The sequence below is a fragment of the Streptacidiphilus rugosus AM-16 genome (genome assembly GCF_000744655.1).
Lineage (GTDB): Bacteria > Actinomycetota > Actinomycetes > Streptomycetales > Streptomycetaceae > Streptacidiphilus > Streptacidiphilus rugosus.
In genome coordinates, this window is sequence record NZ_JQMJ01000004.1 from 5,096,889 (window position 1) to 5,153,460 (window position 56,572).

Annotated in this window: 52 protein-coding genes (1 of these 52 running past the window's edge); 23 read left to right on the forward strand and 29 right to left on the reverse strand. The window is 72.8% G+C overall.

Annotated elements, in window-relative coordinates; all coding sequences use genetic code 11:
* On the reverse strand, positions 1–606 hold the 5' portion of the coding sequence (locus BS83_RS32425; protein ID WP_037607017.1) for a hypothetical protein. The gene continues 474 nt to the left of window position 1, outside the view; 606 of the gene's 1,080 nt are visible here — the first part of the coding sequence; its start codon is at positions 604–606; its stop codon lies off the left edge, out of view.
* Positions 607–952: 346 nt separating this feature from the next.
* Between BS83_RS32425 and BS83_RS32430 the strand changes: the two genes are divergently transcribed.
* A complete protein-coding gene (locus BS83_RS32430; RefSeq protein WP_037607018.1) occupies positions 953–1,786 on the forward strand; it encodes a GNAT family N-acetyltransferase in 834 nt (277 codons plus the stop codon).
* A gap of 1 nt (position 1,787) precedes the next feature.
* Here BS83_RS32430 and BS83_RS32435 read toward each other — a convergent pair whose 3' ends face one another.
* On the reverse strand, positions 1,788–2,546 hold the full coding sequence (locus tag BS83_RS32435; protein ID WP_037607019.1) for a class I SAM-dependent methyltransferase: 759 nt from the start codon (positions 2,544–2,546) through the stop codon (positions 1,788–1,790).
* Positions 2,547–2,845: 299 nt separating this feature from the next.
* On the opposite strand from BS83_RS32435, the gene BS83_RS32440 reads away from it, so the two are divergent.
* Positions 2,846–3,331, forward strand: coding sequence for a DUF1877 family protein (locus BS83_RS32440; RefSeq protein WP_037607020.1), 486 nt, complete (start codon positions 2,846–2,848; stop codon positions 3,329–3,331).
* 172 nt (positions 3,332–3,503) lie between these two features.
* Here the strand turns inward: BS83_RS32440 and BS83_RS32445 are convergent, their stop codons facing one another.
* Entirely contained in the window at positions 3,504–5,486 is a 1,983-nt protein-coding gene (locus tag BS83_RS32445) for a hypothetical protein (protein WP_037607021.1), read from the reverse strand.
* 339 nt (positions 5,487–5,825) lie between these two features.
* Here BS83_RS32445 and BS83_RS32450 point away from each other — a divergent pair, with 339 nt between their 5' ends.
* The 4 genes from BS83_RS32450 to BS83_RS32460 all read left to right on the forward strand — a co-directional run bounded on the left by BS83_RS32450 (position 5,826) and on the right by BS83_RS32460 (position 7,815).
* A complete protein-coding gene (locus BS83_RS32450; protein WP_037607022.1) occupies positions 5,826–6,644 on the forward strand; it encodes an SH3-like domain-containing protein in 819 nt (272 codons plus the stop codon).
* Positions 6,645–6,710: 66 nt separating this feature from the next.
* Positions 6,711–6,953, forward strand: a complete 243-nt coding sequence (locus BS83_RS46775; RefSeq protein ID WP_198035350.1) for a hypothetical protein — start codon at positions 6,711–6,713, stop codon at positions 6,951–6,953.
* Positions 6,908–7,435: a thiocyanate hydrolase subunit gamma gene (gene scnC / locus BS83_RS32455; RefSeq protein WP_198035351.1), complete on the forward strand. Its 528-nt coding sequence runs from the start codon at positions 6,908–6,910 to the stop codon at positions 7,433–7,435. Before BS83_RS46775 ends, scnC begins: the two co-directional genes overlap by 46 nt.
* Positions 7,436–7,452: 17 nt before the next feature.
* Positions 7,453–7,815: a hypothetical protein gene (locus BS83_RS32460; protein WP_037607023.1), complete on the forward strand. Its 363-nt coding sequence runs from the start codon at positions 7,453–7,455 to the stop codon at positions 7,813–7,815.
* A 30-nt stretch (positions 7,816–7,845) separates the two neighbouring features.
* Here BS83_RS32460 and BS83_RS32465 read toward each other — a convergent pair whose 3' ends face one another.
* Entirely contained in the window at positions 7,846–9,072 is a 1,227-nt protein-coding gene (locus tag BS83_RS32465; RefSeq protein ID WP_037607024.1) for an MFS transporter, read from the reverse strand.
* Between the two features lie 176 nt (positions 9,073–9,248).
* On the opposite strand from BS83_RS32465, the gene BS83_RS32470 reads away from it, so the two are divergent.
* Entirely contained in the window at positions 9,249–10,088 is an 840-nt protein-coding gene (locus BS83_RS32470) for a class I SAM-dependent methyltransferase (RefSeq protein ID WP_037607025.1), read from the forward strand.
* A 198-nt stretch (positions 10,089–10,286) separates the two neighbouring features.
* Positions 10,287–12,245 carry a S53 family peptidase gene (locus tag BS83_RS32475; protein WP_037607026.1) on the forward strand — a complete coding sequence of 653 codons (1,959 nt, stop codon included), beginning with the start codon at positions 10,287–10,289 and terminating at the stop codon, positions 12,243–12,245.
* Here BS83_RS32475 and BS83_RS47985 read toward each other — a convergent pair.
* Genes BS83_RS47985 through BS83_RS32495 form a run of 4 tightly spaced genes read right to left on the reverse strand, consistent with a single transcriptional unit; the run spans position 12,233 to position 18,071 of the window.
* Positions 12,233–14,311, reverse strand: a complete 2,079-nt coding sequence (locus BS83_RS47985; RefSeq protein WP_037607027.1) for an ABC transporter ATP-binding protein — start codon at positions 14,309–14,311, stop codon at positions 12,233–12,235. The two genes, BS83_RS32475 and BS83_RS47985, sit on opposite strands and share 13 nt — an antisense overlap.
* Positions 14,312–14,355: 44 nt before the next feature.
* Entirely contained in the window at positions 14,356–15,291 is a 936-nt protein-coding gene (locus BS83_RS32485; RefSeq protein WP_037607028.1) for an ABC transporter permease, read from the reverse strand.
* Entirely contained in the window at positions 15,278–16,231 is a 954-nt protein-coding gene (locus BS83_RS32490) for an ABC transporter permease (protein WP_037607029.1), read from the reverse strand. Before BS83_RS32490 ends, BS83_RS32485 begins: the two co-directional genes overlap by 14 nt.
* A 10-nt stretch (positions 16,232–16,241) precedes the next feature.
* Complete coding sequence (locus tag BS83_RS32495; RefSeq protein WP_198035353.1) at positions 16,242–18,071, reverse strand: ABC transporter substrate-binding protein; 1,830 nt, start codon at positions 18,069–18,071, stop codon at positions 16,242–16,244.
* Between the two features lie 424 nt (positions 18,072–18,495).
* Between BS83_RS32495 and BS83_RS32500 the strand changes: the two genes are divergently transcribed.
* Entirely contained in the window at positions 18,496–19,380 is an 885-nt protein-coding gene (locus BS83_RS32500) for a hypothetical protein (protein WP_037607032.1), read from the forward strand.
* A 69-nt stretch (positions 19,381–19,449) separates the two neighbouring features.
* Here the strand turns inward: BS83_RS32500 and BS83_RS32505 are convergent, their stop codons facing one another.
* Positions 19,450–20,367, reverse strand: a complete 918-nt coding sequence (locus tag BS83_RS32505; protein WP_198035354.1) for a polysaccharide lyase — start codon at positions 20,365–20,367, stop codon at positions 19,450–19,452.
* 79 nt (positions 20,368–20,446) lie between these two features.
* Positions 20,447–21,298: an NAD-dependent epimerase/dehydratase family protein gene (locus BS83_RS32510; protein ID WP_051944441.1), complete on the reverse strand. Its 852-nt coding sequence runs from the start codon at positions 21,296–21,298 to the stop codon at positions 20,447–20,449.
* A gap of 129 nt (positions 21,299–21,427) precedes the next feature.
* On the opposite strand from BS83_RS32510, the gene BS83_RS32515 reads away from it, so the two are divergent.
* Positions 21,428–22,384 carry a 5-dehydro-4-deoxyglucarate dehydratase gene (locus BS83_RS32515; protein ID WP_051944442.1) on the forward strand — a complete coding sequence of 319 codons (957 nt, stop codon included), beginning with the start codon at positions 21,428–21,430 and terminating at the stop codon, positions 22,382–22,384.
* A complete protein-coding gene (locus BS83_RS32520; RefSeq protein WP_051944443.1) occupies positions 22,381–23,550 on the forward strand; it encodes a hypothetical protein in 1,170 nt (389 codons plus the stop codon). Before BS83_RS32515 ends, BS83_RS32520 begins: the two co-directional genes overlap by 4 nt.
* Positions 23,551–23,734: 184 nt before the next feature.
* On the opposite strand, the gene BS83_RS32525 is transcribed toward BS83_RS32520, so the two are convergent.
* Genes BS83_RS32525 through BS83_RS32535 form a run of 3 tightly spaced genes read right to left on the reverse strand, consistent with a single transcriptional unit; the run spans position 23,735 to position 26,549 of the window.
* Positions 23,735–24,337, reverse strand: a complete 603-nt coding sequence (locus BS83_RS32525; RefSeq protein WP_037607035.1) for a 3'-5' exonuclease — start codon at positions 24,335–24,337, stop codon at positions 23,735–23,737.
* Positions 24,338–24,380: 43 nt separating this feature from the next.
* Positions 24,381–25,712 carry a glucarate dehydratase family protein gene (locus BS83_RS32530; protein ID WP_051944444.1) on the reverse strand — a complete coding sequence of 444 codons (1,332 nt, stop codon included), beginning with the start codon at positions 25,710–25,712 and terminating at the stop codon, positions 24,381–24,383.
* Between the two features lie 57 nt (positions 25,713–25,769).
* Positions 25,770–26,549 carry an IclR family transcriptional regulator gene (locus tag BS83_RS32535; protein WP_037607037.1) on the reverse strand — a complete coding sequence of 260 codons (780 nt, stop codon included), beginning with the start codon at positions 26,547–26,549 and terminating at the stop codon, positions 25,770–25,772.
* A gap of 154 nt (positions 26,550–26,703) precedes the next feature.
* Here BS83_RS32535 and BS83_RS32540 point away from each other — a divergent pair, with 154 nt between their 5' ends.
* The 4 genes from BS83_RS32540 to BS83_RS32555 all read left to right on the forward strand — a co-directional run bounded on the left by BS83_RS32540 (position 26,704) and on the right by BS83_RS32555 (position 32,467).
* Positions 26,704–27,951 carry a serine/threonine-protein kinase gene (locus BS83_RS32540; protein ID WP_051944445.1) on the forward strand — a complete coding sequence of 416 codons (1,248 nt, stop codon included), beginning with the start codon at positions 26,704–26,706 and terminating at the stop codon, positions 27,949–27,951.
* Positions 27,930–29,321 (forward strand): MFS transporter, encoded by a 1,392-nt coding sequence (locus tag BS83_RS32545; protein WP_198035355.1) that lies wholly within the window; start codon positions 27,930–27,932, stop codon positions 29,319–29,321. The genes BS83_RS32540 and BS83_RS32545 overlap by 22 nt, the downstream gene beginning before the upstream one ends.
* A 151-nt stretch (positions 29,322–29,472) precedes the next feature.
* The gene (locus BS83_RS32550) at positions 29,473–30,660 is read left to right on the forward strand and encodes a 4-hydroxybenzoate 3-monooxygenase (RefSeq protein WP_037607038.1); all 1,188 of its coding nucleotides are present in this window, start codon (positions 29,473–29,475) and stop codon (positions 30,658–30,660) included.
* Positions 30,661–30,721: 61 nt separating this feature from the next.
* Positions 30,722–32,467, forward strand: a complete 1,746-nt coding sequence (locus tag BS83_RS32555; RefSeq protein WP_051944446.1) for a methyltransferase — start codon at positions 30,722–30,724, stop codon at positions 32,465–32,467.
* On the opposite strand, the gene BS83_RS32560 is transcribed toward BS83_RS32555, so the two are convergent.
* Entirely contained in the window at positions 32,400–34,220 is a 1,821-nt protein-coding gene (locus tag BS83_RS32560; RefSeq protein WP_051944447.1) for a hypothetical protein, read from the reverse strand. The genes BS83_RS32555 and BS83_RS32560 overlap by 68 nt on opposite strands.
* A 327-nt stretch (positions 34,221–34,547) precedes the next feature.
* Between BS83_RS32560 and BS83_RS32565 the strand changes: the two genes are divergently transcribed.
* Complete coding sequence (locus tag BS83_RS32565) at positions 34,548–34,901, forward strand: hypothetical protein (protein ID WP_037607039.1); 354 nt, start codon at positions 34,548–34,550, stop codon at positions 34,899–34,901.
* A gap of 217 nt (positions 34,902–35,118) precedes the next feature.
* Positions 35,119–36,828 carry a discoidin domain-containing protein gene (locus tag BS83_RS42440; protein WP_051944448.1) on the forward strand — a complete coding sequence of 570 codons (1,710 nt, stop codon included), beginning with the start codon at positions 35,119–35,121 and terminating at the stop codon, positions 36,826–36,828.
* Positions 36,829–36,874: 46 nt separating this feature from the next.
* On the opposite strand, the gene BS83_RS42445 is transcribed toward BS83_RS42440, so the two are convergent.
* The 4 genes from BS83_RS42445 to BS83_RS32590 all read right to left on the reverse strand — a co-directional run bounded on the left by BS83_RS42445 (position 36,875) and on the right by BS83_RS32590 (position 39,015).
* The gene (locus tag BS83_RS42445) at positions 36,875–37,342 is read right to left on the reverse strand and encodes an SsgA family sporulation/cell division regulator (RefSeq protein WP_084714498.1); all 468 of its coding nucleotides are present in this window, start codon (positions 37,340–37,342) and stop codon (positions 36,875–36,877) included.
* 10 nt (positions 37,343–37,352) lie between these two features.
* Positions 37,353–37,583, reverse strand: a complete 231-nt coding sequence (locus BS83_RS32580; protein WP_037607040.1) for a DUF6458 family protein — start codon at positions 37,581–37,583, stop codon at positions 37,353–37,355.
* Positions 37,584–37,587: 4 nt separating this feature from the next.
* Positions 37,588–37,866 carry a hypothetical protein gene (locus BS83_RS32585; RefSeq protein ID WP_037607041.1) on the reverse strand — a complete coding sequence of 93 codons (279 nt, stop codon included), beginning with the start codon at positions 37,864–37,866 and terminating at the stop codon, positions 37,588–37,590.
* 216 nt (positions 37,867–38,082) lie between these two features.
* Complete coding sequence (locus BS83_RS32590) at positions 38,083–39,015, reverse strand: SigB/SigF/SigG family RNA polymerase sigma factor (RefSeq protein WP_037607042.1); 933 nt, start codon at positions 39,013–39,015, stop codon at positions 38,083–38,085.
* Between the two features lie 266 nt (positions 39,016–39,281).
* Between BS83_RS32590 and BS83_RS32595 the strand changes: the two genes are divergently transcribed.
* Positions 39,282–39,662: an STAS domain-containing protein gene (locus tag BS83_RS32595; RefSeq protein ID WP_037610325.1), complete on the forward strand. Its 381-nt coding sequence runs from the start codon at positions 39,282–39,284 to the stop codon at positions 39,660–39,662.
* Entirely contained in the window at positions 39,659–40,108 is a 450-nt protein-coding gene (locus tag BS83_RS32600; protein WP_037607043.1) for an ATP-binding protein, read from the forward strand. Before BS83_RS32595 ends, BS83_RS32600 begins: the two co-directional genes overlap by 4 nt.
* Before the next feature lie 22 nt (positions 40,109–40,130).
* Here the strand turns inward: BS83_RS32600 and BS83_RS32605 are convergent, their stop codons facing one another.
* The 6 genes from BS83_RS32605 to BS83_RS32630 all read right to left on the reverse strand — a co-directional run bounded on the left by BS83_RS32605 (position 40,131) and on the right by BS83_RS32630 (position 44,757).
* Complete coding sequence (locus BS83_RS32605) at positions 40,131–40,544, reverse strand: DUF6334 family protein (RefSeq protein WP_037607044.1); 414 nt, start codon at positions 40,542–40,544, stop codon at positions 40,131–40,133.
* A 68-nt stretch (positions 40,545–40,612) separates the two neighbouring features.
* The gene (locus BS83_RS32610; RefSeq protein WP_037607045.1) at positions 40,613–42,301 is read right to left on the reverse strand and encodes a discoidin domain-containing protein; all 1,689 of its coding nucleotides are present in this window, start codon (positions 42,299–42,301) and stop codon (positions 40,613–40,615) included.
* A 170-nt stretch (positions 42,302–42,471) separates the two neighbouring features.
* Positions 42,472–43,008: an NUDIX hydrolase family protein gene (locus BS83_RS32615; RefSeq protein ID WP_157597415.1), complete on the reverse strand. Its 537-nt coding sequence runs from the start codon at positions 43,006–43,008 to the stop codon at positions 42,472–42,474.
* A gap of 156 nt (positions 43,009–43,164) precedes the next feature.
* On the reverse strand, positions 43,165–43,935 hold the full coding sequence (locus BS83_RS32620) for a VOC family protein (protein ID WP_037607046.1): 771 nt from the start codon (positions 43,933–43,935) through the stop codon (positions 43,165–43,167).
* Between the two features lie 141 nt (positions 43,936–44,076).
* Entirely contained in the window at positions 44,077–44,304 is a 228-nt protein-coding gene (locus tag BS83_RS32625; protein WP_157597416.1) for a hypothetical protein, read from the reverse strand.
* Between the two features lie 45 nt (positions 44,305–44,349).
* Positions 44,350–44,757, reverse strand: a complete 408-nt coding sequence (locus BS83_RS32630; protein ID WP_037607048.1) for a hypothetical protein — start codon at positions 44,755–44,757, stop codon at positions 44,350–44,352.
* A 175-nt stretch (positions 44,758–44,932) separates the two neighbouring features.
* Between BS83_RS32630 and BS83_RS32635 the strand changes: the two genes are divergently transcribed.
* Both BS83_RS32635 and BS83_RS32640 read left to right on the forward strand, forming a co-directional pair.
* Complete coding sequence (locus tag BS83_RS32635) at positions 44,933–45,532, forward strand: TIGR03086 family metal-binding protein (RefSeq protein ID WP_037607049.1); 600 nt, start codon at positions 44,933–44,935, stop codon at positions 45,530–45,532.
* A 125-nt stretch (positions 45,533–45,657) separates the two neighbouring features.
* Positions 45,658–45,846 (forward strand): hypothetical protein, encoded by a 189-nt coding sequence (locus BS83_RS32640; protein ID WP_037607051.1) that lies wholly within the window; start codon positions 45,658–45,660, stop codon positions 45,844–45,846.
* Positions 45,847–46,139: 293 nt separating this feature from the next.
* On the opposite strand, the gene BS83_RS32645 is transcribed toward BS83_RS32640, so the two are convergent.
* Both BS83_RS32645 and BS83_RS47990 read right to left on the reverse strand, forming a co-directional pair.
* On the reverse strand, positions 46,140–46,586 hold the full coding sequence (locus tag BS83_RS32645) for an ATP-binding protein (RefSeq protein WP_332262361.1): 447 nt from the start codon (positions 46,584–46,586) through the stop codon (positions 46,140–46,142).
* Between the two features lie 41 nt (positions 46,587–46,627).
* Positions 46,628–47,311, reverse strand: a complete 684-nt coding sequence (locus BS83_RS47990) for an STAS domain-containing protein (RefSeq protein ID WP_232248569.1) — start codon at positions 47,309–47,311, stop codon at positions 46,628–46,630.
* 193 nt (positions 47,312–47,504) lie between these two features.
* Here BS83_RS47990 and BS83_RS32655 point away from each other — a divergent pair, with 193 nt between their 5' ends.
* Positions 47,505–50,969: a HAMP domain-containing protein gene (locus BS83_RS32655; protein ID WP_084714499.1), complete on the forward strand. Its 3,465-nt coding sequence runs from the start codon at positions 47,505–47,507 to the stop codon at positions 50,967–50,969.
* A gap of 38 nt (positions 50,970–51,007) precedes the next feature.
* Here BS83_RS32655 and BS83_RS32660 read toward each other — a convergent pair whose 3' ends face one another.
* The 3 genes from BS83_RS32660 to BS83_RS32670 form a co-directional block, all read right to left on the reverse strand.
* Entirely contained in the window at positions 51,008–53,323 is a 2,316-nt protein-coding gene (locus BS83_RS32660; protein WP_051944450.1) for a SpoIIE family protein phosphatase, read from the reverse strand.
* 188 nt (positions 53,324–53,511) lie between these two features.
* The gene (locus BS83_RS32665; protein WP_037607052.1) at positions 53,512–54,849 is read right to left on the reverse strand and encodes a lipase family protein; all 1,338 of its coding nucleotides are present in this window, start codon (positions 54,847–54,849) and stop codon (positions 53,512–53,514) included.
* 122 nt (positions 54,850–54,971) lie between these two features.
* Positions 54,972–55,640 (reverse strand): alpha/beta fold hydrolase, encoded by a 669-nt coding sequence (locus BS83_RS32670; protein ID WP_037607053.1) that lies wholly within the window; start codon positions 55,638–55,640, stop codon positions 54,972–54,974.
* 87 nt (positions 55,641–55,727) lie between these two features.
* Between BS83_RS32670 and BS83_RS32675 the strand changes: the two genes are divergently transcribed.
* Positions 55,728–56,516 (forward strand): helix-turn-helix transcriptional regulator, encoded by a 789-nt coding sequence (locus tag BS83_RS32675; RefSeq protein ID WP_084714501.1) that lies wholly within the window; start codon positions 55,728–55,730, stop codon positions 56,514–56,516.
* Positions 56,517–56,572: the final 56 nt, after the last annotated feature.

A 56,572-nucleotide genomic window follows, 5' to 3' on the forward strand; every position in this document is an offset into this window, starting at 1 on the left:
GTCGTGGCCGGCGTCGTCGAAGGTCGGGTAGCTGGCGATCGGCTTGATGCTGCCCACGGAGGCGGGGGTGGTCCGCGCGCCGCCGCCCAGCAGTCGGGTGCCGGACGGGCAGGTCGCTATGACCAGGCCCACGGTGGCGGCCGAGCTCGGACCGGAGATCTTGTTCATCACCACCTGGGTGTGGTTGATCAGGCTGCTGCCGAAGCACACCGCGTACGGCGTGCTGGAGAAGGAGGCGTTCACCGCGCCACCGCTGCCACCGATGCCCAGCCAGTGGGTGACGTCGGTGCCGACGACGCCGGTGGAGCCGGTGTACTCGGTGGAGCCGTCGGGGCTGGGCTCGGTGCCGTTGACGTGGTTCCCGTTGGAGGACGTCCCGGTGCCGATGGCCTGGTCGATGCCACCGCCGGAGATCAGCCCGCTGGCGCAGTCGGCATGGGTGGAGATCTCCGAGAAGGTGGAGGCGGGTCCGGCCGTTGCGCCCGGGGTCTTCACGGTCACGCTGACGCTGTTCGCATAGGCGGTGCCCGAGGCGGCCATCACCATGACGGCGCCGATCGCCAGCACCTTCGCCGCGATCACGCGGCGCGACAAGCCCTTGGACATCGTGCGGTCCTTTCTCGAGGAGGCGGAGCGCTGAAATCCTGTTGTGCGACGTGCGGGTAGACCATTGGTGATCCGTACGGCTCGCCTGCCGCTCCCCTGGGCGGTCCTCCAGGCGACGCCACCCCGTCGGCGCCTCTCCCCTTTCCTCTCCGGGGTTCCACCTGATCCGTCCTACCCGAGCCGGACCGCAGATACCCGCCGAATCGGCTGTACTGGCTTGTAACTGCCAGCCAACTTCCCACTCCCCCTTGGTGAATGCGGCCACACGGCGAACCGGACCCGCGGACCGGAACCGCAGACCGGTACGCTCGCCGCTGACGAGTCCCCCGAACCGCAAGGACAGCCCTTGACCACCGTCACCCGTCTCGACGACCTCCTCGACGGCCATCCGCTGGGCCCGAGAATCCCCTTCGTCGCCGTGGACGGCGACGTGGAGGTGGCGACCGGCGACCTGATGGCGAAGTCGTGGATGGGCGACGAGACCGGCCGGCTGGTCAACGTCCGCTGGCAGCCGGGCCGCGTCGACGCCGCCGCCATGATCGTGGAGGCGGCGACGGCGTCGGCGCGGCCCGGCACCGTGCTCAACGCCGCGACCAACGCGGAAGTCCATCCGGACCCGGCCGAACGCATCGCCCTCTTCGAGTCCTGCGGCTTCGAACCGTGGCAGGAGAAGGAGGGCTTCTGGTGGCGCGACGAAGGCCGGGAACTGCCCGAGCCCGACCGGATCACCGCCCGCACCCTTGCGCAGGTCGGCAGCGAGAGATTCGCCCGGCTGATCGAGACCTGCTCGGCCGACACCCTGGACCGGATCGACGCCGACGCGATGGCCTCCATGGGCCCGTCCGCCTGGTCGGCCGCGTTCCTGGCGGCCTGCGACGACTCCACGTGGCTGCTCGCCGAGGACACCGAGGGGCAGGCCGTGGGCCTGGTCTCCGTCGGTGAGTTCGACGAAGGCGTCGGCACGATCACCTACATCGCCGTCGCCCCGGACCATCGCGGCCGGGGCTACGTCGACCAACTGCTGCGACTGGCCAACCGCACGGCGCGCGAACGGGGCTTCACCGGGATGCTCTCGGACACCGACGTCCTCAACGTCCCGATGATGGAGGCCTTCCGGCGCAACGGCCACAGCCCGGAAGCCCGCGCCTGGCACAAGTGGATGCACCGCAGGAAGGTGTAGCTCAACGCCGGGTTGTCCCGCTCCGACGGAACAACGCGGCCCACAGGAACGTCACACCGAACAGTGCCGACTCGGGGGGTTCCTCCCGCATGCGGCGCAATTCCACCTCCACCAGGTCGGAGAAGATCCAGCGCAGCGCTTCGGGGGTGTAGGCGAGGCCGCCCTGGAGCTCGCGTTCACGGTAGAGGTCCGCGTCCGTGAGCTCCGACCCCGTTCCCCCCTCGCCGGCGGCGAAGCTGGTGAGCGCGAGACAGCCGCCAGGGGCGAGGACTCGGTCGAGGAGGGCCAGGTAGCTGACGCGGCGGTGCGGCGGCAGGTGATGGAAGCACCCCGAGTCGACGACCAGGTCGTACGGACCACTCAACTCGGCGGCGGAAAAGGCGAAAGCGTCACCGCACAGGTACCGGACGTCGACTCCCGCCTCGTGCGCCCGGTCCTCACCCCAGGCGACGGCCACCGGAGAGAGGTCGACGGCGTCCACCTCGAAACCGTGCGCTGCGAGGTACACGGCATTGCGGCCCGGCCCACATCCCAGGTCCAGGGCCCGGCCGGGCGTGATCAGCCCCTGCTCGAGGTAGCTGGCCAGGTTCTCGTCCGGCTTCGCCACGAAGAACGGGACCGGCCGTGACCGGTCGGCATAGAACCGGTCCCAGAAGCCCCTGCCGTCGCCGGTCGCCAAGCGACCGGCCTCGGATTCAGATGCGAAGAGCCCGTCCAAGAGCGCGAGAACGTCCTCGACGGTGCGTACGGTCCGGTCCATCCGACCCCCCTTTCGACCTGTCGATCATAGGAGCGCGGATGACAAAAGACCAGGTCACACGGCATATGGCGACAGCTGGAACGGGCTGTCGTGGACCCGGGAGAACATCGGCAGGCCCCCGCCCCGGTACCCGCCTCCGCGTCCGCCCAACCACCCGTCAAAGGCCGGGAAGGGGCCAACCTCACCTGCGGCCGGGAGACCAATTCGACGAGTTTTCCGAGCGGATGGGCCCGGGTGTCAGGGCTCTTCGATACCTTTCCGGGCGTCGGATCAGATCATGACTCTCGAAGGCGGACCCAGTGAGCTTCCACCTGCACGTTCGGGCCGCCCCAGCGGCGGAAATCCGCCGCGACCCTGCGTGGATCGAGGCCTTCATGCTGGCGGCCTGGGACCGCCGTCGGGAGGAGTGCGCGGCGGGGATCGCGAACGCGATCGAGAAGGACTTCGCGGAGGTGAACCGGCTCTACACCGGCGCCCCGGACTGCCCCGCAGGCCCCGGGAGCCCGAGCGGACTGCCGGTCTTCGGCGGCGAACCGGTCTTGCGTGACGACGGTCCCCCGTTCCTGATCATGCCGACCGAGCAGGTCGGGGCAGCGGCCGCGTTCTTGAACGAGGCCTCCTTCGACGCGCTCTGGCTTGCGTCCGGCGCGGCGATCTCTGCGAACCAGGGAGGAGACCCAGCGTTCGTTCGAGAGATTTTCCTGAGCCACCACGGAGGTCTCGTCGCCTTCTACGGAGCGGCTGCTGACGCAGATCAGGCCGTCCTCAAGGCGTTCTGGTACTGAGACCCACCGGACGCGGCCCAGGGCGCGTCCCGCCTCGCGTGAACGGGCGGCCGACCACGCCTGACGCCCTTCGGCAGCAATGGCTCCAGCGGCGCTCACTGGCCGTCCGTCAGATCTTCCCGCGCGACAAGAAGTGATCACCACGCATCTTGATCCGCTCCTGGAACAGACCCTAGTTCCGCGACAGCGCCCGGCTGGCCCCGGCGGCGATGGCGATGCCGAGGGCCCAGCCGGCGACGGTGAGGCCGGAGGCGACGGCGAGGGAGAGGCCGGTGCTCTGCCATTCGTCGGAGGGGCCGAAGTGGACCACGGGGATGAGGCGGTCCGCCGTGTAGAGGAAGGGGTTGAAGACCAGGTGCTCCTCGGGGTGGACGGCGCGGGGGCGGTGGGAGGCGAAGTAGACGCTCCCGGCGGCGAGCAGGCCCGCCGCCCAGGCGGCGGCGCGGCTGGGGCGGTAGCCGTGGCCGGTGAGGAGGTCGGCCAGCAGGCCGGGGGCGCGACGCCACCACGGGCGGGCGGCGCGGCGGGCGCGCTGGCGGGCGAGCAGCACCGCGCGGGCCTCGTCGTCGTGGCCGAGTCGACGGTAGTGGGCCGCCAGCTGCTCGAAGGGTCGCGGCTGGTAGCCGCCGACCTGACGCCGCAGCAGCCGCAGGCGCTCGGCCGCGGGCCGGTAGGGGGCGAGGTTGTCGTAGACCAGGCCGTCCAGTTGCAGCCGGTGCGGCCAGGGGTCCGTGCCCTCGTCGTAGATCTCGGTGATGGAGCAGCCGTACAGCGTCAGCAGGGCGTCGGGGCTGGTCATCCCCGACAGGTTGAGGTGTCCCTGGATCCGCGCCCCGACCAGGCGCACCTCGCCGCTGGTGGTGAAACCGTCCTTGAGCCGGAGGCCCTGCGTGATCACCGCCCCGGAGAGGTTGAGCGCCACGTCCCCCTCCGGCACCACCAGCTCCGCGCCGTGCATCCTGAGGTTCGAGCCCAGGCTCGCGCCGTCGAGGTGCACGGTGCCCTCGGAGCGGAAGGGCCGCAGCGTGCCCCGGGAGTCGGTGTGGCGTTCGAAGCGCGCCTCGCGGGCGACCCTGACGCCCTGTCCGGCCAGGGTGTAGCCCTCCGCGCTCCGCAGCCGTGATCCGCTGAGTTCGAGCTGCTCGCCTATCACCGCTCCGGCGATCAGCACGGTGCCGTCGACGTCCGCGTCGGTGAGGCGGAACGAGCGCCCCACCGTGATCCCCCTGGCGTGCAGTGCGCCGTCGCTGCCGTGCAGGACGGACTCCTGCAGTCCCAGCGTGCCCTCGATCCTGGCGCCGGCCATGGCGATCCGGCCGCGGCTGGTGAAGGGAACGGTGCCGCGTCGCATGGACACCTCTCCCGCGACCGACATCTGACGGCACGACAGCGTGTCGCCGCCGGGGTTCTCCAGCGTCGCGCCGTCCAGCACCAGGCGTCCGCCGAGCCTCGCGTCGCTCAGGTCGACCGTTCCCACGCTGTGCAGGCGCTCGGCCAGCAGCTGGTTCCCCGTCTCCAGCAGCCGTGCGTCCAGCGTCGGGCCGCCGGGGTTGCGGATGGTGGTGCCGTTGAGCCGCAGCGTCCCCCTGACCACGGCGGTCGTGCAGCGCACCGAGCCGTGGACGACGGCCCGGCCGAGCAGCACGCTGCCGAGGACCTCGGCACCGCCGAGGAAGACCCGGTGGCCGGCCGCGGTGGGATCGGTGAAGACGCAGTCGCGGAGGTCGAGGACCCCGTCGACCCGCCCGTCGGCCAGCGAGAGCGACGCGATCCGCGAGCCGCGCAGCACGATGGACCGGCAGGAGGCGTTGTCGGCCACCAGGGCGCCGATCCGGCAGCCGGAGAGGGCGAGAGCATGGCGGACCTCGCAGTCGGCGAGGTCGAGGTCGCCCAGGATCATGGCGCCGCGCAGCCGGACCGCGCCGACTCCGCCGGGCTCGGCCGGGCGCGCTCCGAGCAGCAGCGCCTTGACCACCTCGGCCCTGACGCCGCGCCCGGCGTCCCAGGCGTCGGACGCCGACACGGCGTCCGCACGGGCGTCGCCGACCCGCAGATCCACCAGCAGCCCGGAGGCGAACGCGTCCCAGACCGCCTGCTCCTGGGCGCTGAGCGCGCCCAGCCAGGCCGGGACCGGGTGCTGTGTGGGGCTGGTCATGCGCGTGCCTCTCGCCTCGGCGGGCGATCCCGCGCGGTCGAACGTACGCGCCCATCCTGCCGGGCTCCGACCTGCCCGTCCGCCGGTTCGATCAGACGAGGGGTCAGCCGGTCCCGAGCGTCGGCCCGTCGGGCTGCCGCTCCCGCTCGACTCGCACCGCTGCGCCACCCGAGGGACCACCGAAACGGTGAACCCGACCGGCCCGGAGCAGCTCTGACCAGGGGTTTCGCCGACCCTCCCGCGGCTGCCCGAGAAGCGCCGGGCGATCACGCACGGTGAACTGGCATACCGTGTGGCCGGTGACAAGCCCGTAGAAATCCCTGCAGAAGGGACGAGGCCATGCCCAACTCTGCCATGCGGGACGACAACAGTCAGTTGCGCCCCGCGCTTCACCAGCTTCAGGACTGGGTCTACCCGGACGGATTCCCGCACGACCTGTTCGAAGCGTTCATGAAGACGCCGCACGATGTCGGCGGCGAGCCGGACGCGCCGGCGGTGTGCGAGGAGAAGCAGGAAGAGCAGTGGGAGCTCAACGCGTTCGTGACCTGCGAGGTGCTCGCCTGGCGAGGGATCTGGACCTCGGAGGAGCGCCGCAGGCTCGGGAACGTCGACCTCGGCAGGACGCAGTACCACGGTCTCCCCTACTACGGCCGCTGGGTGCTGGCGGCCGCCCGCAACCTCGTGGACAAGCAGCACGTCACGCTCGGCGAACTGATCGAGCGGGTCGCCGAGGTGCGGCAGCGTCAGGGCGGCGACGGGTCGCTGACCGCCGAGCCGCGGACGACCGGCGACGGCAGCACGGTGGTCAGGAACCGGCACCACACCGAGGCGGTGGGCCAGGGCGACCCGCAGCGCTTCGCCGGGCAGGCCGGCGAGCCCCGGTTCGCGGTCGGCGACGCGGTGCGGGTCCGGCAGTTGCCGACGCTCTTCTACACCCGTACCCAGGAGTACCTGAGGGGCGCGCCCGGCACGGTGGTCCGGGTGTCCTACGAGACGGTCCTGCCGGAGGACGAGGCGTTCGACCGTGAGGACCAGCGGCCCCAGTGGTACTACATCGTGCGCTTCAGGATGACCGACCTGTGGGAGGGGTACGCCGGTCTCCCGCACGACACGCTGCAGGCCGAACTCTCACAGCTGTGGCTCGAGCCGGCCGGCTGACCGGGTCACGGCAGCGCCGGACGCAGGACGAACAGACACAACCAGGCAGGAGCTGAGGTCAGCAAGATGGGGACGAGTGCCGAGCACGGCGGGAGCGCCCACGACGGGACGCACGCACCGATGGTCGAGGAGATCACCGACTTCGAGGTGCTGGAGATCGCGCTGCGCGAGCTGGCCATCGAGAAGGGGCTGTTCACGGCGGAGGATCACCGCCACTACACGGAGTGGGTCGAGCAGATGGGGCCGGCCCCGCCGCCCGGCTGGTGGCCAGGGCGTGGCTCGACCCGGCCTTCAAGGAGCTGGCGCTGACGGACGCGCTCGCCGCCAGTCGGGAGGTCGGAGTCGACTGGCTGCACGACCCGCCGACCGGTTTCGGGGCTCCGAGCGACTTCACGCTGCTGCACGTGCTGGAGGACACCCCCACGCTGCACCACGTGGTCGTGTGCACGCTGTGCTCCTGCTATCCGCGCCCGATCCTCGGCAACTCCCCCGAGTGGTACCGGACGCCGAACTACCGTCGCCGCATCGTGCGCTGGCCCCGCCAGGTCCTGGCCGAGTTCGGCCTTCACCTTCCCGAGGACGTCGAGGTCCGGGTCGAGGACTCCAACTCCAAGCACAGGTTCCTCGTGCTGCCGGTCCGCCCGGAGGGAACGGAGGGCTGGAGCGAGGACCAGCTCGCCGAGATCGTCACCCGCGACTGCATGATCGGCGTCGCCCTCCCCCGGCCCGGCGTGACGTCGAACGCGCCTCGCCCCGAACACGCCGCCGCCCGGCCGATCGCCGGCCACTGACTCACCGAGGACTTCGGATGTCGACCAACCAGGACATGAGCACCGTGCCGACGCTCGACCGCATCGTGGAACGCGGCCAGGTGTGGCCGCGGATGGCGCAGAAGTACGGCGTCGCCAATCCGGTGCCACCGTGGAAGTCGAGCCTGGACGGGATGTGCGACGCGCTGGACAGGGAGGCGACGACGCTGCCGCCGCTCTCCCGGCGCGACGACGAGGACCGTCTCTCCCGAGGGGCGTACCGGGCACTCCCCTTCCCGGAGAGCCAGCTCGTCGCACTGGCCCACTCCCTCGTCACCAGGGGCGTGATCGACGAGGACGCGCTGGCCGCCCGGATGGACTCCGTGCGCGCACGGCTGGAAGCCCAGCCCGCCTGCAGATGACTCCACCCGCCGCCCGGCCCGGACCTGGCGTCAGGACAGCGGCGCGGACCCGCGGGGCCGGCCTCCGAGCCGGCTGAGGACCGCGGCGACGACCGCGAAGGCGGCGGCGGAGATCAGCAGCGTGGGGTAGCCGAAGCGGTGCAGCACCGGGCCGCCGACGAAGCCGGCCAGTGACAGGCCGACGAACAGGGCGCTGTTGTTCCAGGACAGCATGGTGGTCGCGGCGTCCGGGAAACGGTCCACCAGCCGCCGCTGCTGCGCCGGGAACATGGCGTAGGCGACCAGGGCGAACGGGGCCAGGGTGACGATCAACGCCAGGGTCCCCGGGAAGGCGAGCGCGACCAGCACCTCCAGGAAGGCGGTGCCCAGCAGGGTGGCGGTCACCACACGTGCCGCGCCCAGCCGGTCGGCGGCGCGGCCGCCGGTCAGGCCGCCGACGACGGCCCCCACCCCGTAGGCCACCAGCAGCAGCGGCACGTCGCCGCCGTGACCGTGCGACTCGCAGGCCACGGCGAGGAAGGTGTACAGGGCGTAGACGGCCAGCGCCCAGCAGGTGGTCACCGCGACGGCGAGCAGGGTGTCGCGGAAGGCGCCGACGTCGGGGGAGGCGTGCTGCGGCGCGGGCGCGCCCGCCTCCGGCGGGCCGGTGGGCGGCCAGGCCCGCAGGTGAGGAACGGTCAGCACGGCCGTGGCGCAGGCGAGCACGACGAACACCTGCCGCCAGCCGATGTGGGTCCCCAGCAGCGCCCCGAGCGGCGCGCCCACCCACAGGGCGGTGAGCAGGCCCGAGCCGACGACGGCGAGCACCTGCCCCCGGCGCTCGGGCCTGGCCCGCAGACTGGTCAGCGTGTAGACGGTCGGGCCGGTCGCGGCGCCGGCGACCCCGGCGACCACCCGCATGACGATCAGCGTCGCGAAGTTCGGAGCCAGGGCGGTGCCGATGTTCGCCGCCGAGAACAGGGCGAGGGCGGCCACCAGCACCAGCCTCCGGTCGGTGCGGTCGGCCACCCGTCCGAGCAGGGGCGCGGCGACGACGTAGGCCAGCGAGAAGGCGGTGACGGTCAGGCCGACCTGCGAGGTCGAGACATGGAAGGCGCGCGAGAGCTCGGGCAGCAGGGGGGAGACCACGAAGAGGTCCGTGCCGACCAGGAACTGCGTCACCCAGGCGAGACCGATCTGACCGCCGGTGATGCCGGCCCGGCGGTCCTGTGCGGGATCGTCGCCCGGTTCGGGGGAGGTGGAGGAGCGCTGCTGCACATCCGCCAAGCTAACCCGCTCCCCCTCCCGTCGCCGGGCGGCTCGCAGGGGCCGCCATCCGGGTCGGATCGCACGGCCGAACGGTCGGAGATCGGCCTTCCGCCGCTGGTGGCGTGCGCTGCCACGGCATGCCTTGAGTCGGTACGACGCCGCCCCGCCTTCGGGAAGGACCTCCAGTGGACGACGAGCCGGACCGCGACCCGGACCACGAGCCCGGCCACACGCCGGACCACGGGCACTACGGAGCCGACCTCTTCTCCCCCGAGCAGACCGGGGAGGGAGCGCGCATCGACCACGGTGCGCTGGCCTACGACGCGGCGACGCGCGCCCGGCTGACCGCACTGGGGGTCGGACCGGGTTGGCGCTGCCTCGACGTGGGCGCGGGCACCGGCACGATCAGCCGCTGGCTGGTCGACGCGGCCGGGGTCCACGAGGTGCTGGCCGTCGACCGGGACCCACGCTTCGTGGGAGCCCGCGCGGGCGACCGGCTGCGGACGATGGCCGCCGACATCACCGGCCCGGCCCCGCTGCCGGGCCGCTTCGACCTGGTCCATTGCCGTTTCCTGCTCATGCACCTGCGCGGCCACGCCGAGGTGCTGGCCCGGCTGGCCGACCTGGTGGCGCCCGGCGGCTGGCTGGTCGTCGGCGACGCCGTCGACCTGACCACCGCGGTCTCGCCGCACGACGCCTACCGGCGGACCATGGCGGCCATGTGGCGGGTGCTGGGCGAGCGGATCGGCACGGACATCACCTGGGTGACCCGGTATCCGCAACTCCTGCGCGATCTCGGGCTGGCCGACGTCGGCGCGGAGATCATCGTGCCGCCGCTGACTGTCGACGCGCCAGTCACCGCCTTCTGGCAGGAGACCTGGCGCAGCATGCGCGACGCACTGGAGTCCGGTGCGTCGCTGGGCCCGGACGAGCTCGACGCCGCCCTGGACTACCTGTCCTCGCCGGAGCTGGCCGACCTCTCCCCCGGCATGATCACCGCCTGGGGCCGCCGTCCGCCCGGATGAACGGCGGACCCGAGCGGCGCGACAACTCGAACAGGTGAACCCACGGCCCGGCCGTCAGGCGCGTGGCGGTATCGGAAGGGCGCGGCGGCCCTGTGCACCGCACGCTCGGAGGGGGAGTCCCAGCACCGGTGAAGGACACCGGTGGTGACGACCACTCCGACTGATCCAGTGACAGATACCGATCCGGAAAGGCCTTCCATGCGCAAGGGTGTGTCAACTCGGGGGTTGGGCGTCGTCGCCGCAGCCGTGCCCCTCATCGCTGCGGCGTTTCTTCCCGGTACGCCGGCCCTCGCGGCGTCGCAGCAGCGGGCCGTGCTCGACGGAACCCATCCGACCTGGGCGCGGCCGGACACGGACCGCGGACCGGTCAGCGCCGCCACCCCGGTCACCGCCAGGGTCTATCTCGCCGGGCGCGACTCCTCCGGTCTCGAGGCGCTCGCCCAGGACGTGTCCGACCCGGCGTCGCCGCGCCACGGACAGTTCCTGACCACCCAACAGGTTCGGGAGCGCTTCGGAGCCGACGCGCGGCAGGTGGCCGCAGTGCGGGCCTGGCTCACCTCGGCCGGACTGACCGTGACCGGCGCCAACGAGCACTACCTGACCGTCAGCGGGGACGCCGCGCACGCCCAGCGGGCCTTCCAGGCCAGGCTGCGGTCCTTCCAGCACGACGGCCGGGTCTACCGGGCCCCCGCCGACGACCTGTCCGTGCCCGCCGAGGTCGCCTCCGCGGTGCTGACGGTGATCGGCCTGAGCGACGCGCCGAGCGTCGTCCACCACGACACGGTCACCCCGGCCGACACCCTGCCGGGACCGGCCCCCGCCTTCGTCAACGCCGGACCCTTCTCCAGCTACTACGGCCAGCGCACGGCGACCGGGACCCCGCCCGCCTACGGGCGCGTCCAGCCCTACGCGATCAGCGGCTACACCGGGAGGAACCTGCGCGCCGCCTACGGCGCGACCGCCGCCCGGCTGACCGGCAAGGGCGTGACCGTCGCGGTCGTGGACGCCTACGACTCGCCGACCATCGGCGACGACGCCGCGACCTACGCCGCACGGCACGGTGACGCCCCCTACGGCAGGGACCAGCTGCTGCGCTACGACCCGGCCCAATGGACCCAGACCGCGGAGAACCAGTGCGACGCCCGCGGCTGGTACGGCGAGCAGACGCTGGACATCGAGTCGGTCCACGCGATGGCGCCGGCGGCCAGGATCTCCTACGTGGGCGCCTCCTCGTGCGACGACCCCGACCTGATCGACGCGCTCGACCGCGTGGTCGACCGCCACCTCGCCGACATCGTCAGCAACTCCTGGGGAGAGCCGGAGAACGCCTCCGCGCCCGCCCTGGACAAGGTCTACAAGCAGATCTTCCTGCGCGGCGCCGCCGAGGGCATCGGCTTCTACTTCTCCAGCGGGGACAACGGCGACGAGCAGGCCGCCAGCGGTCAGAAGCAGACCGACATGCCCGCCTCGCTGCCGTGGGTGACGGCTGTCGGCGGTACCGCGCTGGGCATCGGCGCGAGCAACAACTACGGCTTCGAGACCGGCTGGGGCACCGAGAAGACCCTGCTCGCCCCCAACGGCGCCTCCTGGTCGCCGACTCCCCCCGGACCGTTCACCAGCGGCGCCGGCGGCGGTACCAGCGCCCGCATCGCCCAGCCCCGCTACCAGCGCGGGGTCGTCCCCGCCGCGCTCGCCGACCTGAACGGCCGACGCATGCGGGTGGTGCCGGACATCGCGGCGGTCGCCGACCCGAACACCGGCTTCCTGGTCGGGCAGACCCAGACCTTCCCTGACGGCTCGGTGAGGTACAGCGAGTACCGCATCGGCGGGACCAGCCTCGCCTGCCCGGTCATCGCCGCCCTGCAGGCACTGGCCCAGCAGGACCACGACCACCCGATCGGCTTCGCCAACCCGGCGATCTACGCCCGCTACGGCCACGGCCTCTACCACGACGTGACCGACCACCCCTTCGGTCCGCGTACCGAACTGGCCGAGGTCCGCAACGACTTCACCAACGGGGTGGACGCGAGCGGCGGCATCGCCACCTCGCTGCGCACCCTCGGCCACGACTCCTCGCTGCACGCCACGGTGGGCTACGACGACGTCACCGGCGTCGGCACGCCCACCGAGCGGTACCTGCGCTCCTACGAGCGCTGACCCGCCGAGGCCCCGGCCGGGGCCTCGGCCAGCGGCGGCCTGAGCGGGAAGTGGCAGGCCGCCGTGTGACGCGGACCGAACGCGCGCAGGAGCGGCTGCTCCTGCGCGCAGCGGTCCTGGGCCAGCGGACAGCGGGTGCGGAACCGGCAGCCCGAGGGCGGGTCGACCGGGCTGGGCAGTTCCCCGCTGATCCCCTCCCCACGCTTGGACCGTTCCTGACCGGGGTCGGGCACGGGGACGGCCTTCAGCAGCCCGGCGGTGTACGGGTGCGCGGCACGCAGATGGATGTCGTCGGCGGTACCGACCTCGACCATCCGGCCCAGGTACATGACGCCGATCCGGTCGGCGAGGTACCGCACCACGGCCAGGTCGTGCGAGATCACGACGTACGACAGGCCGTGCGCGGCCTGGAGCCGGTTCATCAGGTTGAGCACCTGGGCCCGGACGGACACGTCCAGGGCGGAGACCGGCTCGTCGGCGACGATCAGCTTGGGGGTGAGCGCGAGGGCACGGGCCAGGCCGATGCGCTGGCGCTGGCCGCCGGAGAACTCGTGCGGGTACAGCTCCCCGCTGTGCGGGGGCAGGCCGACCTCGGCGAGCAGTTCGGCGACCCTGGCCCGCTGCTGCCGGGCGGTGCCGATGCCCTGGATCTGCAGGGGCTCGCGCAGGATCCCGCCGACCCGCATCCGTGGGTCGAGCGAGGAGAACGGGTCCTGGAACATCATCTGCAGGTCGCGGCGGCGGCTCCGCAGTTCGCGCCCGCGCAGGCGGCCGAGGTCGGTGCCGTCGAGCGTCACCGTGCCGCTGTCGGTGCGGTCCAGACCGACCAGGATCCGGCCGAGCGTGGTCTTGCCGCAGCCCGACTCGCCGACCAGCCCGAAGGTCTCCCCGACGTCCAGGGTGAGCGAGACGCCGGAGAGCGCGTGGACGACGCGTCGGCCACTGCCCGGCAGCCGTGTGCCGCGGACCGGGAACTCCCTGACCAGGTCGCGTGCATCGAGCAGTGGCCGGCCGACGACGGGTTCGGGCGCGGCGGCGGGACGCGGGGTCGCGGCGGCGGACTCCGGCGGCAGCGGGCCCTCCGTGGGATGCCAGCAGGCGTACCGGTGGCCGCCGTCCCGGCCCGCCTCAGTGTCGGGGCCGGTGAGCTGCGGCTCCTCGGCCCGGCAGTGGTCGTCGGCGTACGGGCACCGCTCCGCGAAGCGGCACCCGCCCGGCGGGTCGGCGAGGTCCGGCGGCATGCCGGGGATGGTGGGCAGCTGCCGCGACGGGTCCTGGTCGAGCCGGGGCACCGAGGCCAGCAGGCTCTGGGTGTAGGGGTGGCGCATGGCGCGGAAGAGCCGGTCCGTCCCGGTGCTCTCCGCGATGCGGCCCGCGTACATGACGTTGACCCGGTCGGTGTGGCCGGCGGTGACCCCCATGTCGTGGGTGATCAGCACGACGGCCATGTCGAGCCGGCTCCGCAGATCCTCCAGCAGGGCCAGGATCTGGGCCTGGATGGTGACGTCCAGGGCGGTGGTCGGCTCGTCGGCGATCAGCACCCGGGGCTCGTTGGCCAGCGCCATCGCGATCAGCACCCGCTGGCGCAGGCCGCCGGAGAGCTGGTGCGGGTAGTCGCGCAGGCGCTCGCGCGGATGCGGCAGGCCGACCAGGCCGAGCACCTCGGCGGCCCGCTCGTTCGCCTCCGCCCGGCTGCAGCCGCGGTGCAGCAGGACGGACTCGGCGACCTGGTGGCCGATGGTCCTGGTCGGGTCGAGCGAGCTCATCGGGTCCTGGAAGACCATGGCGATGTCGTTGCCGCGCACCCGCCGCAGTTCGCGGTCGGGCAGCCCCACCAGCTCGCGCCCGTCCAGCCGGATCGAGGAGCCTTCGACGATCCTGCCGCCGGGCGGCAGCAGGCCCATGACCGACAGTCCGGTCATGGACTTGCCGCAGCCGGACTCGCCGACCAGGCCCAGGGTCTCCCCCGCCTCCAGCGTGAAGGACACGTCGTCCACGGCCCTGACGACGCCACGTCGGGTCCGGATGTGGGTGGTGAGGTTCCTGACCTCAAGGAGCGGTGGCATGCGTGGGGTCCTCGGATCCGTCGGGGGGTTCTGCGGCGTCGCGGTCACGGACGTCGGGTGCGGGCGTCCAGTGCGTCGTGGATCGCGTCGCCGATCAGGTTGAAGGCCACCACGGTGACGATCAGGATCGCGGCGGCCGGGTAGACCTGCCACCAGTAGCCGTCGTAGAGCGAGTTGAGGCCGGCCGAGAGCATCGAGCCCCAGTCGGCATGGGGCGGCGGCAGACCGAGTCCGAGGAAGCTGAGCGCGGAGAGCGTGAGGATCGAGTCGGCGATGGTGAAGGTCGCGCTGACGATGATCACGCCTGCGGCGTTCGGCACCAGGTGCCGCAGCACGATGCGCCGCCCGGTGCCGCCCATCATCCGGGCCGCCTGGACGAACTCCCTGGTGCGCAGGGTGAGCACCTCGCCCCTGACCAGCCGGGCGGCCCCGAGCCAGGACAGCAGCGAGAGCAGCAGCACGATTCCCCACAGCGTGGGGGTGAACATGCTGACCATCATCAGCAGCAGGACGATGCCCGGCACCGCGAGGAAGGTGTCGATGACCCGCATCATCACGGCGTCGACGACGCCGCCCAGATGCCCCGCGATCGCCCCGTACAGGGTGCCGATGACGGTCGTGGTGACGGCCACCGCGAAGCCGAGTTCGAGCGAGGACTGACCGCCCGTCATCAGCCGTCCCAGCACGTCGTACCCGGAGGCGTCGGTGCCCAGCGGGTAGCCGCCGCCGGGGGCCAGGTCGGCGAGGTCCAGCCGGACGGTGATCTGGTCGGTCCGGTAGAGCAGCGGGCCGAGGAAGCAGAACGCCGCCACCAGCGCGACCAGGCCGAGGCCGACCTGGGACCGCCGGTTCTGCAGGAAGGCCGCCGCGGCGAGCCGCCCGCCGCCGCGCGGCGCCGCCGACCCGGCGGAGACGTGCGTGGGCGCTTCGGGCAGCGGCGTCGCTCCGGGTGGGGCACCCAGGGGTTCAAGCGTCGACATGGCGGATCCTGGGGTCGAGGAGGCTGTAGGCGATGTCGGCGAACAGGCTGCCGAGGACGGTGGCGACGCCGACCACCAGGGTCGACCCGAGCATGATCGGGTAGTCCTTGCTGGTGGCCGCCTGGTAGAAGAGCAGCCCCATGCCCGGGTAGTTGAACACCGACTCGGCGATCACCGCGCCGGCCACGATGCTCGGGGCCGACAGGCCCAGCACGGTGATCACCGGCAGCAGCGAGTTGCGCAGCACGTGCCGGCTGAGCACCAGCCGCTCCGGCAGCCCCTTGGCGCGGGCCACCTGGACGTAGTCCTGCCCGAGTGTGGTGATGGCCGAGGCCCGCATGTACCGGCTGAAGCCGGCCACGCTGACCAGGGTCAGCGTGACCACCGGCAGCACAAGGCCGCGCGGGTCGGCCAGGATCCCGGCGACGGAGTCCGCCTGCGGCGCCTGGGAGGGCAGCAGGTGCAACTGCACCGAGAAGATCGCCACCAGCACCAGGGCGAAGAAGAAGTCCGGCATCGAGTACAGCACGAAGGACACGACGGTGAAGACGTGGTCCGCGAAGCGCCCTCGGCGCACCGCCTGGAAGATGCCCATCGGCAGCGCGACCGTGAGCGCGAGCAGGGTGGACAGCCCCAGCAGCAGCGCGTCGCGCGGCAGCCGCTGCGCGATCAGCGTGGACACCGGCTGCTGCAGGGAGAAGGAGACGCCGAAGTTGCCCTCGGTCACCTGCTTCACGTAGGTGACGAACTGGGCCGCCAACGGCCGGTCCAGGCCGTTGGCCGCGTTGAAGACCGCGATCCGCTCGGCGGTGGCGCGCGTCCCGAGGGTGGCTCGGGCCGCGCTGCCGGGGACCAGGTGGATCATGAAGAAGGTCAGCACCACGACGCCGACCACCACCACGACCGCCTGGCCGATCCTGCGGAGGAGATAGACGGTCACCGGTCACCGCTCACGAGGTGTACGCCCAGTCCTCGAAGTTCTGCCCGCCCGAGAAGGGGTTGAGCGGCACGACGCCCTGCAGCTTGGTCCGGTAGACCAGGATGCCCTCGCGCAGCGGCAGCCAGAGCCACGGCAGCTGCTGGGCGGCGTAGTCCTCGTACTGGGTGAAGGTCGCCGCGGAGGAGCCGTACTCGGTGGCCTTGATCAGCTGGTCCATCCGCGGGTCCGAGTAGCCGCCGGAGTTGCCGTTGCCGCCGGTGTCGAAGAATCCGGTGCCGTTGGGGTAGAGCGAGTAGGGCTCGTAGCCGAACTCGGCGAGCTGCCAGCCGCACCCGGAGGCCGGGTGGGACGAGGCGGTGCAGGTGCCGACCTCGCTGATCAGGGTGTTGAACGGCTCCGACTTGAGGTTGACGGTGATGCCGGCCTGCGCCTCGGAGGACTTGATGGCGGCGTTCTGCACGTCCGTGGTGGCCCGGCCCGAGGAGTACACCAGGTTGAAAGTCAGGGCCTGTCCGGCGTTGATGCCGGCTCCGCACTGCGAGGGGCCGGTTCCCGGACTGGCGCAGGTCGTGGTCCCGCCGGGCGCCACCTTCCAGCCGTGGGCCTGGAGCAGCGCCGTCGCCTTGGCCGGGTCGTACGGGTAGGGACCGCCGGACTTCTCCAGCGGCGAGGCCCACGCGTCGGCCGCCTTGACCGGCACCGGGCCGTTGCCGGGGTCGGCGTAGCCGTTGTAGACCTTGGCCACGATCTGGTTCCGGTCGATCAGGTACTCCATGGCCTGACGGATGTACAGCTGCCGCAGCAGCGGACCGACCTGGGCGTTGTACAGGTTGGGAATGATCTCGGCGACGCCGGGGATCGGCACGCTGGCGATGGAGTAGCCGCTGGACTCCAGCGCCTGCGCCTGCTTGATGTCGTTCAGCGGGAGCGAGGCGACGTCGAGGGAGCTGCCCGAGCGCAGGGCGTTGATCTCGGGCGTGTCCGTGGTGAACGGCGAGAAGGCGACCTTGTCGAGGGCCGACTTGGCGCCGGAGTACCCGGCGTTGGGCACGTAGCTCCAGTAGCCGTTGCTGCGGAACTCGGACAGCTTCCAGGGCCCGTCGACCACTTGCCACAGCGGGTTGCTCGCGAAGCTGGTCGTCTTCGCCCCCTCCTGCTGCAGGTAGGCGTAGACGGCCTTGGCTCCGGCGGTGGTGGTGTCGTTGTCGCCGACCGCGCCGGTCGCCGAGGTCTTGTCCCAGGCGTGCTGCGGCAGCAGCGGGACGGTGCTCAGCACGTCGTCGGTGTAGAAGTCGGGATTGTAGGCCTGTGTCAGGTCCAGCACCACGGTGTGGGCGTCGGGGGTGGACACCGCCGAGACGTCCTCGGGGAAGAGCCCGACCAGGTGGGCGCTCCAGTTCGCGGCGTTCGCCTTCAGCAGGTTGTAGACGAATGTGAAGTCCCGGCTGGTGACCGGCTTGCCGTCGGACCAGTTCCAGCTCTTCAGCGTGATGGTGACCCGTTTGTCCCCGTTGGACCAGACCAGGGAGCTGAACAGGCTCTTGTTCTTGTTCACCACCGAGGAACCGCCGTCGCCCGCGTAGACGAGGAACGGCCACATGGGCTGGGTGAGGTTGACGTTCCATCCGTTCTGGTTGGTCGCCGGGGCGAACGGAAAGACGAAGTCGGGCTGGGCGCCCACCTGCGCGATGGTGACCGTGCCGCCCTGCTTCACCGGGCCCTTCTTCGCCGTGGCGTTCTCACCACTGCTGATCGGCCCACCGCCGCTGCTGCCCGAGCACCCGGCGACCGCCATCGCCAGTACCGTCGCGGCGGCCGCGACTCTCACTCCCTGCCCCACCCGCATGACTCTCCCTTGTCTTCCGCCGGCGCATTCCGTTGCATCCACAGCAAATCGGACGAAACTGCATGCCCATGACATCCGCTGGGCGCGATTTACCCCTGGGATGCATGGTTCATGCGCGGATTACCTCGCGATCCTTCGCCGCGTTCGGGCCGCCGTGATCACGTTCCATTGATAGCAGCGGCCCACAGCCGGGCTCAATGCTCTGAATATTGCAGGATTGCGAAATATCCCAACGGCGCCGAGGGACCCGCTCTGAGCAGGCACGAAGTCGCGCCGGGGAGCAACCGCCCCGCCCTCCGGCGCGTCAGGACCGTTGAAGCAGGCGCCCGGTCTGGCCCGGGCGGCGCGCTTCGGTTCTTGACGTCCGCCGTCCTGCAATCCCGCATGCGGCCTTCAATTGATGAAGCGACAGGAAAACATGAATCGATCGGACGGTATCCGGGCTTCCCGGCGGGGTCGGCGGCTCGGCCGCTCGGCCTCGACGGCACTGGCCGCGACGGGCGGCCTGCTGGCCGCCGCGACGGCCCTGGCGCCCGCCGCGCACGCGGGCCTCGACGCCCCCATGTCCACCCAGTTCGACCAGCACTGCGTCACCCTCAACGGGGTTCCGACCGACGAGATCACGGTCAACGTCGAGAATCTGGGCCCGCAGTCGGGCATCACCTCGAACGGCGTCGTCGTCGCGTACACCACGGCCACGCCCGGGAACGTCGTCGACCACACCGCCAGCTCCGGTGCGGCGTTCGACCCGACCAGGAACAACACCACCTTCACCTTCGCGGTCCCCAACCCCAGCGCCGCCGACACGCTCACCGTGCGCGTGACCGGGTTCTGGAACTCCCCGACCGAGCCGTCGGCCACCGACAGCTTCTCGGCCCCCGTGGTCAACTGCGCCACGGCCGGATCGCCCGGATCGGCGGTGTTCGCCGCGAGCTCCTGGCCGTTCAGCTCGGCGTCCGCCACCGCGACCTGCGGCGTGCGCTTCATCCGCATCTTCAACGGGGGCTGGATCCGCATCCCCTGGGAGACGATCGCGGTGCACGTCGGCCCCGACTTCAAGAACACGACGGGCAGCGCCCTCGCGGGCATGCCGGTCTGGGCCGACTACTGGACCGACGGCGGCAGCACCGGATACACCCAGGGCGCGACGAGCACCTTCGACTCCAACGGCAACGCCACGCTGACCTTCACCGTCACCCCGACGGCGGGCACGGAGCTCAACCTCATGGTGAGCTCCCGCAGCAACGGCGTCTGGGGCAACCGCACCTTCCCGCAGCACCTGTGGGCTCCCGCCTGCGGCTGACCGGGAGACACGAGGGCCGCTCCGCCCGCTGTGCGGCGGGCGGAGCGGCCCTGGCCGGAGCGCGGTCGATCAGTGCTGGACGCCCGTCGACAGCGAGAAGTCGGCGAAGAACGCGTGGGTCCTGACGTGCGGGCCCCAACTCGTGTCGTGGCCGCCGTAGAAGGTGGAGAAGAAGACACCGCTGAACGGGATCGACCCGATCCCCGAGGCCGCCCCCGCGAAGGTGGCCGCGTGCCCGCCGTCGAACCAGACCGTGACGTCGCCGGTACGGCGGTTCACCGACTGCTCGACGGTGTGCCACTTCCCGTCGGCGAGCCACTTCCAGTCGCCGACGCCGAGGTCGACGCCGTAGCCCGTGGGGCCCGCGTTCGTCGGGGTGTAGAGGTAGACCTCGCCGTTGTCGGGCGTGCCACCCACGCCGCGCCACATGTACCGGGTCGACCAGCCGTCGCCGTGGTCGCCGCCGGACTCCTGGCCGATGGCGCCGCCGTAGAGGCCGGGGAGCTTGCCCGCCTTCCCCCAGTCGTAGCCGACGGGGAACCTGAGGTGGTACTTCAGGTCGAGCGTGGCCGACGCCGCCAGGGCGGACCCGCCGGCCAGGGCGCTCAACCGGGTGTAGAACTGCGCGCCGCCCGGATTCGGGCAGTCGCCGCACGAGGGCGCGGAGGAGCCCGCACCGTAGGAGACCTCCAGGGTGCTTCCGTCGCCGGGCGCGGCGGAGTCCCTGACGACCTGGACGTCGCCCTGACCCCAGGAGCCGGTGGAGGTCCAGCCCCAGGCGGACTTCCAGGCGCCGGAGCCGTAGCCGGTGAACTGACCGGTCCACGCGGCGGCATGGGGGGCGGCGGCGTGGGGGGCGGTGGCGGCGGCGTCCGCACTGGGACCGCCTAAGGCGAGGCCGAGCAGGCCGGTCGCGACCAGCGCGCCGACGCCGGCGGCCGCCGCGGGCAGGGCCCGGCGGCGGGGACGGTGGGTGTGGGGGGACATCTGACTCCTTCTGTCGCGGGGGTGGGGCCCCGGTCGGTTCTTGACGGGAGGTGGGTTCATGGCGGGCGGGCCCGCGGGCTCACAGCCGGTCGGCGTCGAACTCGGCCGCGGTGAACGGTCCGCCCACGTGGGCGAAGACCGGATCGTCGGCGGGCGGCTCGCCGTGTGCGGCGAGGACGGCCGCGGCGTGCCGCTCGGCGTCGTCGGCCGGCTCGTAGCCGAGCGCGCGGGCCTCGTCCAGGGAGACCCAGCCGCCGCGGGTGTTCCGCGAGACGCCGTAGACGATCCGGTAGCCGGGCTTCGGCGCGGTGAGGCAGGCCTCCAGCAGGCGGCCGCAGTCGTCCGGCGAAAGCCAGGTGGACAGGGCCCGGGCGTCGGGCGGCTCGGTGCAGCAGGTCATGATCCGGACGCAGACGACGTCCAGGCCGTAGCGGTGGTGGTAGAGCGCGCCGAGCGCCTCCCCGGCGGCCTTGGAGACGCCGTAGTAGGTGTCCGGCAGCGGCGGCGTGGCCGCGGTGAGCGGGTACTCGTCAGGGGTGCGGTAACCGACTGCGTGGTTGGAGGAGGCGAAGACCACCCGTGGCACGCCCGCCCGGCGGGCGGCCTCGAAGACGGTGCAGGTCCCGTTGATGTTGACGTCGAGAATGTCCCGCCAGGGCGCCTCCACCGAGATCCCGCCCAGGTGGACGACGGCGTCGACGTCCGCGCAGGCCCGCTCCATCGCCTCGGGGTCGGTGACCGAGGCCCGCACGAACTCCTCCGCCTCGGCCGGCTCCAGTTCCACGGTGTCGAGCAGTCGAAGGATCCGGCCGGGCCGGGCCAGCCGCGGGCGGATCAGCGTGCCGACGGCGCCTGCCGCGCCGGTGACCAGGATGCGGGACACGGCTCTCCCTCTTCGCTCTCGCGGGTGGGGTGGTGCGTTGCCGCCCATGGTCACAGAAGATCAGCGCGTTCACAAGAACAACTTGTGTTCATATATGCGAACGCTGCCGCCTTGACCGGCGTCCAAGCACGAGCCTAGGCTGGTTGATGTTCACGTTCATGTACGAGGTTTGTGTACATGACCCAGAAGGGATCCGCGCCCGTGACCGCACTCCCCTCCGCCTCCCTGCCGCGACGGCTCGACGGTCTGCTCTTCTTCCCCGTGACCGCCTTCGACCGCGACGGCGCCTTCGATCCTGACGGCTACCGGGCGCATCTGGAGGCCAGGCTCGCCGACGGACCTGCGGCCGTCTTCGCCGCGTGCGGCACCGGCGAGTTCCCCGCCCTGGCCCCCGCCGAGTACGAGCGGTGCCTGCGGGTCGCGGTGGAGACCACCGCCGGCCGGGTGCCGGTCGTCGGCGGCTCCGGCTACGGCACGGCGCTCGCGCTGGAGTACGCCCGCGCCGCCGAACGGGCGGGCGCCGACGGCCTGTTGGTGCTGCCGCCGTACAGCGCGGAGATCGGTCAGGAGGGGCTGCTGCGGCACTACACCGCACTGGCCGAAGGCACCCGCCTGGACCTGGTGCTCTACCAGCGCGACCAGGTGGCCTTCACCCCGGACACCGTCGCACGGCTGGCGGCCCTGCCCGGGATCGCCGGCTTCAAGGACGGCCGCGGCGACCTCGACCTGATGCTGCGCATCGTCAGCGCGGTCCGCAGCTCGGGGGCGGAGGACTTCCTCTTCTTCAACGGCATGCCGACCGCCGAGATGACCCAGCAGGCCTACCGGGCGATCGGGGTCCCGCTCTACTCTTCCGCGATCTTCTGCTTCGCCCCCGATCTGGCCCTCGCCTTCCACCGCGCACTGGAGAAGGACGACACGGCGACGCTGGCCACCCTGACCGAGGTCTTCCTGCGCCCCTATGTCGAGCTCCGTCGGCTCCGTCCCGGCTACGCGGTGTCCCTGGTCAAGGCCGCGACCCGGGCCGTCGGCCATCCGGTGGGCCAGGTCCGCGCGCCGCTCACCGAGCCCGAACCCGAACATCTGGACACCCTGCTGACCCTGGTGGACCGGGCCAGGGAAGCCCTGCGGTGAACCGGAACGGACGGGCGGTCGTCGGCGTCAGCCTGTACCCCTGGGACGCGGTCGGCGACCCGGACTGCGCCGCCAGGATCCGCTCCCTCGGCGCGGGACAGGTCAGCCTCGCCGCCGCCTACCACACCGTGCGCGCCCTGACACCGCACCATCCCCGGCACAAGGTGGTCACCGCCGCCCACTCCGCCGTCTACTACCGCCCGGATCCCGACCGTTGGGAGGAGTCCGGCACCCCGCTGCGACCCGCCGCCGCGGCCTGGGCGGAGGACTCCTTCGGACCGGCCGCCAGGGCCCTGGGCGACGCGGGGCTCGACGTCCTCGCCTGGGTGATCCTCGCCCACAACCAGCGCCTGGGCACGCTGCACCCGAGCGCCGCGGTGGTCAACGCCTACGGGGACACGTATCCGTGGGCACTGTGCGTCGCCCGCCCCGAGGTGCGCCGCTACTGCGCCGCGCTGGCCGCCGAGGCGGCCGCCCAACCAGGGCTGTCCGGTCTGGAGTTGGAGTCCTGCGGCTGGTACGGCTTCGACCATCTGCACGCCCACGACAAGACCGCGGGCCTCCCGCCCGCCCCGCTGGCGCGCCTGCTCCTCTCGCTCTGCTTCTGCCGCCACTGCGCGGACGCCTACCGCGCGACGGGCCTCGACGCCCGGGAACTGCGCCGACTGGTCCGCGAGGAGCTCGACGCCGTCCTTGCCGGAACGGCGGAGGACGGCCGACTCCCCTCCGACGTCCTGGCGGCCGTCTCCCGCATGCGTACCGACACCGCCGGGCGGCTGCGCGGCGAGGTGCTCGCGGCGGTGCACGCCGAACGCCCCGGCCTCCCGGTGCTGCTGCACACCCAGCCCGACCCGCTCGCCCTCGGCGCGAACCCCGGCGTCGCGCCGTCCGAGCTCCACGACACCGCGGCCGGCCCGGTCCTCCCCTTCCGTAACCGTTCCGCCGAGGCCCTCGACGCCGTCCGCGCCTACGCAGGCCGGGACCGCCGCGTGGTGGCGGGCGTCGCAGCCGTCTCCGGCCTCGGCGCGGACCTGCCCGACCTCGGCTCCTGGTGCGCCGACCTGCTCGCCGCGGGCGCGACCGAACTCCGCCTCTACCACGCCGGCCTGGCCTCCCCCCAGGACCTCGCCGCGGTCCGCACGGCGGTGGCCGCCCTGGCCGGGTGACGCCCGGGATCCCTCACGCCCCCGGCGGCGCGCGGCCGACCCGGCCGTCCACGCCTCTCCAGGCTGTCCGGTGACCCGCGCGGCGTCCTCAGCCCCGGCCACCCGACGCCCGGCGGAGCGCCGCCCGACCCGCCGTCAACGGACCGCCGCCCTGTCGATGAGCGACGGAGCCCGTCGGAGACGGTCAGACCGGAGCGGAACTCCTGGTCGCGCCGGTCCGGCGGGGCGGCCAGGCGTCGCGTCCGGAAAGGTGGAGGACCAGTCCGGCGATGTTCCACGCGTCGTCCCCGCCCCGGTGGTGGCGGCCCTCCAGCGGTCGCCCGGCGATCTCCAGGGCCCGTGCCATGCCGGGGCGCTTGCGCAGCCCGTAAGCCTCGGTGAAGACCGCCTTGGCGTTGGTGTGACGGCGCCCGAAGGGATAGGGCACTCCGGTGGCCTGACACTGCCGGGTGAACTGGTGGCGGTCGTAGTCGCCCCAGCTGACCCACGGCCGGGAGCCCGCGTGGTGCTCGGCCGCCAGCAGCCGGCACGCCTCGGCGAAGCCGAGCCCCTGGTCCACCCGGTCCTGCGTGAGGCCGGTCAGCTCCGTGCAGAACGCGCTGACGGTGGAGCGGTCGGGCCGCACCAGGATCCCGCGGCGGGCGATCCGCTCGCCCGCGTCCAGGTCGACGACGGTCAGCCCGATCTCGATGATCTCGCCGACCGCGCCGGGCGGCGCGTCCCCCGCCCAGCAGGTCGCTTCGACGTCCACGACGTTGACGAGGTGCTCCGACCAGGTGCTGTCCATGGCGGGCAGCGTAGGCAGGCGGGACGGGCCGAGCACCTGGTTTTCAGTAGCGGGGAGACTTCCGCACCCAGGTCGGATCGGCCAGCACCATGCCGACCTGGTCGTCGCGGTGGCGGATCCCGCAGTCGAGGTACTGGCGGTGGAGCCGGGCGAGGGCGTCGCGGTCCAGCTCGACGCCCAGGCCCGGGCCGCTGGGGACCGTGAGGGAGCCGCCGGACCAGCGCAGCGCGCCCGGTCGGACCAGGTCCTCGCGCTGCCAGGGCGAGTGGGTGTCGCAGGCGTAGTCCAGCGCGGGGGTGGCGGCCGCCAGATGGGTCATGGCCGCAAGGGAGATGCCCAGGTGGGTGTTGGAGTGCATCGACATGCCCCAGCCGAAGGTCTGGCAGATGCCGGACAGCCGCTGGGTGGCCCGGAAGCCGCCCCAGTAGTGGTGGTCGGTCAGCACGACCGCGACCGAACCGAGCGCGGCCGCCTCCGGCACCTCCTCGAAGGAGGTGACGCACATGTTGGTCGCCAGCGGCAGCGAGGTGGCGCGGGCGACGGCCGCCATGCCGGGGTTGCCCGCGGTCGGGTCCTCCAGGTACTCCAGCAGACCCTCCAGCCGCGGGGCGATCCGCTGGGCGGTCCGCACCGACCAGTTGGCGTTGGGGTCGAGTCGCAGCGGGTGGTCGGGGAAGGCCTCCCGCAGTGCGACGACGGCCTCCACCTCCTCCTCGGGCGCGAACACGCCGCCCTTGAGCTTGAGCGAGCGGAAGCCGTAGGCGTCCACCAGGCGTCGCGCCTGGGCGACGATGCCCTCGGCGTCCAGCGCCTGGCCCCAGTCGTCGTCAGGGAATCCCTCGGGCGCGGCGCCCTCGGGGTGCGTCGCCCAGCGGTAGAACAGGTAGGCGCTGAACGGCACCGACTCCCGCACCGCCCCGCCGAGCAGGTCGCAGACGCGCAGGCCGGTCGCCTTTCCCTGGACGTCGTAGCAGGCCACCTCGAAGGCGCCGGCCGTCTGCGCCACGGACTTCTCCCGCGAGGCCACGCCGATCAGGTCGGTGGGCGTGTCCACCGTGACCGAGCCCAACGCCCGCGCCACGCGCAGCGCGAGGCCGTTGAGATCGAACACGTCGAGCCCGACGAGGGCCGGGGCGGCGGCCCGCAGGTTGGCGAGGACGGGGTCGTCGCCGTAGGTCTCCCCCAGGCCCACCAGACCGGCGTCCGTGCGGAGTTCGACGATCGCCCGCAGCTGGTACGGCTGGTGCACGCCGGAGGCGTTCAGCAGGGGCGGATCGACCACGGCGACGGGAGTGACGACGACCTCGGTGACCTTGGGCGTACGCACCGGCTGCCCCTTTCGGCGTTCATGTACATGAACGGAAGACAGTGACATGAACAGCCTAGGAGCGCCCCACTCCCCTGACAAGGCCCCCGGCCGGACCGCGGCCCGCTACAGGTGCCGGGTCGCCAGCGCCAGCCGCTGGCGGGCGGCGAGCAGCGCGTCGCGGATCATCTGCTCGCGGCCCGGCGTGAGGCGGGCGACCGGGACCGAGCAGCTGACCGCGTCGCGCGACGGGGTCCGGTAGGGGATGTCGACGGCGAAACAGCAGAGACCCACCGTGTTCTCCTCGCGGTCCATGGCGTAACCGCGCTCCCGGATCACGTGCAGGTCCTCGATCAGCGCGGACCTGCTGGTGTGGGTGTGGTCGGTCAGGGGCTCGAGCCGCTCCGGCAGCAGTCGCTCCACCTCGGCGTCGGTGCAGGTGGCGAGCAGGGCCTTGCCGAGCGAGGTCGCGTAGGCCGGCAGCCTCCGGCCGACCCGGGTGAAGGGGCGCAGGTAGTGCTGGGAGGCACGGGTGGCCAGATAGACCACGTCGGTGCCGTCCAGGCGGGCCAGGTGGATGGTCTCGGTGGTCTCGTCGGCCAGCCGGTCCAGGACCGGGCGGGTCGCGGCGACCACCTCGTCGCCGTCGATGTAGGCCGTGCCGACCAGCAGCGCCCGCATGCCGATGCCGTAGCGGGTGCTCGTCAGGTCGGTCTCCACCCAGCCGAGCTCGACCAGGGTGCGCAGCAGCATGTACAGGCTGCTCTTGGGGTAGCCCAGCGCCTCCTGCACCTCCGCCAGGCTGTGCAGCCCCGGCCGCCCGGCGAAGAACTCCAGGAGCTCGACCGTGCGCACGGCGGACTTGACGTTGGCTCCGGCGGATGCGGCGGGGGTCGGCAGCGCCATCGGGCCACCCTTCCGGTTCACAGGCTTGGACTGCGTTCAATATAGCCCGCGGACCAGGTCAGGAAGAGTGGTGCGAGAGCCCGCCCCCGGGCCCGACCGTAGCGGCCCCGGGGATTCGGTACCGGTTTCCGGCACCCTCAACTATGTTGCTGCCGTGGACCAACTGATCGCGGGGGATCCGGCATCCATCGGCCCGTACCGACTCATCGCACGGCTGGGCGCAGGCGGCATGGGCCTGGTGTACCTGGGCCGTTCCGACGTCGGACGGACCGTCGCCGTGAAGGTGGTCCAGGCCGAACACGCCCAGCACCCCGAGTTCCGCAGCAGGTTCGCCCGCGAGGTGGAGGCCGCCCGACGCGTGGGCGGGCACTGGACCGCCGCCGTGCTCGACGCGGACACGGGTGCGGCCACCCCCTGGGTGGCGACGCAGTACATCCCCGGACCCGACCTGCAGACGGTGGTGAAGAAGGACTTCGGCCCGCTGCCCGAGCACTCGGTCCGGGTCCTCGCCAACCGTCTGGCCCTGGCCCTCCAGGCCGTGCACGCCGCGGGCCTGGTCCACCGCGACCTGAAGCCGTCCAACGTCCTGGTCACCGTCGACGGACCGCGCGTCATCGACTTCGGGATCGCCCGGGCGATGGACACCCTGCTCGGCACCAGCCTGGCGACCAGCACCGGCATGCTGCTCGGCTCGCCGGGCTTCATGTCCCCCGAGCAGGTGCGCGGCCTCGAACTCACCGGCGCGAGCGACGTGTTCTGCCTCGGCGCGGTGCTCGTCCACGCGGCCACCGGCCGCCTGCTCTTCGGCGCGGGCAGCAGCGGGCTCAACGCCCACCTGTTCCGGATCGCGGAGGAGGAGGCGGACCTGTCCGGGGTGCCGGACTCGCTGGTCGGCCTGGTCGCCGAGTGCCTGCGCAAGGACCCGGCCGAGCGGCCGACCCCGCAGCAGATCGCCGACCGGACCGCGCACGCGACGGCGGACGAGGAGTGGCTCCCCGGTCCCGTGCTGGCCCAACTGGGGAGGCATGCCGCCCAGTTGCTTGACTTCGCGCCCGCCGCGCCACCCACCGCGCCACCTGCGGACGCGCCCGCCGCGCCGGTCGTGCCGCCGCAGCACCAGCCCGTCCCGCCGCAGCTCCAACCGCAGGAGCCCCTGCGCCTGCCGCAGGCGCAGCCGCTGGTCCCGGACCACTACGGGCATCTGCCGCAGCCCTCGCCCCAGCCGTGGGCCGCGCCGCCCGGCCCCCGCCGCAGGCGCCGCCGGCGGGACAGTTCGGGGGGCTACCCGGCCAGTACCCGCGGGCCTGGTCCGGGGCCGAGGCACAGGTCGGGCCCGAGGACGGGCCGCCGCCGCATCCGCGCCGCTGGGGCGGCCTCCTGGTGGTCGCGCTGGCCCAGCTGACGGTGCTCGCGGGCGCGACCGCCTCCAACATCGCCGTTCCGACCATCGTCCGCGATCTGCACATGTCCAGCGGCGACACGGCGCTGGTGTCCACCCTCTACCTGCTCGGCTTCGGCGCCCTGCTCTTCGCGGGAGGGCACGTCGCGGACCACGTCGGACGCCGGACCACCCTGGTCGTCGGGCTGCTCGGCTTCGCCCTGGCCTCCGCGATCGCCGGACTGGCCCCCGGCTTCCCGGTCCTGGCCGGCGCCCGGCTGCTGCAGGGAGGTGCGGCGGCGCTGGTCAGCGCGGCCGGGCTCGCCCTGGTGAGCACCGGATTCACCGATCCGAAGGAGCGGGGCCGGGCCTTCGCGGTCTACGGCGCGATCGTCGCGGGCGGCTCGACCCTGGGGCTGCTCACCGGCGGCTGGCTGGTGGAAGAGCTCAGCTGGCGCATGTGCTTCTTCGTCGCGGTCCCGGTCGCCGCCGTCGCCGTGGTCGGCGCGTTCACCCTGCTGCCGGAACACCGGGGCCCATCCGGCGTCCGCCCGGATCCGGTCGGCCTGCTGTTGGGCTGCCTCGGGCTCGCCGCCGTCCTGGGCGGCGTCAACCAGGCGCCCTCGCACGGCTGGACCGCCCCGCTCACTCTCGTCCCCACCGCGATCGGCGTCGCCCTGCTCGCGGGCCTGGCGTGCTGGCTGACGGCGTCGGGCGGATCCTCCATGCTGCCCCATCCGTTCCGGGACAGGAACCGCGTCGGCTCCCTGCTCGCCCTCACGCTCGCGGGCGCGGGCCTGCTGGTCCTGCTCACCGCCCTGACGTACTGCCTGCAGCAGACGTTCGGCTACACCCTGCTGGGAACCGGAGCCGCCTTCCTGCCGATGGTCGCCGCGATCACGGCGGCCGCCGCCCTCGGATCGACCGGACCGCTCCGCGGCCTGGCCCCCGGATTCACCGTCGCGGGGGGTCTGCTGCTCGCAGCGATCGGGACGGCGCTGCTGACCACCCTCCAGCCGCAGACCGGCTACGTCACCGGGATACTGCCCGGCCTGGTCCTGGCGGGCCTCGGCATCGGCCTGGCCTGGCCGTCGATCCTCGCGACGGCGACCGCCGGAAGCCCCGACCGCTTCGCCGGAGCGCTCGGGGCGACCGTGACCGCCACCCAGCAACTCGGCACGGCGCTCGGCGCGGCCTTCTTCGCCGCCTACCTGACCGGCCGGACCAGGGACCTGAACGGGCACCTGAACCAGGTCCCGACCCCGAGCGCGATCCCGAGACTCTTCCTCCAGTTCTGCACCGACGCCCTCTGGTGGGCGACGGGCGGCCTGGTGCTCGCCGCCGTCCTCGCCGCCGTGCTGGCCACCGGCAGGAGCGGTAGGGCCGACTCCTGAGGCTGTTTCTCCCAATTCGCTCCGCTTTGGGGTCATACGGGTGAATCTCGTCCGACCTTGATCTTTCCGACACTTATGATCCACTTTCATGTCGGACGGACAGAGATCTTTAACGGCCGTTTCCCCAACGGCTGATGACGCCACCACGGACGTGGTGGTCCTCGGCGCGGGACCGGCCGGGCTGGTGCTGGGCAACCTGCTCCTGGCGGCCGGGGTCGACTGCGTCATCCTGGAGCGCGCGGAGCGCGGCGACCTGGCGAGCCGGGCGCGCGCCGGGTTCCTCGGCGCGGAGACGGTGCGGATCCTCGACCGCCACGGACTGGCCGAGGGTCTGCACCGGCACGGGAGGCCGCACGCCGTCTGCGAGTTCCGCAGCGAGGACGGCCGGTTCCGGCTGGACTACGCGGGCCTCGGGCGCGGCGACCGGCACACCGTCTATCCGCAGCAGGACCTGGTCGCCGATCTGCTGGCCCAGTACCTGGACGCGGGCGGACGGGTGCGGTTCGGGACCGAGGCCCGCGCCGTGCTCGGCGCGGACGGCGACCGGCCCACGGTCGAGGCGCGCGGTGCGGACGGCCGCCCGGAACGCTGGCGGCCCAGATACGTCGCCGGATGCGACGGCCGGCACGGCGCGGCACGACGCTCGCTGCCGCCGCAGGCGGTCCGCCGCCGCCACCGGGACCACGGCGTCTCCTGGCTCGCCCTGCTCGCCGAGGCCCCGCCGAGCCTGGACGCCGTCGGCTACGCGGTGCACGAGCGGGGCTTCGCCGGACACATGGCCCGCACCCCCGAGGTCACCCGCTACTACCTGCAGTGGCAGCCGGGAGAGGCGGCCGGGTCCTGGTCCGAGGAGCGGATCTGGGACGAGCTGGCGCTGCGGATGCGCGCCGCCGACTACGGCCCGCTGCGCCGCGGACGGATCGTCCAACGCACGGTCGTGGACCTGGAGTCGGACGTGCTGGAGCCGCTACGGCACGGCTCGCTGTTCCTGGCCGGCGATGCCGCGAGCCTGCTCAGTCCCTCCGCCGCCAAGGGCGCGAACCTCGCCGTCCTGGAGGCGGAACTGCTCGCCCTGGCCCTGGTGGACGACCTCGTCCACGGCGACCCCGCCGGGCTGGACAGCTACTCGGCCGCCTGTCTGGACCACGTGTGGCGGGCCCAGGAGTTCTCGCACTGGATGATCCAACTGCTGCACACCCCGCGGGGAACCGGCGGAGCGGGCGGCGAAGGCACTGGCGAAACGTTGTTTCACGACGCCCTGCGGCGCAGCCGGCTCCAGTCGCTGCGCACCTCCCGCACCCATCAGGACTGGTTCGCCGAGAACTACGTCGGCCTGTGACGACCGTCCGCACCGCCCCGATCGAGAACGCCGAGGTTACCCCGCGATGAGTCACCCCGCGATGACGACGACGCTCCCCTCCGACGCGGCCCGCCTTCGGGCCACGGTCGACTTCGTCAAGGTTCAGGACACCTCCGGGCTGCTCCCCCTGCTGCTGCCCGGGCTGGACGCACTGGAACTGCGGTCCCTGGTGGACCGCTGCCACTTCTCGCACGCCGCGCTGCTCGTCTTCCCCGCCTCGGCGGAGGCGCTGCGCGCCCAACTGGCCGACTGCGGGCTGGCCCCGGACACGGCCGCCCAGCCGAGCGTCGTCGTCCGCGACCGGCTCGCCTCGCGGCACCGGCGCGACGCCGCCGGTCTGGACGTGCGCATCCTGCGCCCGCCGGTGCCAGGACCGCGCGGTGAGCACCGCACCGTGGAGGTCTTCGCGCTGACCGTGCCGCCAGGCTCCTCGCTCGCCCCCGTGGCCGACCACGAACGGATCGGCCAGCACGAGGCCCATCTCGCCTTCGAGGTGGAGAACCCCGACCCGCTCGTGCTGCACGGCCTGCGGGCGCTGCTCGGCCGCCACGGCGCCGTCGCCGACGGCGGGGGCTACAACCCGCACGAGGACGGCACGGTGTTCTACTTCACCGCGCCGAAGGACTCGAAGGCCGGGTACGGGCGGGTGGAGCTCTACGCGGCCGGCGACCACAGGGACGTGCTGGCGGACCATCTGAGGGAGCACGGCGCGCGGCAGCCGGCGGAAACGCTTCTGCGTCTGATGACCGGGGCCTGGACCACGCAGGCTCTGGCCGCCTTCGCCGAGCTGCGGGCGGCCGACGCCCTGGACGCCGCGGCGGAGACGGCTCCTGAAGCCCTGGCCGTGGCCCTCGCCGTCGATCCGGAGAGCCTGACCCGGCTGCTGCGCTACCTGGCGATGCTGGGCGTGGTGGCCGAGGGCCGCGCGGGCTTCCGGCTCACCCCGCTCGGCGAGCTGTTGCGCAGCCGCACCCCCGGCTCGATGCGGCCGCTGGCCCTGATGTACGGCGGCCCGTTCTACCGGTCCTTCGCCGGCCTGGGGCACACGGTGCGGACCGGCGAGGTCGCCTTCGAGCGGATCTTCGGCGAGAACCACTTCGACCACTTCGCCCGGGACCCCGAACTCGCCGAGCTGTTCGACCAGTCGATGGCCGCGAGTTCACGGCTCTTCGAACCGCTCGCCGCCCACCCGGTCGTCACCGCCGCGGGCCGTGCGCCCGCCCCCGCCACGATCGTCGACATCGCCGGCGGCAACGGCGAACTGCTCGGCCGCCTGCTGGGCGCGCACCCGCGGCTGCGGGGCGTGCTGCTGGAGCGGCCGCACGCCGTCGCAGCCGCACGACGCTCCCTCGACGCCGCCGGACTCGGCGCCCGGTGCACCTACCTGGCCGGCGACTTCGCCGACGTCCCGCCGGACGCCGAGGTCTACGTCCTCTCCCGGGTGCTGCACGACTGGGACGACGACCGCTGCCGGGAGATCCTGCGGCACTGCGCCCGCGCCATGCCCGCCCACGCCGACCTGCTGATCGTCGAGCGCGTCCTTCCGGCCGACGGCGCCCCCTCGCTGGCCACCGCCTGGGACCTGCACATGATGTGCAACGTCGGCGGCCAGGAGCGACGCAGCGACCACTACGCCCGGCTGCTCGCCGACGCGGGCCTGGCCCTCGTCGGACACGCCTCGCTCCCCCTCGACGGCAGCGTGCTGCACGCCCGCAGGACTACGGCGTCGGCGGGCGGCCCGCCCGCTGCCGGCCCGGCGCGCCGGGAGCCGGAAGCGGCTCGATGACCGTGCCGTCGTCCAGCACCGCCCGCAGCGGAGCACCCTGCGCATAGGGCACGGAAAGGAAGTGACGGCCCGCCACGTCCGCCGTGGCTCCGGTGGGCAGAATGATGCGGCTGACCCTGCGGCTGCCGGCCACCAGCAGGAAGGCGGCGCCCCCGTGCGGCGGAGCCCAGCGGACCCCGGCCACCACGTTCTGCTCGAAGCGGCTGCACGAACGGCCGCCGGCCTCCGCCCCGGTGACCGTCGCACCCGCGGCGCCCGGGGCCAGGAAGAGGGTGTCGGTCGAGCCGTCGCCGTTCCAGCGGTCGGCGCGGGCGCACACCCAGGCGGCGGTCCCGTTCGTGCCCGGCAGCGGCTGCTCCGCGAACTGCCAGGCGTTGACGGCCTTCACGGCCTCGCCGCGTAGGGCGGGCAGCTCGCAGGCCAGACGGGACCAGAGCACCAGCGCGGCCGGTCCGGTCGCCTCGCGCGGCGACTGCGCCGGGCCCGCCTGGGGCGGCGGCTGGTAGGTCAGGTGGGTCGCGACGAGCATGCCGAGATCGGTGAGCAGGAACGCGTGGTGCTCGGCGACCCGCGGCGAGGAGCGCAACTGCAGCACGGGCCAGGAGCCGCAGCCGACCGCCGGGGGGCGGGGCGCGGGCGCGGTGACGCCCTGCGGCGCGGCCAGGTCACGGGCGGGGGTGTCGGGGGCGCGCAGGTCACGGAGTTGGAGGCTGCCGACCCAGGGTGCAACGAGGAAGCGGTCGCCTGCCGCGGTGCTGCGCAGCAGCACCGCACCGGCGGAGGTGACGTCCGCGTCGTCGTCCCGCGCCACCTCCAGACGCTCGGCGTCTGCCGCGGTCGGCAGGTCGGGCCGGGTGTAGCGGGCCAGTCTCGACCCGTCGTCCAGCAGCACGACGTCCGCGCCGTCCAGCCTCCCGGCCCAGAGCACCCGGGGTGCGTGCGCCGGGGGCAGTGGGTCGGTGCCGGGCTCCGCAGTGACCAGGCCGGGGGTGCACCAGCTGCCGACCGCACGGGCGAGCAGCTCCGCGTCGCCGAGCCCTGGACCGCGGGCGGGCCAGGCGCCGAAGTCCAGCCGCGCGGTGTCCGTCCACGCGTCGGCCGGAGCCGCGGGCGCGGGAGGACCGGCCGCCGCCGGGCAGGAGGCGCGCGACGCGACCCCGGCGCCCGCTCCGGGCAGCAGACCGGCCACCACGGCGACGGTCGCCAGGCCGATCAGTACGAGGAGGGCCGCGGGGAGCCGCCTCGGCGGGCCGGTGAGGCCCGGGCGGGCCCGGACGTAGCAGGGGTCGAAGGCCGGTCCGAGCAGCAGGCGGCGCGTCTCCGCGGCCCGCAGCCCCGCGCGCAGCCCGGGGAGCAGCCGCGCCGCCGCCGAGGTCGCGGCGACGGCGTCGGCGACCCCCGCCGCGCGCAGGGCCTCGATCGTCGCGGCCTCGTCCAGCTCCTCCAGCTCCAACAGCACCGCGGCCGCCCGCTCGGCGGCCGGCAGGCCGCCGAGCCGCTGGTCGAGGCGCAGCGCCTCCGGCTCGTCGAGCGGCGGGAAGAGCCGTAGGTCCGCGCTGCGGCGGAACCCGCGGGTCCACCGGCGCGGAGCGGCGGCCAGGACGGCGCGCAGCACGACCACGCGCGCCTGCAGACCGTCGGCCGCACCCGCCGCGCGGCGGGCGGCACGGTGCGCGAGGAGGACTCGGCGGTGTCGGTCGATGTCGGCGGGAAGCATCAGGTAGGCCATGCGGGCCGACCGTTCGTACTCCATCGACGAGGCGGCGTCCGCCCGCCGGGCCGGGGCGACCCAGACGGCCTAACGCGGCGATCATCCGATGGTCACGCGGGGCGTCCCGGTCATCGCCCCGCGAGCGCCTCGCCGACGCGATGCGCCCTCCCTGCGGCTCCAGACGCCGCCAGGGTCGGCCGACTGCCCGGTCCGGCGAGAGAGCGCTCCCGCACGAAGCCGTCGACGGGGCGGCGATGTGCTCTCCGCGCCCGCCCCCGGACGGACCCACCGTGTCGATCCGACGGCTCGGGGTAGGCGCGGTGACAGGCGATCCACGACGGATCGGCCCCGAGACCGCGGAGGTGGACAGTGAACCGGCAGCTGTGGAGCTACCCGACCGACAGCGGCCTGCTGGCCGGGGAGGACGTGACCGACTACCGGGTCGAGGCAGCCGACGGCGCCATCGGCCACGTCGAGGCGGTCCTCGACCGCGAGGAGCAGCGCTCGTTGATCGTCGACACCGGCACGTGGATCTTCGGCCGGCGCGTCGTCGTCCCGGCGGGCGCGGTCTCGCGCGTGGACGGAGCGACCCGGACGGTGCACGTGGTGAGGACGAAGGACGAGGTCAAGGCCGCACCGGCGTTCGAGCGCAACGACGACGACTTCTGGACGCGACTGGGCAGCTACTACGGCGGCTTCCCCGGCTACGGCCCCATGTTCTGACACGGCGACACCTCGGGCGGGCCCCGCACCACAACGGCGCGGGGCCCGCCTTCGCCGTGCCCGAGGCGCCCCCCGCGCGTGCTGCTCGCGCCCGGGTCATTGACACGGGAACTGACGAGGGCACACCATGTCCGACGCGAGAGAGCGCTCTCTCACCCCGCCGAGCCTCTCTCGCGCCGCCCCCACCCAGGCACGCGTCCCCCGAGGGGAGAGCCGCATGTTCACCCGCCTTCGCGCCCTCAGCACCACCGCCGTGTTGGCCTTACTGTCCGCCGGAGTCCTGGCCGGTGTGGCCACCGCGCCCGCCGCGCACGCCGACACCCCGCCCCCGCCGCCGTCCGGCTGGACCACCGTGTTCAGCGACGACTTCTCCGGCGCGGCCGGATCCGCGCCCTCGTCGGCCAACTGGTTCTACGACATCGGCACCGGTTACGGCACCGGGGAGAAGGAGCAGACCACCAGCTCGACCGCCAACACCTACCTCGACGGCAACGGCCACCTGGTCCTCAAGGCGCTCTCCAGCGGCAGCGCCTGGACCTCCTCGCGGATCGAGTCCACCCGTGACGACTTCCAGGCCCCGGCGGGCGGCAAGCTGGAGATGACTGCCTCGATCGAGCAGCCGAACCCGGCCGACGGGCTCGGGTACTGGCCCGCCTTCTGGGCGCTCGGTTCGCCGATGCGCGCGGGCGGCGGCTGGCCGCAGTCGGGCGAGATCGACATGATGGAGGACGTCAACGGACTCAACGAGGCCTCGCAGACCCTGCACGACTCGGCCGGGAGCAGCGGACACCCGCTCATCGCCTGTCCCGGCGCGGGTTCCGGCTGCCAGACGGGTTACCACACCTACTCCGTCGTCGTGGACCGGACCAACACCGGCGCCGAGAGCCTGCAGTTCCTGATGGACGGCACGGTCGAGAGCACGGTCACCGAGGCCTCGGTCGGCACGGCCGCCTGGCAGCAGGCGATCGACCACGGCTTCTTCCTGATCCTGGACCTCGCGATGGGCGGCAACTACCCGGACGGCGTGCAGGGTTCGGCCACCCCGACGGCGGCCACCAGCTCCGGGGCCTCGATGAGCGTCGGCTACGTGGCCGTCTACGAGCAGGGCGGCAACTCCACGCCGCCCGCCACGGCCACCGCGTCGGGGACGGTGACCGGCAACGGCGGACTCTGCCTGACCAACCAGAACTCCCTGAACACCGAGGGCAACCCGATGGGCCTCTCCGGCTGCAACGCGAGCAGCGGGCAGCAGTGGTCGACCTGGAGCGACAACACCGTGCGCGTGCAGGGCGGTTGCCTGGACGTCGTGAGCGCGGGCACCAGCAGCGGCACGAACACCGACTGGTATCCCTGCAACGGCACCCCCGCCCAGACCTGGACCCACCAGGCCGACGGCGAGCTGCTGAACCCCAACTCCGGTCTGTGCCTGACCGATCCGGGCGGCAACACCGGGGCCAGGCTCGACATCGAGACCTGCTCGGGAGCGGCCGGCCAGCTCTGGACCGGCCCCGCGGGCGGCGGTGGGGGCGGCGGCTGCGGCACCACCGACCTCGCGCTGAACCGGCCCGCGACCGCCTCCTCGCAGGAGAACGTCGCCTTCCCCGCGCAGAACGCGGTGGACGGCAACAACGGCACCCGCTGGTCGTCGCAGTTCGCCGACCCGCAGTGGCTGCAGGTCGATCTCGGGACGACCCACTCGATCTGCGGCGTCACCCTGGCCTGGGAGACCGCCTACGGCAAGGCCTTCCAGATCCAGACCTCGAACGACGGCGTCAACTGGACCACGGTCTACGCCACCACGACGGCGACCGGCGGCACCCAGAGCCTGAACGTCTCCGGCAGCGGGCGCTACGTGCGGATGTACGGGACCGCGCGCGGCACCCAGTGGGGTTACTCCCTGTGGGAGTTCGACGTCCTGGGCAGCTGACGCCCAGGGACGGTCCGCCCGGTCGCCTCGGCGGCCGGGCGGACCGTCAGGACAGCTCGCGCCCCAGCAGCGCGTCCCACTCGCGTTCCCAGTCGCAGGCCTCGTCCTCCCGCCCGGGGCGGACGCAGTCCCGGCAGGCCCGCAGGAACCGTACGACGGCGTCCCGCCTGGCCTCGAGGACCGCCTCCGCGGTACCGGACCGCAGCGTCAGCCGGACGGCCCCCTCGCCCGCCGGAGCGACCCGTATGTCGCCGTCGCCGACGGGGGCCAGCAGCCCGACGTCGAGCAACTCCCTGGCGAACAGCCAGGTGAGATCCCCGCTGCCGGGCCCGACGAAGCCGGGAAAGCTCAGCTTCACCGCGAACGGGTCGGACCGCCGGTAGGCGAACCTGGCGGGCAGCTGCGGCCCCGCGTCGGAGCTGTCGATCAGCACGAGCGGGATGTGATGCTCGATCTCGGAGAACAACGTGGCTCCTCGGGCCGGGGTGAATGCGGTGCGTGCGATGGTGCGCATGCCCAGGTGGTCAGTAGTCCTGGCGGTAGCGGCGTTCCTCGACGATCTCGGAGTCCGGACTGCGGTCCACCAGCAGGCGCCGGCGCCGGAAGAGCGCGCCGTAGGTCAGCAGGCCGAGCAGTCCGGCAATCATCAGGATCACGCCGACCACCGGTATGTCGATGCCCTTGACGTGCCAGTCGACGCCGAACGCGAGGACCGCGCCGGCAGCGAAGACGAGGATGCAGCCTCCGATACCCATCAGCTCACCGTTCCTTTCCGAAGTTTCTGTAGCGCAGGACCGACGCCACGCCCAGGTAGGTCAACGCGGGCACGCCGTAGACCAGCACCACCCGCCCGGTCCGGTCGGTCACGCGGTCGAACAGGCTGTGCGACCAGGTGGCCAACCAGTCGGCACTCGTGCGGAAGAACTGCACCGCCGGGTTGGCGGCGTCGGCTCCGATCAGGTCCATCAGCAACCAGCCGACCAGGACCAGCGCGGCCAGCAGGGCCGCGAGCCTGATCAGCGAGGAGAGGCCGGACACAGGTCGTGCTCCTCACTCGCTCCCGGCCGAGTCGCGTGCCGGGCGGGGGAGCGTGCGCACCCGACATGTCGTCAGGTCGCGTCTGCCCCCTTCCCGTCGGGGAAAACGGTCGCGGACGCGCCGAGGGCCCCGCCCTCGCGCCCTTCGCGCGAGGAGGGGCCCTCGAATCCTTTCGTGGGCCGACGCCTGACGGTCATTCGGCCGCCGTCATGCTGCTCACCCCTGGTCGTCGTCGACCATGAGGCCCTTGCGCAGGCTCGCCAGGGCGCTGGAGAGCAGCCGGGAGACCTGCATCTGGGACACGCCGATCCGTGCGCCGATCTCGGCCTGGGTCAGCTCGTCGACGAAGCGCAGTCCGAGGATCGTGCGGTCGCGCTCCGAGAGCCCGGCCATCAGCGGCTTGAGCGAGGCCAGGTCCTCCACCTGGTCGAAGAGCGGGTCGACGACGCCGATCCGGCGCAGCAGCGGGTTGTCCTCTTCCGGCTCGGTCGTGCCGGCGGCGCTCGGCGTCTCCAGCGTGCCCGCGGTGTAGCAGTTGGCGGCGAGCCGGCCGTCGACGACGTCCTGTTCCGGCAGGCCCAGGTGGTCGGCGAGCTCCCTGGTGGTGGGGGCCCGGTTGAGCCGCTGCTCCAGGTCGTCGCTCGCCTTGGCCAGGCGCAGCCGCAGTTCCTGCAGCCGCCGGGGCACGTGGACGGCCCAGGTGGAGTCGCGGAAGTACCGCTTGATCTCGCCCGTGATGGTCGGCAGCGCGTAGGTGAGGAACTCCACGTCGCGGGACTGGTCGAAGCGGTTGATCGCTTTGATCAGCCCGACGGTGCCGACCTGGACGATGTCCTCCATCGGTTCGCTGCGGTGCGCGAACTGCGTCGAGGCGTAGCGGACCAGACCCAGGTTGAGCTCGACGAGCGAGTTGCGGACGTAGGAGTACTCCGGCGTCCCCTCCTCCAGCGCGCGCAGGCGCGTGAACAGGACCCGGGAGAGTTCCTTGGCCGTCGCGGTGTCGACGGTGGCGGGGTCGGGTATCTCCGGCAGCGCATCGCCCGCGGCGGTGGCGGCCGTGGTGACGGCAGTGGTGACGGCACTGTTGCCGATCTCACGAGCCTCCGGGACGCGGCTGACGGCGGCGGGTGCGGTGACAGTGCGGGGCATGAGGCTCCTCCGGCGACGTGGCCCCTGCCGGCGCTGCGGCAGGACCCGGTTTCTTCGGGCTTCTACCCGCGCCTACCCGCGTTCGCCGGGGCGACACGTCGCCGCCGTGACCTTTCTGTGATGATCCGGTGATCACCCCGACGGGACGCGGTGGTGGAACGGGAAGGAGTCGGTGCCCGCCACCGTGCATGACCGCGCGACCGCGCGGGCACCTGCCCGGTAGCCTCTGCGCAGAGGCGACCATCGACACGTGGGAGAGCGCGCGCATGTCCGAACGGCCCGAGGCACCCTCCGTCGATCCCGCCCCGGAGCGGTTGACCGTCTCGGTGCGCAGACAGGACGGCGCCGGAGTGGTCGCCGCCGCCGGGGAGCTCGACCACGACACGGCGCCCTCCCTGGCCGAGGCCGTCCGCTCGCTGGCGGACGCGGGCGTCACCCGGATCGTCGTGGACTGCCGCGAGCTCGGCTTCTGCGACTCCACCGGCCTCAACGTGCTGCTCAAGGCGCGCCTGCGGGCGGTCGACGACGGCGGCAGATTCCTGCTGACCACGCCCGGCCCGCAGCTGCGCCGACTGCTGGAGCTGACCGGAACGGACTCCGTCTTCGAGATGCGCGACGACGTCACCGCCGCTCTGGCGGACACGTGAACGGCCCGCGCACCGAGTCGGGCCTCACGCGCCAGGTGCCGGGGCGGCAGGTGCGCCGCCTGGGACTCGACGGCGTCAGCCGCCCGGTCGGGCGCGCCCGCGACTTCACCGGCGCGGCGCTCGCCGAGTGGCAGTGGGCCGACCCGCAGACCGACGACCCGGACGAGCAGGAACGCGCCGAGGACGTCCTTCTCGTCGTCTCCGAACTGGTCGCGAACGCGATGACGCACGGCGGCGGCGTCAGGGAACTGACGATCACCCTGGACGGCGACACTCTCGTCGTCGGCGCCACGGACCGCGAGCCCGGCCTGCCCACCCTGCACACCCCGGGCGACCCCACCCGCCCCGGCGGCCACGGCCTCCAGGTGGTCCGCCGCCTCAGCGACCAGTGGGGCACCACGGCGCACCCCACCGGCAAGACGGTCTGGGCCCGCTTCGACCGCTGAGCCGTCCCGTTGGGACGTCCCGTCAGTCGGAGCGCACCAGGCCGATCTGCCACCGGGACGCCATCGCGACCATCTGCACCGTGCACGGCTCCCTCCTGTCGCCGACGAAGGCGAACTGGATCCCGTCCTCGTAGCCTCGCTGGTTGCGCAGGAGCCAGATCCACTGCGCCGACATCCCGAGCGCCTGCCTCCACGGTGAGCCGGCGGGTGCCGGGCCGACGCTCTCGTGCTCGCGCCGTGCGATCCGGCCCGCGTCGATGCGGACCGTGTCGTCGTCCGGGTCCACGGAGAGCGTCCAGGACCCGTGCTCGAAATCAAGGACGACGGCGCTCACCCACCCTGGCACGTCGCCGAATTCGGCACGGACATGGTGGACGCCGGTCAGTCGCCCGGCGTCGTCGACCATTGCCTCGATCGCGTTCTGATGCACGCTCATGTCCCCCGTGGTCGACTCCGGTCCGCCGTTGCGGATGATCCTCGCATCACGGCGGTCGGGCGGCAGGCTCAGGTGGCGTAGACGGAGAGGCCTGAGGCCTGGCCGGCGGGCCAGCCGGTGTTGGCGGTGAAGAGGAGGCGCAGGTAGCGGGTGGTCGCGCCGGCGGGGTAGGAGAGGGTGGCGGTGTTGCCGGTGGCGGGGTCGAAGAGGTAGCCGGCGGCCGGGAGCACGGTGGTGAAGTTCGCGCCGTCGGTGCTGCCCTGGAGCGTGACGGTCTGGGTGCGGGCGCCCCAGGCGGTGGAGGGCGGCAGGGCGAGCACGATCCTGCGGGTCGTCAGCACGGAGCCGAGGTCGACCTGGAGCCACTGCGGGAAGGCGTTGTCGGCGCTCTCCCAGTACGAGCCGGGGTCGCCGTCGACCGCGTTGGCGGCGACGTAGACCTGAGTGTGGCTGCTCTCGGCGACGGGGCGGTGCAGCGCCAGATCGGGGTTGCCGCCACCTCCCCCGCCGCCGGAGCCGACCACCGGCTGGGTGGGACGCGTGGCGGTGAGGGCGGTCCGGCCCTTCAGCATGGAGCCGCCGTCGGCGGTGAGCCGCAGGTAGTAGTCGGAGGAGCAGGCGGTGCCGTCCTCGTCCAGGGCGAGCAGCCCCGAGCCCGCCGGGACCTGGCCCTGGTTCTCCGCGGTCCTGGCGATCTGGTTCCCCTCGCCGAACTCGTCGAACATGGAGATGTAGACGCTGCTCACGCCAGCCCTGGTCATGTTGTAGAACTGCCGCCACATGAAGTCGCCGTGGGCCCGCTGGCGGGCCGAGAGGTCGCCGGGGAGGACGCACGGCTGGTAGTCGACTCCGTGCGCGGCGCAGTCGGCGAGGTCGGGAACGGTCGCGTCGGCATAGAAGTGGTCCGCGTCGGCGGCGGTGCCGATCCGGCCGACCATCCACGGCGAGAGCATGTCGAAGGCGTGGTACACGTCCAGGTAGCCGGCCCGGGAGTCGTTGGCGCCCAGTCGCCACCAGGTCGGCACACCGCCCATGACGTAGCAGCCCTGGGACTTGAACCAGCTGATGACGTCGGCGCAGGCGGCCGGAGACCACGGGTGGTTGGCGTCGTCGAAGCCGAAACCCCAGATGCCGACCACCGGCTTGCCGTTCTGGCGCGCGTAGGCGGAGGAGGCGGTGTGCGCGGACATCCTGCTCGTCCAGTCCGCCTTGATCTCCGACTGCATCGCCGCCCAGCCGCTGACGTCGTACATCACGTAGAACCTGACGCCGTACACCTCGGCGGAGGCCCGGACCCTGGCGGTGACCGCGTCCCGGGTGGGGCCCTCGCTGCCGTTGGGGTCGAAGCGCTGCAACGCGGCGGTGTCGCAGCCGTTCTGCCGCATCCACTGGAAGTGGGTGTCGACGGTCTGCTGGTCGTAGGAGGAGAAGAGGGAGGCGGGACCACCGTTGCCGAGGTCGGCGTAGGCGGTCGGGTAGGTGCGGCTGAACTCCCGTGAGTCCGGCCAGGCCTTGATGACGTTGTTGCCGGGCGAGGGCGCCTGGGACCAGTTCTGGCCCCAGTGCCACCAGGCGTTGATCGGCGCACCGTCACCGGGGCAGGCGAACCAGCCCTGGTAGCCGACGGTCACCTTGCCGACGACGTCGCCGGCCGGGCTCGCCGCCCGCGCCGTGCCCGATGCGGTGAGCCCGCCGAGGGCGACGCCCGCGGCGCCGGCCGAGAGTGTGGACAGGAAGGTGCGACGCGAGACTGTCATGGACCATCCCGGAGACAGGGCAGCCGACATGGACAGGACGGACCTCGGCCGCGCTCTGGGCGGGAGCGTATTGACCGGATGACATCAAGGCAAGACTCGAAGCAGCTTACGCAAATCCTGTCGCTGGTCGCGCAAAACTTGCATAGCGCCTTTCTCGGGGGTCGAGTCGCTCAGGAGAGCGCGCCCACGTGGGCCAGCGCCTGACGGAGCAGCACCCCCTGGCCGCCCGGCATCTCCTGCTGAACCAGCTGCGAGGAGGCCTCCTCCGGGGTGAACCACTCCAGGTCGAGCGCGTCCTGCCGGGGCCGGCAGTCACCGGTGACCGGGACGACGTACGCGAGCGAGACGGCGTGCTGACGCGGGTCGTGGAAGGAGGTGACCCCGAGGGTGGGGAAGTACTCGGCGACCGTGAACGGCTGCAGGGAGGCCGGGATCCGGGGCAGCGCGACCGGGCCGAGGTCCTTCTCCAGATGCCGAAGCAGGGCGTCTCGGATCCGCTCGTGGTACAGCACCCGACCGGAGACCAGGGTGCGACTGACCGTTCCGTCGGGCCCGATCCGCAGCAGCAGTCCGACGTGCGTCACCTCGCCGCTGTCGTCGACGCGCACGGGCACGGCCTCGACATAGACGATCGGCATTCGGGCGCGCGTGAGTTCGAGCTCGTCGGACGCGAGCCATCCGGGCGTGGTTTCGGTCACGTCAGACATTGGGTGATCGTACTGTCCCGCCGTCCCGACGCGCGCGTCACCCGCCCGAAGCGGTCGGCGCGTCTCCCTAAAGGGTGACGGGGTCCGGCCGCGCGGGAGCAGAACTCCCGCGCGGCCGGACCCCGTCCCGCGGCGGACGACCCGACCGACGGCCCGTCAGCTCTCGCGCGGGGCGAAGACACCGAAGGTGGCGCCCTGCGGGTCGCGGACGACGGCGATCCTGGGGCCGTTCTCCATCTCGACGTCCACCGGACCGTGCATGACCTCGGCGCCCAGCTTCGTCGCCGCGGCCGCGGCCGCGTCCACGTCTGCGACCAGGAAGAACGGGTTCCAGTGCGAGGGCACCTCCGGCGGGAACATGTCGCCCATGTCCATCACCCCGCCGAACATGGTGTCCGCCAGGCCCACCATCGGGTAGGACTCCTCGTCCGACCAGACCTGCCAGCCGAACAGGCCCTTGTAGAAGTTCACGGCGGCGTTCTTGTCCCGGGTCGACAGGTCGATCCAGGCAAGGGAGTTGGACTCCTCCGCGACGCCGAAGCCGCTGAACTTCCCGGTCTGCCAGACGGCGAACGGCGCACCGGTCGGGTCGCTGAGCAGCGCCCAGCGGCCCAGGTCGCCCACGTCCATCGGCTCCATCCACACCTGTGCCCCGCCGCTCTTCGCGTCGGCGCACGCGGCCTCGACGTCGGGGGCGGCGAAGGAGAGCAGCCACATCACCGGCTGCTGCGGGTTCATCAGCGAGGCCACGGCCGCGGCCGGCGAGCCGGCCAGCGAGAAGGTCGTGTAACCGCCGTACTGGGGGTCGGGGTCCGTCTCGGCGGTCCAGCCGAACAACTGCCCGTAGAACGTCTTGGCCGCTTCCGGGTCGCGGGCACTCAACTGCGCCCAGCAGGGCGCGCCCGGGAGCTTTCCGATGACCTTCACCGCGGTTCCTCTCGTCTGGGTACGAAGGGGGCGATTCCCCATACAAGCCCCGAGCCGGAACGGATGCCACTCGACACGCGCCACGGCAGGCCCGTGCAACCCGCACGAGGTCCGGCCGCCCCGGGAGGCGACGCGTGGGCCTCAACGCCTCGTCCCGCCGGTTCTCGCCCCCTGCTCCCGGTACGCGGCCCAACAGGCCGGGCACACGTCCTCGGGCGAGACCTCGTCGGCGTCGGCGATGGACAGCTTCCGGGAGCCCGGGGTCAGCACCCGCCCGCACAGGGCGCCGTGCTGGTCCTGTCGGACGACGTGCCATCGGGCGACGTCGACGACCGACGGGTCGTGGATCGAGAGTTGGTGTTCGGCCATCAGTTCGCAGTACACGGTGTCACGTCACAGGTCGGCGGGTCCGGGTCAGTGGCCGAAGAGGTGGCGGTGGCGCCGGCCGGCGCCGGAGCCGGCCATGGGCCGTTCGTTCTCGTCGGTCTCGGCGGGAACCGTCTCGACGGGCGCGGTCTCGATCGGCACGGACGTGGCCGGCGCCGTGGTCGTCGCCTCGGGGGCGGCGGCGTGGCGGGCGCCGCGCAGCACCGCCCTGCGGCGGCTCGCCATGCGGCCGCCGACGCCCATCATGGCGAGGGCGAGGCAGAAGATCAGGGCCAGCGCGAGCCCGGAGAGGAAGATCTCCAGACTGTTCATGGTCGCGATGGTGTTGCCGAGGACCACCACCTGGTAGTCCGGTCCGCCGGAGAGGTTGCCCGCGATCAGCAGACCCGTGAAAGCTCCGGTGGCACAGAGCAGGAGCAGGCCGAGCAGCAGCATTCCAGGCTCCTTCGTCGTCGCTGCAGGCAGGCGGTCGTCCGACCGCCCCCAGCGCGTCTGACCCGTTCCGCCTCCCCCAAACCCGGTCGGGCCGGGACCGGGGTGTGATTCCGCGCGAACCGGGCATCCTCCCAGCCCGGACGCTGGTCCGGTGCAGCAGGCGAGGAGTGACGAGATGGTCACCTACCGACAGGACGACACACAGACGCTGCCCCAGCACTACGGCGCGGCGCTGGACCACTTCGGACGCCTCGTACGGCAGGTCGAGCCCGAGCAGTGGGGCCTGCCGACGCCCTGCCGCGCGTGGAGCGTGCGCGACCTGGTGAACCATGCGACCGTGCAGCAGCTGTGGGTGCCTCCGCTGCTGGCCGGGGCGAACGCCGTCTCCCTCGCCGACCTGCTGACCGGCGACCAGCTGGGCGACGACCCCGCCCTCGCCTGGAAGCGCGCCGCCGCCGAGGCCGAGGAGGCCGTCCACGGCAAGCGGGCTCTCGACGGCACGGTGACCCTGTGGCACGGTCCCGCGCTGGCCGCGCACCTGTGCAGCCAGCTGGCCATGGACACCGTGGTGCACGCCTGGGACCTGGCCCGCGCGATCGGCGCGGACGACAGGCTGCCGCACCTCCTGGTCGCCTTCGCCCTGCGCGAGGTCTCCGGCTACGCCGACCGGCTCAGCGCCTCCGGTCTCTTCGACGCCCCGGTCCGCCTCGCTCCCGACGCGGACTCCCAGACCCGCCTGCTGGCCCTGACGGGCCGCGACCCGCGAGGCCACTGACGGCGCTCCCGCCGGAGCGCCGCTCGACGCGGCCTCGGGCCGCCCCGATCGCACGCTTGACCGCGAACGAGCCGGGTAGACGCCCGGCGGCACAGCCGGTGAGGGAAGTGAGAGGAGCGACGGGGGTGAACGATCACAGCCGTCAGCCGCCGCGTCACGGCGCCGAGGCCGCCATGGACGCCGCGGCCCGGCAGCTCAAGGAGGAGATGGAGATCGCGCTGCGCCATCTGAGGGAGCAGGTGCGCGGATGGCGCGCACCCGGAGTCCGCGCGGCGGGCGACGAGGACGGCGACGCGCGGTACCGACAGGCGTGACCACCGTGAGCCCTGCGGCCGTGCCCGCCGCAGCCGTGGACAAAGCGGCCCCGATCAACGCGGCCGTAGGCCTGGCATCCCTGGACGCCGCCGCCGTGGACCGGCCGGCCCTGAGCACCGCCGCCCTGGACCGCGCGGCCGTGACCACCGCAGGCCTGAGCACCGCGGCCGTAGGCCGGGCAACCCCGGACGCCACCGCCGTAGGCCGCGCGGCCGTGACCACCGCAGCCGTCGGCCGCGCGGCCCTGAGCACCGCGGCCCTGGGCACCCGGGCCGGGACGCCGGGGCAGGGGTCAGGCTCGCTCGATCTCGAACCAGACCGCCTTGCCGTCGGCCCTGGGCTCGCTGCCCCAGCGGGACGAGAGCCGCTCGACGACGCGCAGGCCGTGGCCGCCAGGACGGGCCGGCTGCGCCGGCGGCCGTACCTCGGGTTTCTGCGGGCTCGCGTCGACGACCTCGACGCGCAGCCGGTCCCTGCCCGCGTCGTGGACCGCGAGTTCGCGCGGTCCGCCCGCGTGCAGACAGGCGTTGGTCACCAGCTCGGAGGTCATCAGGAGCACGTCCTCGACCACGGCGCGCTGCTCCTCGCCGCGTCTTGCGTCCTCCGGGATCTCCAGCCAGCCGCGGGCCGCCAGGCTCGCGTACACGAAGTCACGGCAGCGCCCGACCACGCCCGAGCCCCCGGCCAGTTCCAGCCGGTCCCCCTGCGACCCGTCGGCCGACCCGCTCAACTGCTCCACCGTGGTTCCCTTCGCTCGTCGGCTCGCTCGTCGGCCGTGGCTCAGTGCACCCCGCGCGCCTCGTCGACGGAGGCGTACTGCGGGAACAGCGTTCCCGCTCCGGTGATCTCGAAGACCCTCGCCACGCCGGGGGGCATCCCGACGAGCGCCAGCGAGGCGCCGCGCTCCTGGGCCCGGGTCCGGGCCTCCAGCAACAGGTTGAGTCCGGTCGAGTCGCAGAAGCCGAGGTCGGAGAAGTCCACCAGGATCCGGCCCGCCCCCGCCTGCTCGCAGCGGCCGAGCGCGGCGCGCAACGCCGGCGCGGTGTCGTGGTCGAGCTCCCCGACCAACCGCAGCACGGACTCCCGCGGGTCCACGCTCTCCGTCACGGCGAACCGCCCCTCGGCGGTCTCGCCGTGCTCCCAGGTCTCGGACGGCATGGGTCCGTGCTCCTTCCGGTCGGGGCGGGCGGTGTGCGGGGGCCCCGGCGTCGCTCTCGCCATCATCTCCCGGGTACGCGCCGCAGGCAGCACGGTGGGCGCTCCCCCTCCGGTGTCCGCGTCGCCCGTGGCGCCTGGCCGGTCCCCGCGGCTCCTGCCGCGGCGCCGGGGCAGCCGGCGCAGGCGGCGCGGCCGCATGGTCCGCAGCGCCGGCTCGAACCGCTCGTCGCGGCTCAGCTCCTGCTCGATGAAGAAGAGTGCCCGTCGCCCGCGCTGGGTGAGGACCGGGCCGTCCCTGGGCTCCACGGGGCGCCTCCTCACTGTCGGTGTTCCCGCGTCTGCCCAGTCCGGGACCGGTCAAGCAGAAAGCCGCCCATCGGGACGGGACGGCCCGCGCGGGGACTTCCGACATGGAAACGTGGAACCATGGAAGTGAGCGCTGCTCCGACGCCAAGCCTGCCGATCCGGTCGGCCGGCCGACGACTCGTGGAGGTCGGACATGGACACTCCCTCGTCGCCCGCACAGCGGCGAGCGGCCAGCTGGGACGATGCCGCCAAGGTGCACGAGGAGGGCCTGCGGCAACTGCTGGCGGGCCTGACGGCGGTCCGTGACGGCGACTTCTCGACCCGGCTCGCACCGGGGGCGGACGGGCTGCTCGGCGAGATCGCCCAGGTCTTCAACGGCACGCTGGACCAGCTGACGCTGGTCACCTCCGAGGTGACCAGGGTGGCCCAGGAGGTCGGCGGCCAGGGCAGGCTGGGCGGCCAGGCGCAGGTGCCCGGCGTCAGCGGGGTGTGGCGTGAGCTCACCGACTCCGTCAACGGGATGGCCCGCAACCTCACCGACCAGGTCCGCAACATCGCCCAGGTGACCACGGCGGTCGCCAAGGGCGACCTGACGCAGAAGATCGAGGTCGACGCGCTCGGCGAGATCCTGGCCCTCAAGAACACCGTGAACACGATGGTGGAGCAGCTCTCCGCCTTCGCCGACGAGGTCACCCGCGTCGCCCGCGAGGTCGGCACCGAGGGCAAGCTCGGCGGCCAGGCCAGGGTGCCCGGCGTGGCCGGGACCTGGCGGGACCTGACCGACAACGTCAACTTCATGGCCGGCAACCTGACCAGCCAGGTGCGGTCGATCGCCCAGGTCGCGGGCGCCGTCGCGGGCGGCGACCTGACGCAGAAGATCGAGGTGGACGCGCGCGGCGAGATCCTCGCGCTGAAGACCACCATCAACACCATGGTCGACCAGCTCTCCGCCTTCGCGGACGAGGTGACCCGCGTGGCCCGCGAGGTCGGCACCGAGGGCAAGCTCGGCGGCCAGGCGGCCGTCCGCGGCGTGGCCGGGACCTGGAAGGACCTGACCGACAACGTCAACGTGATGGCGTCCAACCTGACCGGGCAGGTGCGGTCGATCGCCCAGGTCGCGCAGGCGGTCGAGCGGGGCGACCTGTCCAGGAAGATCTCCGTCGAGGCGAGCGGCGAGGTGGCCGCACTGGCCGAGGCGATCAACACCATGGTGGACATGCTGTCCGCCTTCGCCGACGAGGTGACCCGCGTCGCCGGGGAGGTCGGCACCGAGGGCGTGCTCGGCGGCCAGGCCAGGGTGCCGAACGTGGCCGGGACCTGGAAGGACCTCACCGACAACGTCAACTCCATGGCGAACAACCTGACCAACCAGGTGCGCAACATCGCCCAGGTGACCACCGCCGTGGCGCAGGGCGATCTGACGCGCAAGATCGACGTGGACGCCCGCGGCGAGATCCTCGCACTGAAGACCACCATGAACACCATGGTCGACCAGCTCTCCGCCTTCGCCGCCGAGGTCACCCGCGTCGCCCGCGAGGTCGGCACCGAGGGTCAGCTCGGCGGCCAGGCCGAGGTGGAGGGCGTCTCGGGCACCTGGAAGCGGCTGACGGAGAACGTCAACCTGCTCGCCGCCAACCTGACCCGGCAGGTGCGCGCCATCGCCGAGGTCACCAGCGCGGTGGCCGAGGGCGACCTGACCCGTTCCATCACCGTCGAGGCTCCCGGCGAGGTCGGCGACCTCAGGGACAACATCAACTCCATGGTCGAGTCGCTGCGCGAGACCACCCGACGCAACCAGGAGCAGGACTGGCTCAAGAGCAACCTCGCCCGGATCTCCGCCCTGGTGCAGGGGCCGCGCAGCCTGGCGGCCGTCGCCGAGCTGGTCATGGACGAGCTGACACCGCTGGTCCACGCGCAGTTCGGCGCCTTCTACCTGGCCAGGGAGGGCGCGGACGGCGTCCGCCTGGTCCGGGTCGGCGCCTACGGGGCGCCCGAGGGACAGGCCGTCAGTTTCCGGATCGGCGAGTCCCTGGTCGGGCAGTGCGCGCACAACCGACGCACACTGCTGATCGAGGACCTGCCGCCCGGCTACCTGACCATCGCCTCCGGTGCGGGCAGCGCCGCGCCGGCCTCCCTGCTGCTGCTGCCGATCGTGATGGAGGACCAGCTGCTCGGCGTCGTCGAACTCGCTTCGCTGCGCCCCTTCTCCCAGGTGCACCGGGACTTCCTCGACCAGGTCACCGACGCCCTGGGCGTCAACGTCAGCTCCCTGGTCGCCAACGCGCGCACCGACGAGCTGCTCACCGAGTCGCGCCGACTGACCGTGGAACTGCAGTCCCGGCAGCAGGAGTTGCAGCGTTCCAACGCCGAGCTCCAGGAGAAGGCGGCGCTGCTGGCCGACCGCAACTCCGACATCGAGACGAAGAACCTGGAGATCGAACAGGCCCGGCAGGAGCTGGAGGAACGGGCCCACCAGCTGTCCACGGCGTCCATGTACAAGTCGGAGTTCCTGGCCAACATGAGCCACGAGCTGCGCACCCCGCTGAACAGCCTGCTGGTGCTGGCCCAGCTCCTCGCCCAGAACCCCGGCGGCAATCTGACGGACAAACAGGTCGGCTACGCCACGGTGATCCACTCGGCCGGCTCGGACCTGCTGGAGCTGATCAACGACATCCTCGACCTGTCCAAGGTCGAGGCGGGCAAGCTGAACGTGAACCCGGAGCCGTTCGCGCTGCGGCCGCTGCTGGACTCGCTGGAGAGCACCTTCCGGCCGCTGACCGCCGACAAGGCGCTGGAGTTCCGCGTCAGCACCGGCCCCGACCTGCCCGGCGAACTGGTCACCGACGAACAGCGGTTGCGGCAGATCCTGCGGAACCTGCTGTCGAACGCGGTCAAGTTCACCGAGAGCGGCAGCGTCGAACTGCGCGTGGAACCGGTCGCGGCGGACTCCCTGCCCGAGGAACTGGCGGGCACGGAGCATGCGTTGGCCTTCCAGGTCACGGACACCGGCATCGGCATCGCCGACGAGCAACTGGACAGCATCTTCGGCGCCTTCCAGCAGGCCGACGGGACCACCTCCCGCCGCTACGGCGGCACCGGTCTCGGACTGTCGATCAGCCGCCAGATCGCCCGCCTGCTCGGCGGCGTCATCCAGGCCAGGAGCACCATCGGCGTGGGCAGCACCTTCACCCTGCTGCTGCCGGTCCGCCCCAGGCAGCAGCACACCGAGGCCGAACCGTCCGTCCCGCCCGAGCCCGCGCCGGAGGAGGCCAGGCTCGGCCACGACCTCGACGGCCGCACCGCGCTGGTCGTGGACGACGACGAGCGCAACGTGTTCGCGCTGGCCGGCCTGCTGGAACTGCACGGCGCGCGGGTGGTGCACGCGGGCGACGGCCAGGAGGGCGTCGACGTGCTGCGGGCCCGCGAGGACATCGACGTGGTGCTGATGGACCTGATGATGCCCGGACTCGACGGCTACGCGGCCACCCGGCGGATCCGGTCCGACCCCCGGTTCGCAGACCTGCCGATCATCGCGGTCACCGCCAAGGCCCTCCCCGGCGACCGCGACGAGATCCTCGAGGCAGGCGCGACGGACTACGTCGTCAAACCGGTCGACGCCGACGACCTCCTCGACCGGATCCGGCACCACCTGCGCTGACCTGTGCCGGTCCGCGCCGGTCCGCTGCGGGCCGGGGCTCAGCCGAGCCGGACCAGCACCAGGCTCGCGTCGTCGTCGGTGTCGCCGACGGCCGTGGCCAGCAGCGCGTCCGCCTGGGCCTCCAGATCCCCGTCCGGCTCCAGCGACTCGACGGTGCGGCCGAGCAGGGTCAGGGCCAGGTCCAGGGAGGAGTGGCGGCGTTCGATCAGGCCGTCGGTGAAGAGCAGCAGCAGGTCGCCGGCCCGGAGTTCGACCTGCGACTCCGCGTAGTCGGTCGCCGGCACCGCGCCCAGCAGCAGGTTGGGCGCCGACTCGAGCAGTCGGGTCCGCCCGTCCCGGAGCAGGAGGGCGGGCAGGTGGCCCGCGCTGGTCCAGCGCAGGATCCGGTCGGCGGGGTCGAAGTGCCCGCAGACGGCGGTGGCCGTGGGGTGCCCGCTGGTGCGCAGCGCCACCTCGTTGAGGGCGCGCATCAGCACGCCGGGCTCCGCCCCGGAGCAGGCCAGCCCGCGCAGCGCGTTGCGCAGCGCGACCATGCCGGTCGCCGCGTCGATGCCGTGCCCGGCGACGTCGCCGACGGCGATCATCACCCGCCGGTCGGGCAGGGCCAGCACGTCGTACCAGTCGCCGCCGACCCGGTACTCCTCCGCGGCGGGACGATAGCGGGCCGCGACCTCCAGCCCGGAGGAGGGCACGCCGAGGTCCGGCTGCTCGGGGACGATGGCCTGCTGCAGTTGGAGCGCGAGCCGGTGGCGCAGCGCCGCGTGCTCCTGCACCGAGCCGAGCCGGTCGAAGGTGGCCGCGAGCGCCTCCTGGGTCTGGTGCTGGGCCGAGACGTCCTGGAAGAAGCCGGTCAGTCCGGTCAGCGTCCCGTGCGTGAGCAGAGGCTCGGCGATGAGCCTGACATGGCGTGCGCCGCCGTCGGAACGCGGGAAGCGGAGCACGCCGCTGACGCCGTCGAGGTTGCCGGTCAGCGCCTCCAGCATCCGGCTCAGCTCCGGGCGGTCCTCCGGCACCAACAGGCCGGTGAGCCGCTCGAGCGGCACCGGCTCCGCGTCGGCGGGCAGCCCGAGCAGCGGCGCGACCAGCTCGCTCCACTGGGTCACCCCGCGGGCCGTGTCGTCCTCGAAGGCGGCGAGGGACCCCAGCCGGCCGGCTCGCTTGAGCACGGAGAAGCTGTGGTCCCTGCCCTCCGCGTGCCACAGCACGATGCAGCGCTCGGAGGAGACGGTGAGCACCCGGACGTTCAGCATCGGCGCGGTGTGCGGCTGCCGCGTGAGCGGCAACCGCTCCGCGCGCTGCACGTATCCCTGCCGGTAGGCGTCGGCGACCAGCGCGGTCAGGTCGTCGGCCGCGGCGGGCAGCACGTGCGCCAGGGGCCGTCCTACCGGACGGGGTACACCGCTGCTCATCCGGTGCGCGGCCGCGTTCATGTTCTCCACGAACAACGTCGGCGGCGCTCCGTCGGGCGCGGACCGGCTGCGCCGCAGTGTCATGGCCGGTTCGGCCAGCAGATCCAGCGCCGCGGCCAGCACCGGCAACGAGGCCCCGGGGTCGGTCACGTTCTCCAGGCCCGCCAGGACCCGGGCGAGCACCTCGACCAGGCTGATCACACGGCGGCGCAGCTCACGGTCGAGCTCGTGCGGCGCACGCCAGGACAGCAGCACGACGCCCGCCGAGTGGCCCTCGTGACGCAACGGCAGCAGCGCACGGGCGGCCGCACGGTCCGGCCCTGGCAGCTCTTCTGCATCGGAGACGCCCTTTGGCAACCAGAGCGGTGTCTCGTCGCGCAGCGCCTGTTGCGGAAGCCCGCGCCACTGCGGCGGGATCTGCGACCACTGCGCCAGGACGAGCGGCGGGAACCCGGCCGCACCGGCCAGGCGCAGGCAGTCGCCGGCGGTGCGCCGCCACAGCAGCAGGCTCCTGACCCCCAGCGGCCGCAGCTCGCCGAGCACGGTCGCGGCCACCTCGTCCAGGTCGCCGTCGACCTCCGCCGCGCTGGCGACGCGCCGTCGGGCACGCGGTCCGGGCAGGGCCTGGCCCTCGTTCGAGGCCGCGTCGGCGACCTCCGCGCCGCAGGCGCCGTTGACGATGTCGGCCGCCAGGTCCGCGACGGCGAGCCCCGCCCCGGCGGCCAGCCTGACCAGCGACTCCGCTGCTATCGCGGGCTCCACGGCCTGCTGGGCGACCAGCACGCCGGTGGCGACGTCCAGCAGGTGGCGGCGCCGGATGTGAGCCAGTTCGGCGGCCAGGTCCAGGTTCGCCCTGGCGGTGGGCATACGTGGGTCCTGGGGTCCGGGGTCCTGCCGCCCGGTGTCCGCGCCGGATCCGTGCACGGTCCCGCCGTTCCGAGACATGAGACCTCCTCCCCCGCCCGCAGGGTCCACCTGTCCAGTCTCCTCCGCGTATGCCCAGGTGGCGCGTCGCTACGCAGGCGGCAGCGACGCCGACATGCGGCCGGCCGCGCACCCGGTCCGTCGGGGGCGCGGCCGGCCGGACCCGGCGAGCAGCACGGTCGCCGGGAGCGCGGGGGCGGGCAGGGGTGTCAGGAGCCCGGCGTCACCGCCTCCGGGGTGAGCGAGTTGCCCGCCGCGATCCGGCCGCAGTTCGAGGGGGCCGCCTTGCCCGCGAAGCGGTCGCCCAACCAGCCGAGCGCGAGCGGCGCCCAGGCCGCGGCCGTCCCGACATGGCTGAGCAGGTCGAACTGCTGGTACTGCAGCGTCTCGCCAGAGGCGCAGTACTGACGGGCGAGCGCGCGCACGTCTCCGGCGACCATGACGCCGTCACCGGTGCCGATGCCGGAGACGTTGCTGAAGGTGCCCTCGAAGACGCCTCCGTCGCCCTGCCCGATGTAGCCGGGGACGGTCGGGGAGGCGGCGGAGCCGAGGTTGATCCGGTTCACCGCGTTGACGAACGCGGGCACCGAGTCGGGGTTCGCGTACTGCGGCTTGGCCATCTTCTTCCAGGTCAGCCCCGGGTAGCGGCCCAGCGCGCCGACGATCGAGGCGTGCTGGGTGGCGTTGTAGACCTGCAGCCCGTAGCTGTTCAGGTAGGGCGTGAGGTCGATGCCGAAGGACCGGCTGACGCCGATCAGTGCCATCGGGATGACACCGGTCCAGACCAGGGAGCCGTCGACGTACTTGAGGTTGTGCGCCGGGTCCACCAGCAGGCCGCCCTCGGCGAAGCCGACCAGCCTGCGGTTGACCTCGGGCGCGTACGCGGGCGCCATCGCGGCCGCCCAGTCGGTGGCGATCGCCCCGCCGGAGTAGCCCTCCAGGCCGAACTCGGTGTCCGCGGTCAGCCCGGTGTCCGCGGCCGAGGTGGCGGCCCGGATCGAGTCCAGTGTCGCGGCGCCGTACTCGGGGCCGGCCGCGAAGTCGGCCTTCTGCCCCTCGGTGTCCGGGATGACGACGTTGTAGCCCTCCAGCAGCAGCGGGGCCAGGAAGAGCGCCTCGGCGTTCGGGATCACGCCGCCCAGCGTGACGTCGCCGGCGATGGCGCGGGAGGGGCTGTCCGCGGGGTCCAGCGAGTCGTAGAACGACTGGTAGGACACCGCCTTCCCACTCTGTCCGGTCAGGCTGCGCACCACCGAGGTCACATTTGCGACCGGACGCCCCTGCGCGTCGACGGAGCGGTAGAGGAGCTGGATCACCTTCAACGGCGTGGGCACGCCGAGGACGTGGTACTGCAGCGTGCGTTCCTTCAGCACCGCGCCGGGCGCGTACGAGGCGAGCGGCGCGCTCCCGTCGTACGTGTAGAACGAGTCGTCCGTCGCGGCCGTCGTCGAGGTGGTCGCGGCGGCGTGGGCGGTGGCGGCCGGAGCGACGGCGGCGGTCATCGTGGCGACGACGGCGGTGGCCAGCAGGCGAGCGGCTCTGGACATGTGTCCCCCAGGTTCGTGAAACGGATCACAGATGGACCTGACGCCGGAGTAAGTTACCGCGTGGTAAGGCACATGCCCAGAGGTCCGGCACGACTTTCTTCAACGAGGCCGCCTGCCTCCGGTCACGCGGCGAGCAGCAGGGCGGCGACCGCCTCGGGGGCCTCCCGCATGGCGTTGTGAGCCGTGGGAAGGGTGTGCACCCGCCATTCGGGATCGGCCTGGAGCCGGGTCCGAAGTGGGGCGAAGGGGGTCCGGTCCTCCCAGCCCGAGCAGTAGACGAACTCCCGGCGCGGAACCGCGGCGACCGCCCCCGTCAGCCGGATCGTCTGCAGCAGGGAGGCCAGCGGATGGGGCCGGCGACGCGGATCGCCTCCCTCCGGCGGACGGGTGGCGTAGCCGGTGGACGCGGCGCCGGCGACGAACGCCTGCCGGTACTGCTCGCTCGTCGAGGACCAGCACGACTCGCCGTCCCGCGGCACGTAGGCGTCAAGGGCCACCAGCCGCGAGACCCGGCCCGCCGCGCGATCGGCCGCGGCGGCGATCACCATCCCGCCGTAGCTGTGGCCGACCAGCGTCACCTCGTCGAGCCCGGCGCGGTCGAAGAGCCGCACGACGTCACCGGCATGCGTGTCGAGGTCGGCCGTCGCGACCGTCTCCGGGTCGTCGTCCGGCCGCAGACCGGTGAGCGTCAGCGCGTGCACGGCGTGCCCGGCACGCTCCAGCAGCGGCACCACCGTCTCGAACGACCAGGATCCGTGCCAGGCGCCGGGCACCAGGACGAACGTCGCCATGGGTTCTCTCCCTCTCCGAGGACAACTTCCCTTGCAGGCAGTCTCATCGGCGCACGGCGTGGCTCACGACCGATACCCTGCCAGGCGATGCCCGTTCGCCGCCAAGCTCCCCCGACCGCACCGGTGACGTCACAGCTGTGGCCCTCCGGCGGGCGCCATCTCTGGACGTCGGGCGGAGCCGGCGCCGCGGAGTCGCACCCGCGCGGACACCTGGTGTACGCGGCGAGCGGCGTCCTGGCCCTGCACACCGAGCGCGGCACCTCGATCGTCCCCGCCGACCGGGTCGCCTGGACCCCCGCCGGGTTCACGCACCGCCACCGCGCGCACGGTGACACCGACATGCGGATCGTCTTCCTCCCGCCGTCCCTGGCCCGGCTCGTGCCGGACCGGCCCGTGGTCTTCCTCGCCTCCGACCTCGCCCGCGAGGTGCTGCTCGCGCTGACCGGCCCCGGCGACGACGGCGCCGCCCCCGGGCGTAGCGCCCCGGCACGCGCGCGCCTGCTGCGGATCCTGGTCGACGAACTGCACGAAGCGGCCGAACAGCCGCTGCACCTGCCGGATCCGAGGGACGACCGGCTGCGGGCCGTCGCCCGGCTGCTGCACGAGGACCCGGCCGACAACTCCACCCTCGCCGAGCTCGGGCGGACGATCGGGGCGAGCACCCGCACCCTCAGCCGGCTGTTCCGGGACGAACTCGGCATGACCTTCTACGAGTGGCGCACCCAGTTGCGCGTCCACCATGCCCTGGTGCTCCTCGCGGAGGGCCACGACACCGTGCGCACCGCGCACGCCTGCGGGTGGGCCAACCCCAGCAGCTTCATCACCGCGTTCGCCGACATCATCGGAACGACCCCGGGCCGCTACCGGAAGGGCTGACCGCCGGGGCGACAGGGCATGTACATGCGCTGGTCGATCCACCAGTTCGGGGTCCG

Bases quoted from the DNA above. Each gene is read 5' to 3' on its own strand.
- BS83_RS32510 (WP_051944441.1), bottom strand. From the start codon at position 21,298: ATGGGCGGCAACGCACCACCCCACCCGCGAGAGCGAAGAGGGAGAGCC.
- BS83_RS32615 (WP_157597415.1), bottom strand. From the start codon at position 43,008: ATGTCTGACGTGACCGAAACCACGCCCGGATGGCTCGCGTCCGACGAG.
- BS83_RS32590 (WP_037607042.1), bottom strand. From the start codon at position 39,015: ATGCCCCGCACTGTCACCGCACCCGCCGCCGTCAGCCGCGTCCCGGAG.
- BS83_RS42445 (WP_084714498.1), bottom strand. From the start codon at position 37,342: ATGCGCACCATCGCACGCACCGCATTCACCCCGGCCCGAGGAGCCACG.
- BS83_RS32555 (WP_051944446.1), top strand. From the start codon at position 30,722: ATGACGACGACGCTCCCCTCCGACGCGGCCCGCCTTCGGGCCACGGTC.
- BS83_RS32635 (WP_037607049.1), top strand. From the start codon at position 44,933: ATGGTCACCTACCGACAGGACGACACACAGACGCTGCCCCAGCACTAC.
- BS83_RS32605 (WP_037607044.1), bottom strand. From the start codon at position 40,544: ATGAGCGTGCATCAGAACGCGATCGAGGCAATGGTCGACGACGCCGGG.
- BS83_RS32485 (WP_037607028.1), bottom strand. From the start codon at position 15,291: ATGTCGACGCTTGAACCCCTGGGTGCCCCACCCGGAGCGACGCCGCTG.
- BS83_RS32670 (WP_037607053.1), bottom strand. From the start codon at position 55,640: ATGGCGACGTTCGTCCTGGTGCCCGGCGCCTGGCACGGATCCTGGTCG.
- BS83_RS32660 (WP_051944450.1), bottom strand. From the start codon at position 53,323: ATGTCTCGGAACGGCGGGACCGTGCACGGATCCGGCGCGGACACCGGG.
- BS83_RS46775 (WP_198035350.1), top strand. From the start codon at position 6,711: ATGGGGACGAGTGCCGAGCACGGCGGGAGCGCCCACGACGGGACGCAC.
- BS83_RS32525 (WP_037607035.1), bottom strand. From the start codon at position 24,337: ATGGACAGCACCTGGTCGGAGCACCTCGTCAACGTCGTGGACGTCGAA.
- BS83_RS32435 (WP_037607019.1), bottom strand. From the start codon at position 2,546: ATGGACCGGACCGTACGCACCGTCGAGGACGTTCTCGCGCTCTTGGAC.
- BS83_RS32500 (WP_037607032.1), top strand. From the start codon at position 18,496: ATGAATCGATCGGACGGTATCCGGGCTTCCCGGCGGGGTCGGCGGCTC.
- BS83_RS32560 (WP_051944447.1), bottom strand. From the start codon at position 34,220: ATGGAGTACGAACGGTCGGCCCGCATGGCCTACCTGATGCTTCCCGCC.
- BS83_RS32535 (WP_037607037.1), bottom strand. From the start codon at position 26,549: ATGGCGCTGCCGACCCCCGCCGCATCCGCCGGAGCCAACGTCAAGTCC.
- BS83_RS32450 (WP_037607022.1), top strand. From the start codon at position 5,826: ATGCCCAACTCTGCCATGCGGGACGACAACAGTCAGTTGCGCCCCGCG.
- BS83_RS32595 (WP_037610325.1), top strand. From the start codon at position 39,282: ATGTCCGAACGGCCCGAGGCACCCTCCGTCGATCCCGCCCCGGAGCGG.
- BS83_RS32655 (WP_084714499.1), top strand. From the start codon at position 47,505: ATGGACACTCCCTCGTCGCCCGCACAGCGGCGAGCGGCCAGCTGGGAC.
- BS83_RS47985 (WP_037607027.1), bottom strand. From the start codon at position 14,311: ATGCCACCGCTCCTTGAGGTCAGGAACCTCACCACCCACATCCGGACC.
- BS83_RS32530 (WP_051944444.1), bottom strand. From the start codon at position 25,712: ATGTCACTGTCTTCCGTTCATGTACATGAACGCCGAAAGGGGCAGCCG.
- BS83_RS32445 (WP_037607021.1), bottom strand. From the start codon at position 5,486: ATGACCAGCCCCACACAGCACCCGGTCCCGGCCTGGCTGGGCGCGCTC.
- BS83_RS42440 (WP_051944448.1), top strand. From the start codon at position 35,119: ATGTTCACCCGCCTTCGCGCCCTCAGCACCACCGCCGTGTTGGCCTTA.
- BS83_RS32675 (WP_084714501.1), top strand. From the start codon at position 55,728: ATGCCCGTTCGCCGCCAAGCTCCCCCGACCGCACCGGTGACGTCACAG.
- BS83_RS32665 (WP_037607052.1), bottom strand. From the start codon at position 54,849: ATGTCCAGAGCCGCTCGCCTGCTGGCCACCGCCGTCGTCGCCACGATG.
- BS83_RS32475 (WP_037607026.1), top strand. From the start codon at position 10,287: ATGCGCAAGGGTGTGTCAACTCGGGGGTTGGGCGTCGTCGCCGCAGCC.
- BS83_RS32625 (WP_157597416.1), bottom strand. From the start codon at position 44,304: ATGGCCGAACACCAACTCTCGATCCACGACCCGTCGGTCGTCGACGTC.
- BS83_RS32515 (WP_051944442.1), top strand. From the start codon at position 21,428: ATGACCCAGAAGGGATCCGCGCCCGTGACCGCACTCCCCTCCGCCTCC.
- BS83_RS32460 (WP_037607023.1), top strand. From the start codon at position 7,453: ATGTCGACCAACCAGGACATGAGCACCGTGCCGACGCTCGACCGCATC.
- BS83_RS32630 (WP_037607048.1), bottom strand. From the start codon at position 44,757: ATGCTGCTGCTCGGCCTGCTCCTGCTCTGTGCCACCGGAGCTTTCACG.
- BS83_RS32610 (WP_037607045.1), bottom strand. From the start codon at position 42,301: ATGACAGTCTCGCGTCGCACCTTCCTGTCCACACTCTCGGCCGGCGCC.
- BS83_RS32580 (WP_037607040.1), bottom strand. From the start codon at position 37,583: ATGGGTATCGGAGGCTGCATCCTCGTCTTCGCTGCCGGCGCGGTCCTC.
- BS83_RS32505 (WP_198035354.1), bottom strand. From the start codon at position 20,367: ATGTCCCCCCACACCCACCGTCCCCGCCGCCGGGCCCTGCCCGCGGCG.